This is a genomic window from Stenotrophomonas sp. YJH_SMC_91 (assembly GCF_059368495.1).
Genome location: NZ_JCAFRT010000002.1, coordinates 169613 through 225066, shown reverse-complemented (window position 1 = coordinate 225066; position 55454 = coordinate 169613). Strand labels below are relative to the sequence as shown.

The window sequence follows — 55454 nt, the reverse complement described above, 5'->3', positions numbered from 1 at the left end:
GACGGAAGGTCTGCAGCGCAGCGTCATCGAGCATCGGCTGGCCACTGGACTGTTCCAGCCGCAGTGCCAGCAGGCGGCCTTCGCGGTCGATGCTGGCCCTGACCCAGGCAGTGCCCTGCTGCCGGCGCGAGCGTGCGGCGGCAGGGTAATAGCGGTAACGCTCCAGCCGCGCCATCAGGCGGGCTTCCCACTGGTCGCTGGCGGCGCCGGCCTGGAAGTCCGCCGGTGGCGCGTCTGGAGCGGGCGGAGCGGCCGTGATCGATGCCGGTGCGGGACTGGCATCGGTCGCGGCCGCCGGCGGGGCGACCGGCAGCGGCGTTCGACCCGTCCCGCCCGTTTCGCTGGCGGCCAACTCGCCCTCGCGCGCGGCGGTGGGTTTCGGTGGCGGCGGCGACTTTGCCGGTTGCGATGCGCGCGCCTGCTGCGCCTGGCTGGGGGTGTCGGCCTGGCGCTCCTCTACGGGCTGTGGCGGCGTGGCCGGCGCCAGCAGGCGCAGGCTGATGCGCACGTCCTGCTCCGGCGGCGGCAGCATCGGCGGCGCTGCCGCCCAGTGCACCAACAGCAGCAGGGGCAGCAGGTGCAGGACGGCGGTGATCGTGATCGCCTGCCAGTGTTGGCCGCGCTCACTCATCGTCCAGCACCCACAGCAGATCGGCATCCGCCGCATCCACGGTTTCACCCGGCGAAGCCAATGCGATCACCAGCGCAGGCGTAGCCGGTGACAGGTAGCCCGGTACCCCGGTATCGCGCAGTACATGCCAGCGCCCCGCTACCAGCAGCGCCGGCGCGGGCGCATCGAGCAGCACCTGTGCCATGCGTGTGTCGCGGGCCTGTTGCACGGCCAGCATCCCTTCCAGCATCGGTGCTGCGTCTGCGTGCTGGGCCAGCACCACCGCCGACAGGCGCTGGCGGGCAGCGGCCACCGGGAACCGCACGCCCTCGGTGGACGCGAGCAGCGCGTTGACCTCGGCACGCGACAGGTTGCCGCCGAACAGCGGCGTGCCTGCATCGGCAGCATCCTGTATCAGCCCGCCATACGCGGCCCACGGCCAACGCGTATCCCAGTCCAGCAGTTCCTGCAGGCGTGCACCTTCGGCCTGGTTGCCCTTGGCCAGCCAGCGCTGCACCCGCTGCAGGCGTGGCTGGCGCTCGCTGGCGATCATTTCCAGCACCAGCGAACCCTGCGGGCGCCGCCGCTGCAGCGCCTGCAGCAGCCAGCGCTGGGCGGCGTGGTCTCCGGCGAGGTCATGGCGCTCACCCAGCAGCAGCCTCCGGGCGTCCGCCGCACGCGCCACGAACGCGGCTTCGTCCAGGTGCTGGCCGTTGGCCAGGTCGATCACTGAGCCAGGCATCGGCTGCGCGCTGGCCACGGTCGCCAGCGCGAGCAGGCATACGGGCAGCCAGCGACGGCTAGAACGCCACATTGACGCCCATCGAGACGGTACGGCCACGGCCGTTGCCGCGGTCCAGGATCGGGCTGAAGATGCTGTCGATCGAGGCATTGTTGTCATAGGCCTTGTTCTGCAGGTTTTCGATGTTCAGCCACAGCGTGGTGTTGGCCTGGGGCTTGAAGCTGGCGTAGAAGTCGAGCAGCACGCCGGTGCCGCCGGTCTTGCGGGTCTGGAAGAAGTCGTAGCCTTCCTCGGTCGGCCCGGAGTACTCGGCGCGCAGGCCGGCCTGCACGCGCTGCTGCCACCAGCGGCCGCCCACGTCCAGCGTCCAGTAGCGGTCGGGCAGGGCGGTGATGTCTTCCAGGTTGACGAACTCGATGGCCGGCGCACTGGTGTGCGAGCGGGTCCAGCTCAGCGTGGCGTGGTAGTGCTCGCTGGCGTAATGCGCTTCCAGTTCGATACCGCGCATGCGCACCACGCCGGGGTGGTTCATCCAGCGCGTGGTGGTGCTGAAGTCGTCCACGTCCAGCGCATCGGTCCAGGCAGTGAGTTGCGGATCGCTGTCGATCGGCACCACGAACGGTTCCACTTCCGGCGGATGCACGATCAGCAGGTACTGCGGCTTGATGTAGTCGCGGATGCGGTTGTCGAAGCGGGTGATCCGCAGCTGTGCCAGGTCACCGTCGACCAGCAGCGAGTCGGTGCTGAGGTTGGCACCAAACTGCAGGTTGCGCGAGCGCTCGCGGCGCAGGAACGGGTTGGCGCCCACGCCATCGGCATCGCTCATGCCTTCCAGCGGGATCTTCTCGAAGAACATCTCCTGCACCCGCGGCGGGCGGGAAGTACGCGAGGCTTCTGCGAACAGCTGCAGCCAGTCGGTGGCCTGCCACGATACCGCCAGGCTGGGGCTGAGTGCGCGCTCGGTGCGACGCACGTCGATGCCGCCGCCATTGATCTCCGCGCACTGGCCGGGCACATCCGAGCACACCGGGATGTGGCCACGGATGCCGAAGCGGTCCTGGCGCAGGCCGGCGGTCAGCGCGTAGATGTCGTACTGCAGCTCCAGCGTGCTGAACACGCTGTCCAGCTGGCTGCGACCTTGCGGGTTGGCACCGCGCAGGACGGGGGTGTCGGCCACATAGATGTCCGACTGGTGCTTGATGCCGGTGTTCCAGCGCGCCTGCAGTGCCCCGATGTCGAAGCGGCTGGTGTTGTCCACGGTCCAGCTGCTCAGGCTGCTGTGGGTGCGGCGACCGATGTAGCTGGAATCCTCCACTGGCGGATAGAACAGCCGGGTCTTGTTGCCGGCGAAGGTTGCACGCAGGTCGATCCACGGCGAATAGGGTGTGTAGTGGTAGCTGGCGCGCTGGTTGCGCGCGGAAATCTGCCACGGATAGTTGTGGTAGAAGTTGTTTTCGTAACGCATGTGGCTCAGGTCCAGCCGGTGCTGGTCGCTGGGCTGCAGGCGTGCTTTCAACAGCCAGCTGCTGGGCTGCTGGCTGCCCGGGTCGGCGTTGTTCTTCTGCCTACGCGCGGTCGCGTATTCGCTGCTGCGGCTGCTGCTGGCAGCGGCCAGCAGGCCGAACTGGCGGTCGCCACCCTCTTCACTGTGGCGCCAGGCACCGGCGAAGGTACGGCCGCTGCCGTAGCCGTTGTTGCCGTGGCGATAGCCTGCACGCAGGCCCCAGTCACGGCCCTCACCGAGCAGATCGTCGATATCCAGCGTGCGGAAGTTGGCACTGCCGGCCAGCGTACCCGCACCATCACCACCGGCGACCGCACCGCGTTGCACGTCCACGCCGGCCAGCAGGAAAGGATCGACATAGGCGAACGGACCACCCGAGCCATGCCCGGCATTGTTGCGAAATGTCTGGGTGACACCGTCGATCATGGTGTTGACCCGGCCAGCACCGGTCATGCCGCGGATGTTGACCTGCAGGCCCGGCTGGCTGCGCGAATGGAAGCTGTGGGTGCCAGGCATCGAGCGCAGCAGGCTGTTGCCTTCCTGGCGTTCGGCCATCGCCACGCGCTCGCTGCCGACCGAGGGCGCAAAGCCATCGCGGGTGGCCGGTACATATTGGCTGGCGCCGGCACCCGGTGCCTGGCCGTGTGCGGTAGTACCCTGCACCCGCAGCGGGCCGGTGCGGCGGCTGCCATCGGCGCGTTCGGCCGGCGCCGGTTCCAGGGCGGCACGACGCGCATCCACGAAGCGCGGGCGCAGGCCGCTGCCTGCCAGCAGGCGCGTCAGGGCCTGCGCATCGTCGAAGTCACCGCGCAGCGCAGGCGCCGAATGACCTGGGGGCAGCGCCGCGCCGATCACCAGATCGACACCGGTCAGCCGGCTGTAGGCGTCCAGCGCGGCCGCCAGTGGCTGGGCGGGCAGATCGTAGCTTCGAGTGGCGGCCTGCGCGTGGGCGCTGTTTGGCAGCAGGGGAACGGTGCTGGCGCAGGCCAGCGACAGGGCGAGGACAAGGGGGCGGGGGCACAGCATCGGGGGCTCCAGGGGCTGACGCAGAGCGTCGTCATCCTGGGTAGACGCGGTGATGGGCCCAATGTCAGGGTGCATCGCGCTGCTCCTCGCGCGGCGGCAACCACACCTGCATGCCCGCGCCGATACGCAGTACACGCACATGCAGCTGCGCGGCGAGCTGGTCGCGGTTGCTGGCGGCACCATCTGCATTGCCCAGTAGGGTGACCGGCCGTTGGCGAAGCCGTGCACCGACGATCCAGGTATGTCCGCCATGCCAACGGTCCAGCCCCTGGGTGACGTCGGCAAGCGGCGCCGAAACCCAATGCAGGCGCCGTTCGCGCCAGGCCAGGGTGCTGTCGTCTGCCGGATGTGCTGCAGCAGTCGCTTGTCCGTTGAAGCGTATCTGCTGCCCCTCACTGGCCTGCACGCTGGCGGTACCGCTTTCTACACGGACGCTGTGCTCGGTGACCGTGACCACGCTGTTGTCGCCCTGCACGGCCAGATCAAACGCGGTTCCCAGCGCAGTGACCGTGCCCTGTGGAGTGTGTACCTGGAATGGCCGGTCGGCATCGGCGGCGACCTTGAACCAGGCTTGCCCCTGCTGCAGCTGCAACTGGCGGCGCTGTGCATCGACGCGCACATGCACTTCGCTGCCCGGTGACAGCAGGACGTGCGAACCGTCTGGCAGGGCTTCATCACGGATCTCGCCTGCAGCAGTGCGCAGTACCTGCGCAGCGGGTGGCGAGGCGGTGCGGCTGTACAGGCCGAGCGCGCACAGCAGCAGTACCGCAATGCCGGCCTCGCCCAGGCGCCGCCGCTGCCGCCGTTGCTGTTGCCGTTGAAGACTGGGCAAGGTGGCACCGGCCTGCCACAGCTGCTGCAGATGCTGGTACTGCGCAACATGGCGCGAATCGGCCTGGCACCACTGGTCGAACGCGTTCTCGTCGCGGGTGCCATCGTGTCCATCCAGCCACCAGCGTGCGGCTTCGCGCGCGATCGCGTCCTGGCTCATGCGCCGGGCACCTGCTGCAGGGCGACGAGGGCGCGCAGCAGATGGCCGTGCGCGGTCTGCCGGCTGATGCCCAGCTGACGGCCGATCTCGGCCAGGGCCATCTGTTCCACACGCGCCAGCAGGAACACCTGGCGCGAGCGCGGTGGCAGCGCGGCGATGATCGCATCGAGATGACGCAGCTGTTCGGCGTCGAGCAGTCGCTGCTCGGGCAGTGGTGCAGGATCGGCGATGGCCTGCAACTGCGTGTCATCCAGTACCTCTTCGCGACGGCGCTGGCGCTGCCGGTAGTGATCCGCGATCAGGTTGTGGGCGACGCGGTACAGATAGGCGCGGCCGTTGCTCAGCAGGCCGCTGGCGGCGACTTTGACGACACGCAGCCAGGTTTCCTGGACGACGTCATCGGCGTCGCTGCGTTGCGGGAGTTTGCGGCGGACATGGGCGTGCAGCGGCCGGTAATGGGCCGCGCACAGCTGCGCGACATCCGTCGGTTCGACAGGCGTGGACACGGGGCGGGCGACAACTGGGAAAGGGAACAGCCCGCGGCGGCAAGGGCAGCGGCTGCACCTTACAGCAAAAGAGAATCATTTGCATCCATGGCGCGAGGCACGGCACGCATGGGCCACCGCGGCGTCAGCGCGGGCGATAGTCGCAGTGGATCTGCAGGGCTTCGGTGGCGTTGTGATGCAGCTCGAAGCCGCACTGCTGCAGGCTGCGCTTCACCTGCACGACGGCTTCGGAATGACGGGCAACGCGACGATCCTGCCAGCGCGGTGGGGTGAACACGCCCAGGGGCAGCAGCCGCAGCCGCTTGCCGTGCAGTACCAGTGAGACATCGACATGACGGCCATCGATGTCGTGGCCGTTGGCACCGAAAATGGCATCGATCTCATCGCGGCGTTGCGGGTAGCAGGTGCGGAATGCTGCGATGCCGAGCCGTCGTACCGCGCGGCGGAAGCCGCCGAGACGGCTGTGGCCGGGTTCGAAGCCACGGGTGAGCAGCAGGCGCAACCCGGCAGGCAGCATCGCCTGCGCGTCGAGCAGGCGTTGCAGTACCTCTTCTTCCAGTTGGATGCGGGTGGAGGGCCAGCGCGGAGCGATGAGCAGTCCGTGGTGGTTGCCGCGTTGCAGGGTCAACATGCGTGAAGCTTCGCACGCGGCCGGCACTACCATCGGGTCAGATGTCGCGGTACTGGATCTGCGAAGCCAGTACCCGCAGGCCATCGGCATTGCTGGACAGGATGCGCTCTTCGCCGACACCTTTCTGCCGTTTCAGCTGGAAGCCCTGATCGGCAGGCAGCTGTGCGGCAATGGCGTCCATGCGTTGCAGGGCATCGGGGCCGCTGCAGTCGAAGTGGCCCCAGTGGGCGCCATCGCGGTGGATCTGCAATCGGTAGTTCATTGCGGTGTCTCCGGCAGGTCCTGCAGCCAATGGTCGAACATCGCGGTTGCGGCCGCTGCCAGCGGTGCGCCATAGCGACGCGCCTGTGCGCGCAGGTCGTTGGGATCGATGCCGGCCTGGGCCAGCTCCAGCGTGTGGCCGATCAGCCAGCGCTCGAACTGGCGGGCGTCCAGTTCCGGGTGGCATTGCAGGGCCAGTGCGTGGCTGCCGATGGCGAAGGCCTGGTGACGGCAGGCCGGCGTGCTGGCCAGGCGGCGTGCACCGGCCGGAAGTTCGAACGCCTCACCATGCCAATGCAGTACCGGAATGCCCTGCAGGGACTGCAGCGGAGAACGCTGGCCTTCATCGGTCAGCAGCAGTGGCGCAAAGCCGATTTCCTTGCCACCACTGGGAGCGACACTTGCACCGAGTGCGCGCGCCATCAGCTGTGCACCCAGGCAGATGCCGAGGGTAGGCCGCTGCCGCTGCAGCCGGCGCTGCAGCAGGGCAATGCTGTCGTTGACGAAGGGGTAGGTCCCTGTGTCATTGGCACTGATGGGACCGCCCAGCACGACCAGCAGGTCGGCGGTTTCGGCGTCATCGAGCGCATCGACGCCGGCCTGCAGCAGCTGCAGCTGCCAGCCTTGCGCCAACAGCAGTGGCTGCAGGGTGCCGAGGTCTTCAAAGCCAACGTGCTGCAGGACAACCGCGTGCTTCATGCCGGGGCTCCGCTGTTCGGCCAGTAGAAGCTGTCCGGGGTGGCGCGGGCGCCGAAAATGGCCTGGCCGACGCGGACCACGGTGGCACCTTCCTCGATGGCCACTTCGAAATCACCGGACATGCCCATCGACAGCTGCGACAGGTCCAGGTCGGGCGGGGCGGTGCGTTGCAGCTGGTCGCGCAGTTCGCGCAGGCGCACGAAGCAGGCGCGCACGCGCTCGACGTCGGGGGTGAAGATGGCCAGGGTCATCAGGCCGCGCACGCGCAGGCGATCGAAGGCTGGCAGCTGTTGCACGAAGGCCTCGACCGCGTCGGGTTCCAGTCCGTACTTGCTGGGTTCGGCCGAGGTGTTGACCTGCACGAACACATCCAGGGTGCGCTCTTCCAGTTGCAGGCGCTGCTGCAGGGCCTCGGCTACGCGCAGGCTGTCCAGCGCCTGGAACTCGCTGGCAAAGCGTGCCACGTAGCGCGCCTTGTTGGTCTGCAGATGGCCGATCACCGACCAGTGCACGCCCAGGTCGGCCATCGCTTCGGCCTTGCGTTGTGCCTCCTGCACCTTGTTCTCGCCAAGTTCGTGGCAGCCTGCGGCCACCGCCATGCGGATGCGGGCTTCATCGACGGTCTTGCTGACCGGCAGCAGGCGCACGCTGGCCGGGTCCCGGCCGACGCGGGCGCAGGCATCGGCGATGCGTTGGCGCACCGTGACCAGGTTGGCGGCGATCTGTTCAACGGACTGGGCGACGGGCCAGTCGGCAGCGGCAAGGGGCATGCGGGCACCTCCAATGCAGGGCGGCCAGGGTGGGATACACTGGCACAGGACAAGATATATTTTGGCATAGGACAAAATGAAAATCACCGGGCACAGTGCCGAGTCGATCTTCGACAGCATCCGTGAGGGCATCGGCGAGGGCCGCTTGCCGGCCGGCAGCGTGCTGCCGCCGGTGCGTGAACTGGCCGAGCAGCTGGGCGTGAACCGCAACACCGTGGCCGCTGCCTACAAGCGCCTGGATGCGGCGGGCCTGGCCAGCACGGCGGGCCGCCGCGGCACGGTGGTGCGTGGCCTGCCGCCGCCGCTGGCGCGCGAGGGCAGTACGCCCGGGCTGGCGCTGCAGGACCTGGCCGGTGGCAATCCGGATCCGCGCCTGCTGCCGAACCTGCGCCTTGCCTCGGCCGCACCGCGGCTGTATGGCGTGGGCACGGTCGACCCGAGGTTGCAGGCGCTGGCGCGCGCCTCGCTGGATGCGGACTGCCCGGCGGGTTATGCGCTGGAGCTGACCCATGGCGCGGTCGATGGCATTGAACGCCTGCTGGCGGCCTGGCTGCTGCCGGGGGATCGCATCGCGGTGGAGGATCCGTGCTTCCTCGGCAGCCTCAATGTGCTCAATGCCGTGGGCCACGCGCCGTTGCCGGTGGCGGTGGACGCGCATGGCATGCAGGTCGAATCACTTCGGCAGGCGCTGGAGGCCGGTGCACGCGCGGTGCTGCTGACCCCGCGTGCGCACAACCCGACCGGGGCCAGCCTGGATGCGAAGCGGGCACGGGCGTTGCGCCAGCTGCTGGCGGCCTACCCGCAGGTGGCGGTGCTGGTCGACGATCATTACGCGCTGCTTTCGCAGCAGGCCTACCACTCGGTACTGCCGCTGGATGGCCGGCGCTGGGCGCTGTTGCGTTCGTTGTCCAAACCGCTCGGCCCCGACCTGCGCCTGGCCTGGTTGGCCTGCGATGAAGAAACCGCGATGCGGTTGCGGCTGCGATTGGCGTCCGGCACCGGCTGGGTCAGTCATCTGCTGCAGGATGCGGCGACGTCGGTGCTGGCGTCGGCAACGCAGCGGGCGAAGATCGCCTCGGCAGGTGAGCGTTACCAGCAGCGCCTGCAGTCGCTGCAGGAGTTGCTGCGCGCGCGTGGCATGCCGACGCCGCTGCCAATGGAGGGATTGAACCTGTGGCTGCCGTTGTCGGCTGACAGCCATCCTCAGGTGCTGGCACTGGCTTCGCGCGGATGGCATGTGCGGGCGGGCGAAGTGTTCGCGGTGGCGGCGCCGGGACATGGCCTGCGCATCACCTGTGCGGCGCTGGGGACGACGCAGCTGCGGCAGCTGGCCGATGACCTGGCGGCCGTGTGCGGGGTGTAGCGTCGAGCATGGCTCGACGCTACAGAAGCCGATCAGGGCGCGGCGTTGGCGCCAGGGCGCACGTAGTAGGACTGGCCGCTGTCATCGACGAACATCAGCTCCGGCTTGCCCTGCCAGGAGGTGAGCATGGCGCCGGTGTTGTTCTGGTGCTTGACCATCAGGCTGGCGCCGCGATCCGGGTTGGCGACGACCTTGAATACTTCGGTAGTGCCGGTGGCATCGTCGAGGGTGAGCAGGGCTTCGCCGCCGCGGTCGCTGGTGCCATAACCACCACGCTCGGAACCGTCGGGGCCAAGCAGGATCAGGCCAGACAGGGCGGTGGCGCGCGGCCCCTGGGTGCGGCCCTGGCTGAGCGGGTCGGGGACCGGTGCGCCGAGGATCACCCGCGGCTGGCCGCTTGCATCGTGGATGACCAGGCCGCGTGCTTCGATGATGCGCTGTGGCGATTGGCTGCGATGCAGGTTCCAGGCGGTCCAGCCGGAAACAAGCAGGGCGAGGGTGGAGACCACCAGGGTGGTCAGCAGCAGCGCACGGGGCATCGGGTGGTCCTTCCTTGGATGTGCCGACGATAGCGGATGCAAAAGGGGATGGGTAGAGTCGACTGTCAGTCGACTGCTGTTCGATCAGATCACGGAAATTCCCGCGCTGGCGCGCGCAAGTCGACTGACAGTCGACTCTACCTCTACCTGGTCGACATCACCTTGTGGCCGTTACGCGGTGATTCCCGGCGTCAGTGGAAATCGCGGCTGTGGCTGCGCAGTCCCTGCAGCAGCTCATCCAGGCAGTGCATGCGCTGCACGATGACATGCTGCACACCATCGACGCGTTCCAGGCGGCCATCGATCTGCATCAGCTGGGTATCGACCAGCACCCGGTGCTGGCGATCGGCCAGGTGCCGCCAGACCACGGCGTTGACCATGCCAGTCTCATCCTCGAGCGTGAGGAAGGTGACACCGCTGGCGGTCTGTGGGCGCTGGCGCATGCGTACCAGGCCGGCGATGCGCACGCGACGGCCATGGCCATGGCCCGCCAGTTGCGCGGCATCCAGGCAGCCACGGCTGCGCAGCTGCGCACGCAGGAATGAGATCGGATGGCGGCCGAGGGTGGTGCCGGTGCTGCGGTAATCGGCCTGCATGTCCTCCCAGGCGCTGGGCAGGGGCAACGGCACGCGGGCTTCGGCGGTGGCGCGGGCCTGGTCGAAGAGCGGCAGCCGGTTTTCCACGCCGGAGATATCCCAGCGTGCACGATGGCGATGGCCACTGAGCCCACGCAACGCACCGGCATCGGCCAGCAGGCCCTGCTGGCGGCGGTCCAGGGCGGTGCGCTGGCACAGGTCGCCGACATCGTCGAACGGGCGCCGCGCACGTTCGCGCATGATGGCCTGCACGGCGGGTTCATTGCAGCCATCGACCAGGCGCAGGCCGAGCCGGATCGCCGCCGGCCCCTTGCTGAAATCCAGGGTGCAGTCCCAGTCGCTGTGGCGCACGTCCACCGGCAGCACGCGGATGCCATGCCGGCGCGCGTCCTGCAGCAGCTGGTCGGGGCTGTAGAAGCCCAGCGGCTGGCTGTTGATCAGGCTGGCGGTGAACGCGGCGGGGTGATGGCATTTCAGCCAGCAGCTGTTATAGGTCAGCAGGGCGAAGCTGGCGGCGTGGCTTTCCGGGAAACCGTAATCACCGAAGCCCTTGATCTGCTCGAACAGGTGCTCGCCGTATTCGCGGCTGAAACCGTTCTTGAGCATGCCGGCCAGCAGCTTCTCGCGATGCGGTTCCAGGCCGCCACGGCGCTTCCACGCCGCCATCGAGCGGCGCAGGGCATCGGCCTGGCCCGGCGTGTAGCCGGCCGCTTCTACCGCCAGCTGCATCACCTGTTCCTGGAACAGCGGCACGCCCAGCGTGCGTGCGAACACGCGTTCCAGCTGCGGTGGGTAGAGCGGGTTGTCCGGGTCGTTCAACGCGTCCGGTCCCTTTTCGCGCAGGATCCGGCGCCGCTCCAGATAGGGGTGCACCATGTCGCCCTGGATCGGGCCGGGGCGCACGATCGCCACCTCGATCACCAGGTCATAGAACGTGCGTGGCTGCATGCGCGGCAGCATCGCCATCTGGGCGCGCGATTCGATCTGGAACACGCCGATGGTGTCGGCGGCGCAGATCATGTCGAAGGTCTTTGCATCCTTGGGCGGGATCGCATCCATGCGTCCTTCATGCAGGCCGTGCTGCTTCAACATCGCCAGGCATTTGCGGATGGCGGTGAGCATGCCCAGCGCCAGGCAGTCGACCTTCATCAGGCCGGTGGCATCCAGATCGTCCTTGTCCCACTGGATGACGGTGCGGTCGGCCATCGCCGCGTTTTCTACCGGCACCAGGGTCGACAGCGGATGCTCGGAGATGACGAAACCACCCGGATGCTGAGACAGGTGGCGTGGGAAGTCGATCAGCTCGGCGGTCAATGCCAGCAGCCGCCGCATCAAGGGCGTGTCCGGGTCGAAGCCGCGCTCGCGCAGGGTTTCCGGCAGCGGGATGCTGCCACCCCAGTGGTCCATCGCCGCGCCGAGTTCGTTGACCTGGTCCATCGGCAGGCCGAGCGCACGGGCGACGTCGCGGATCGCGCTGCGGCCACGGTAGCTGATTGCTACTGCGGTCAGTGCGGCGCGCTCGCGGCCATAGCGCTTGAACACGTACTGCAGCACTTCCTCGCGGCGCTCGTGCTCGAAGTCGATGTCGATGTCCGGCGGCTCATTGCGCTCGGCGGAGATGAAGCGTTCAAACAACAGATTGCTGCGCGCAGGATCGATCTCGGTCACGCCCAGCACAAAGCACACCGTCGAATTGGCCGCCGAGCCACGCCCTTGGCAGAGGATGTCCTGGCTGCGGGCGAAGCGCACGATGTCATGCACGGTAAGGAAGTAGGAGGCGTAGTTTTTCTCCCGGATCAACGCCAGCTCATGTTCGATCTGCTTGCGCTGTGCGTCCTTGATGCCTTCTGGCCAACGCCAGGGAATCTTTTCTTCGACCAGCTCGCGCAGCCAGCTGTCCGGGTCATGCCCCTCCGGCACCAGCTCGCGTGGATAGGTGTACTGCAGCTGTTCCAGGGTGAAGTGGCAGCGTTCGGCGATGCGCAGGGTCTCGGCCAGCAGTTCGGCGGGATACAGCTGGGCCAGCGCGGTGCGCGGACGCAGGTGGCGCTCGCCGTTGGGAAACAGGCGCCAGCCGGCTTCGGCCACGCTGCAACGATGGCGGATCGCGGTCAGCGTGTCCTGCAGGGCGCGGCGGCGTCGCACGTGCATGTGCACATCGCCACTGGCGACCAGCGGCAGGCGGTGGCGTTCGCCGAAGGCCTGCAGCTGCTGCAGGCGGCGTGCGTCGTCGTGCTCGTGGTGCAGTTCCACCGCCAGCCACAGCCGATCATTGAAGCCGGCGCGCAGCAGTTCCAGGTCGGTGGCGGCCGGTTGCCGGTCCAGCCACAGGCACAGCAGGCCGTCGGGCAGGCCGAGCAGGTCCTCGCGCAGGCAACGGTACTCGCCTTTGGCCGCGCGCCGCCGACAGGTAGTGATCAACTGGCAGAGCCCGGCATAGGCGGCCTGGTCGGTGCACAGCAGGGCCAGCTTGGGTCCGTCCTCGACCTGGAATTCGGCGCCGACGATCAGCGCCACGCCATGCGCCTTGGCCGCCTGCCAGGCACGCACGATGCCGGCCAGCGAGCATTCGTCGGTGATCGCCAACGCGCGGTAGCCCTGGCCGGCGGCGCGCGCGAACAGCTCTTCGGCGATCGAAGCACCACGCTGGAAACTGAAGGCCGACAGGCAGTGCAGTTCGGCGTAGCCGGGCAGTTCGCTGTGCATGGCGGCTCAGCCGAACCAGCCGTGCAGCATCCACGGCGCATGCGGATCGTTGCGCTCACGGAAAGCCCAGCCGCGCTGGCCGTGTGCGGTTTCCACCACGTAGTAGTCGCGGCGCGCGTCGGCCTGGTCCCACCAGCCCGATTCGATCCGCTCCGGCCCGGTGACGATGCGCAGCCGCGGATCACGCAGCGGTTGCGGGGTGTCCAGCAACCAGCCAGGGCGCAGCGGCCAGTACGACGGAGGCTTGGCCGCGGGCTGGCTGCCACTGGCGCGTTCGGGGCGATGGTCGGCCTGCACCGCCAGCGGCTGCACGGCGTCATCGCCCAGCCGCGCGCGCAGGCGCTCGCGCAGCTGGTTCCAGGGCATCGCCTGTGCCGGCCGGGTATCGAACAGGTCGCGCGCGGCGGGCACGAACGGTGGCAGCTGTTCGGCCTGCAGGCGCAGTGCGCGGCTGCCGGCCGGCAGGGCGAACGCTTCCATGCGGTTGCGCGCGATCTCGAACAGCAACGCGGGATCGCGTTCCGGTGCCAGCAGGCCGATGGTCAGCACGCTGGCCGGCAGCAGGTCGTGCTCGAAATGCAGGTCGAAGCGCTGCACGCCGCCATCGCGCGAACACAGGAACGCGGCCAGGTCCAGCAGCAGGCGACGCAGCGGGAACAACAGGGCCTGGCTGGATTCGATCTCGTACTCGAATTCGATGCGTGCATCGAAACGGTCCGGTGGCTGGTAGTAGCGCAGTGGCGCGGTGGGTAGCCCACGCAGTGCATCCAGCTGCTGCAGGACCTCGGGGGCAAAGCGCCGGGCCAGGCTGTCGCGCGGCAGCTCGAGCACTGCGCCCAGCGTGCGCAGGCCGGAGCGGCCGAGCACCGTCACCGCTTCGTTGGGCAGGCCGCAGCGCGGCAGGGGCAACTGCGCCAGCGCCGCCGGCAGTTGCTGTGCATCGATGCCGAGGCCATCGTGGACATTGGCTAGCACGCGCGCGGCATGTGGGGTAGGTGCGGCCACCAGACGGTGACGGAAGCCGAGTTCGTGCAGTTCGTTGCGCAGCCGCTGCTGGATCGTCAGCCAGTCACCGAACAGGGCGCGGCTGGCGCCGATCTCCAGCACCAGTGCATGCGGGAAATCGAGGCTGACCTGGGAGCTGTAGGCGTAGGCCCAGCTGGCCAGCAGCTGCCGGGTGTGCTGTTCGGCGTTGGGATCGTAATCGTGCAGGTGCATGTCCTGCACCAGCACCTGCGCAGCCGACAGCAGCATGCCCGGGCGCAGCCCCGCTGCGCGTGCCGACGGGCTGACTGCACGCAGTACGCGACGCTGTGCCGGCCCCTGCAGCAGCACCAGTGGGCGCTGCGGATCCGGCTGCAGGCGCAGCACGCTGTCCAGCGCCAGCTGCGGCAACAACAGGCAGGCCCAGTGCATGGCGCGGCCTCAGTGGGCGATGGCCAGCGGCAACGGCTGCGCCGGCGGCAGGCCGCCTCGGCACTTCAGCACCCGCACCTGGCCGTGGTCGAGCTGCAGGCGCAGGCTGGCCGGAGAGGGATTGCGCGCCGCCTGCGCCTCGCGGAACACGAAGCCCAGGCACTGGCCGCTGTCGGCGGCGACCTGCAGCCGGCGCAGGGCGCGATCGTCGGCCTGGTGTGGCCAGCACAGCACCGCCGCGCAGGCGGCAGAGCGCAGGCACTGCTCGGTGGCCCAGAGCGCCTGTTTCGGCGCTGCGTGGATGATCTGCAGCTGGGCCAGGTCCAGCCCGGCTGCCGCCCAGGCCGGGGCATGCGGGCGATAGGGCGGGGCGACCAGCACGATCGGGCGGTCACGCAGGCTCAGCTTGGCCAGCGCCGGCCAGACCAGCGCCAGCTCACCCACCCCAGGCGCCGCCTGCAGTACCTCGCACAGCCCGCTGGTGGGCCAGCCACCGCCGGGCAGGCGTGCGTCCAGTGCCGGGTGGCCGCTGGCCAGGTGGTCGCTGGCCGGCCCCTGGCGGGCCGGGCCGCGCCACAGCTGGCGCCCGTCCAGCAGCCGGTCGAGGGCGACGACGGCACCCATCAGCCGGCCCTCCAGGGGAGGCGCCGGGCGGGCTGGAAACGGCAGGAACGGGCGGAAACAGCGGGCATGGCGCGAGTATCGACGGGCCGGTATCAGGGGCTGAGACCAGACATGCTACTCGTCTTGTGAGTAGAATTACTAATGAAATCGGAGGGTCCGGTTTCAGGTTGCTGAAGGGGGTAAAGGAGTGCCGACCAAGGTCGGCACCCACAGGCCCTGGTTACGGGCGCACCGGCAGCGCCACCGGGCGCAGCGGCGCGGCATCGCCGCCGCGGATCTTCAGCGGGCCGCCGATGAAGGCGAACTCGTAGACCTTGTCGCGGGCCAGTTCGTCCAGCGCCACCAGCTCGATGATCGGCGCGCCCTGCTGGGCCAGCAGGTAGGTGTGCAGCGGCACGTAGTCGTCGGACACCTCCGAGGGGAAGGTCTCGAAGCTGAGGTTGTCGGCACCGACGATCATCGCGCCGCTGTCCTCGACCAGGAAGCGTGCCGCGTCCAGGCCCATGCCCGGCGGGTTGGCCATGTAGGCCCTGGGCTGCTCGAACAGGCGCATGCGGCCGGTGCGGATCAGCACCACGTCGCCCTGCTGCAGTTTCACCTTCTGGCGTGCCAGCGCATCCTTCAGGTCCTGGCGGGTGACGCGGTAGCTGTCAGGCAGCATGTCCACGCCCTTGGCGGCGGCCACGTCGATCAGCACGCCACGCGCGATCAGCGGCGGGAACTTCTCGATGCCGGTGACATTCCAGCCACGATCGCCGAGGTGCTTGTCGGCCTCGAAGCCGTTCCAGATCTTCCCGTGGATGCCGAAGTGGTTCAGCGCATCGATGTGGGTGCCGGTGTGGCTGTACATCGAGAATGCGGTGCCGGTGTAGCTGCGGGTGAGGTTCATGGTCTCGCCCACGCCCATCGGGTCGTCCATCACCGTGCCGCGCGGGGTGTGGGTCATCCAGAACTGGTAGTGCGGGTCGCCGGCATCCTGCCAGCTGGGCATGCCGACGTAGTATTCGGTGGCCAGGTCATAGGCCTTGCCGCCGCTGACCCGTGACAGGATCGCCGCACGCGAGGCTTCGGTGATCAGGTTGAGGCGACCGATCTCGTCCTTCGGCCCCCAGGGGCTGGTGCCGACCTGCTGGCCGGAGGGAACGCGTTCGTGTGCGGACACGGTGGTGGACGCGGCGGTGCCGGCCAGCAGCAGGGCCAGCGCGGTGGCCAGGGTATGTGGGGTCATGGGGAATCTCCTTGCAGGGTGGGGGAGGGTGCGGCTCAGGCCGCGACCAGGGGCGCCAGGGCCTGGCGCAGGTGTGGCAGCGGCAGGGTCTGCAGGCGCAGGCCGTTGCCGCCGATCACGGTGGGAATGGAACGGATGCCGAGGGTCGCGGCTTCGGCACGGTCGGCCTGCACGCGCTGGCGTACTGCGTCGCTGCGCATGTGGTCAGCGAAGGCGCCACGTGGATGACCCAGCGATTCGGCGATATCCAGCAGTACTTCGGCGTCGCCGATGTTGCGGTGCTGGTGCAGGTGCGCCCATTGCACGGCATCAAACATCGCGCCATGGGCGTCGTTGCCACCGAGCATGCCGGCGGCCTGGCAGGCCAGTGCGCCGAGCCAGCCGGACGGATACTCGAAGTCCTGTGCGCGCATGCCTTCGATATCGATGCGCGCGGTGTCTTCATGCGCGGCGCAGTCGGTCCAGTGGCGCAGGATGATCGCCTTGGCGCGCTCCATCGAGCCGAACACCTCGACCATCTGCGCGCGCGAGTCCTGCAGCACGAAGCTGCGGTGGCGCACCTGGATGCCGAGTTCGGCCGAGACCTGCTGCAGGCGCGGGGCCAGCACGAAGCACCAGCCGCAGACCACGTCGTGGAAGAAATCGACCACCGGCGCGGCGGTGGCGGGGGAAGGAACGGAAGACATCTGCCTGCCATCGGTGAGAGGGGAGGCGGCAGAGTAGGCAGCGCGGCGTGGCCGAAACAGCACGCTGCGGGCAGCTCAGTTTTCGCTGGCGGTTACGAATCCAGGCCGGCGCAGCCGGGCAGCTCGGCGTGCAGGAAATCGATGAAGGCACGCACCTTGGGCTGCAGGTGGCGCGAGGTGGGGTAGACCGCATGCACGAAGCGCGGCGGATAGCGGTGGTCGGGCAGCACCTGCTGCAGTTCGCCACGGGCCAGTGCGGGTGCCGCCAGGAACGAGGGCAGGGCGCCGATGCCCATGCCGGCCACCAGCAGGTCGCGCAGCAGCAGGCTGTTGTTGACGGTGACGCGCGCTGGCAGGGTGATCGTCACCTGGCCATCGGGGCCGAGCAGCGGCCAGCTGCCCGGTGAGTCGGACAGGCTGTAGGCCAGCACGCTGTGCGCCTGCAGATCGTCCACCGCCTGCGGTGCCGGATGCTGCCGCAGGTAGGACGGGGCCGCGCACAGCACCTGCTGCAGCGACGCCAGCCGGCGCGCCACCAGGCGTGAATCATCCAACTCGGCACGCAGCCGCAGCGACACATCGAAACCCTCACCGACTGCATCGAGCAGGCGATCTTCCATCACCAGGTCCAGCGACAGCTGTGGATGCTGCTGCAGGAAGCGCGGCAGCAGCGGCGACAGCGTGCTCAGTGCGAACGACTGCGGCGCATTGACGCGCAGGCGCCCGGCTACGTCGCCGCGCTGTTCGGCGATGCCACGTTCCAATGCGTCCAGCTCGTCGAGCAGGCGGCAGCATTCACGGTAATAGGCGTGGCCGGTCTCGGTCAGGCTCATGCGCCGCGTGGTCCGCTGCAGCAGTACCACGCCCAGATGCGCTTCCAGCGTGCGCAGCTGCTTGCTCAGGCCGGCGGGCGACATGCCCAGGTCTTCGGCAGCGCGGGCCAGCCCGCCGCGTTCGACGATGCGGCGGAAGGCACGCATCAGGTTGAAGGAATCCATGCCGGCCCCGGGCGCGATGAGGGCGTCATTGTAGAGCCGCGCCATGCGTGGATGTGGGAAACGCGGCGCCGACCAAGGTCGGCGTCTACCCGGTGTGCGCGGGTTGCGCCGTTTGTTCAAGCCAGCACCCCATACGCGGCGCCAGCATGCAGGCCCCTCACTTTCCGGGTTGCCCATGAAGCACTGGATGCTCCGCCTGTATGCCCCGCTGTTCCTGCTGGGCTTCGTTGCCACTGCCGTCGTCTGGGTCGGCCATTGCCACGGTGATCCGTTGTGGCTGCTGGCCTTGCTGGCGGCCGCCATCGCGGTCTCGTTCGCCGCCGAGCGTGCCTGGCCGTACGACCCCGCGTTCAACCACGACCACGGCGACAGCCTGCGTGACACCCTGCATGCACTGGTCAACGAAAGCCTGAACCTGCTGTCGATCGCGGCGGTGCCGCTGCTGGCGGCAATCATTCCGTGGCAGTTGTGGCCGGTGCAGTGGCCATTCGCGCTGCAGGTGCTGCTGGCCATCGTCTGCGCTGATCTCGGCATCACCCTGGTGCACTACGCCAGCCATCGCATCCGCTGGTTGTGGCGGCTGCATGCGGTGCACCACAGCGTCACCCGCATGTACGGCTTCAACGGGCTGATGAAACACCCGCTTCACCAGGCGGCCGAAGCGGTGGGCGGCGTGCTGCCGCTGCTGCTGTTGGGCCTGCCGATGCCGGTGGCTGCGGTGCTGGCTTTCGCCATTGCCATCCAGCTGCTGCTGCAGCACTCCAACGTGGACATGCGTCCCGGCGTGCTGGGTCGGGTGATGGCCTGGGCGCCGCTGCACCGCTTCCACCACATGCGTTACGGCACCGCGGGCGACGTCAACTTCGGCCTGTTCCTGACCGCCTGGGACCATCTGCTGGGGACCGCCTTCGATGCGCCGGGTTATCGGCTGCAGCAACGCGACCTTGGCATCGGCAGCCAACCGGACTATCCGCGCGATTATCCGGGGCAGCTGCTGGCGCCGTTCCGCGAACTGCCGCATGGCGAGGTGCCGGAGTTGCCGGAAGGCCTGCGCAGGCGCGAATGATTGAACATGTCAGGCCGCGTGCAGCTGCAGGCCCTGCAGCTGCGCGGCACCGATGCCGAACATGCGGCGCAGGCTGCGCGAGAGATGGGCCAGATCGGCGAATCCAGCGGCATGCGCACTGTCGGTCAGGTTGTGACCGCTCAGATGATGCATCAGCGCGCGGCGCAACCGTTGCCACAGCACCCAGCCGCGCAGGGTCACTGCCAGCTCGGACTGGAAACGCCGGTGCAGCTGACTGGTCGACAGGTGCGCCGCCTCGGCGATATCGGCGGCCGGCACCGGGCCGGGCAGGTGCTGGGCGATCCTGGCCAATGCCGCCTGCACGCGGCGGTCCAGCGGTTGCGGGCGGCTCAGTCGTGGCAGCCAGTCGTGCAGTTCCATCGCAGTGCCGGGCAGCGAGTGCAGGTGCTGCTGGATCTGTTCGAGGTCGGCATGCGCCGGCTCAAGGAACACCGTACAGCCCGCTTCCGGTGCCGACAGGATTGCGTGCGGCTGGAAGGACGGCAGCCACAGCCGTTGGCCCTGCTGCCGTACGCCATCGACTTCGACCTGCCAGGGCGTACCGTCGCTCAACAGCAGTTGATGGGCGTAGTGCGCATGCGAGGCGCTGCCACCGGCATGGCCCTGCAGCACGGCCACGTGAGCATCCAGCAGCAACGTGCCATTCCAGGCCAGGGCGGGGGAGGACATGGAGGGATTGTAGATCCACGCCATGCGTGGATGAATCTCCATCGAAATCGAGTAATTCGACAATGAAACGAAGAGCATCCACGCATGGCGTGGATCTACTGCAGGTTGCGAGAAATTGTCGAAGGCGGGGTGGGTCCGTTGGCGGGGGCGTGAGCGCCATGGATGGCGCGACCGAGCCTCCAGGGACGGATTCACGGCGTCCCCCGCCAACGGACCCACCCCGCCTACCCACAGGAGCCCCGCTGTTGCTTTGGCCGTTGCCTCTGCGGGTGCCGGGCGCAGCCCGGCCGTCCCCTCACCGGCCGTGCGGATCCGGCCGGTGATGCACGTACTCGACCACCGTGCCATCGGGATGCACCGCGTTGAACGCCGCCCCGGTGGGTACCACCTGCAACGGGAAGATGATCTCGGCGCCAGCCGCGACCAGTTTGTCGTGATAGGGCCGAACATCGTCGACCAGCAGCGTTCCCGTGGTCGAAGTGAACGGCGCCAGCGCCGTCTCGCTGCCCTCGATCAACAGGAACGCACCGACCATCGCCAGACGCAGCCCGGCCTCCGGAAACGGGAACCCCGCATCGGCCACCACACCCTGCAGCTGCTCGTAGAACGCCACGCTGCGCTCCAGCTCACCCGGGGCCACGAACACCCGGATCAACACGCGCGGCGCGCGCTGGCTGGAGGTGTCACAGCGGTCGCGCCAGAGATGGTCGAAGTCGCGATGGACGGTCATGGGCTCGGTTCGTGGCCAGGGACCCTCATTATCGGCAGCCTCGCGCGGCGCGCTGATGACCGCCGGTGATGGCCTGATAACCGCTGGCCGGGTTGCCCCTGTGACTTAGGTCCTGTTGACAGGTGTGAACGCCCTCGCACAATCTTCACAGGATTGGGTCGCCCTGCGCGGCCCGGGCAGGCAGGTTGTCACGCCGGGAGGAGGGTCCCGCGCGCAGACCGGCCCGTCCATCGGCCTGCGGGACGTTGCCTGGCAACCCCTGCGCGGCATGAACGCTGCACCCTTCGGCGGCACTTTCCCTGGACCGATTGCCTTGGCAACGGAATTACGCCTGCCGATGAAAACGTTTACAAAGCCGCTTGCACTGTCCCTGGCCCTGTCTGCCGCACTGGCCGCCCCGGCCTGGGCCGACCCCGCCGCGTTCACTGTGTTGACCCTGGAACAGGCCCCGACCGCCGAGGCGATGCCGGCCTTGGCCACCCAGTTGAAGACCCTGCAGGTGGACGCGGTGAGCGTGCGCCAGGTGCAGCGCGGCATCGGCCAGGTCGATCCGCTGCAGGTGCTGGCCGATGGCCTGGGCTACGCGTACCGCTTCATTGCTGCCGGCAAGGACGATGGCCAGACCCAGCGCGGCCAGGCAGTGCTGACCCGACTGCCGATCGCCGCTGAATCCGGCCCCGACCAGCCGGGCCTGAACTACCTGCGCCTGGACGACGGCCGCCACACCGTGGCGGTCTATACCGATGCCGGTGCAGGTGCGGCGCAGCTGCCGGCGCTGGTCACCCGTTCGCGGCTGGGTGCACCGGCGGTGCTGCTCGGCGCGGTGGCCGGTGAATCGGCCAAGGCCGCAGGCTTCGATCCGGCGCGTGTCGCGCTGGAAGCCGATGCCAGCTATTTCAGCGATGGCTTCCAGGCCGCCAGCAGTGCGCCGTTCAAGGTGGAAGGCAGTACCCTGCGCGCCACCCTGCTGACCCTGGCCTACGCCGCCGACACGCATGGCGACAGGCCGTGGATGGACACCACCCTCAACGCCGACGCGCGCGCTGCGCTGCTGCTGAAGGCGATGACCGAGGATGAGAAGTTCCAGATGCTGCACAGCTACTTCGGGCTGGGCAAGGATGGTGGCCCGCTGCCGGAAGGCGCAGTCGGTTCGGCTGGTTTCGTGCCGGGCGTGGCGCGGCTGGGCATTCCGTCGCAGCAGTCGGCCGATGCCGGCGTCGGCGTGACCAATCCGGGTGGCATCCGCCCGGGCGATTTCGCCACGGCGATGCCGTCGGGCCCGTCCACCGCATCGAGCTGGAACCGTGAAGTCGCCTTCGCCGGTGGCGCCACGATGGGCCGCGAGGCATGGCAGCAGCGCTTCAACATCCTGCTGTCGGGCAGCGTCAACCTGCAGCGCGACCCGCGCAACGGCCGCAACTTCGAATATGCCGGTGAAGATCCGCTGCTGGCCGGCTCGATGGTTGGCGCGCTGATCCAGGGCGTGCAGAGCCAGCACGTGATCTCCTCGATGAAGCACTTCGCGCTGAACGACATGGAGACCCGCCGCAACTTCCACGACGTGCGCATCGGCGAACAGGCCATGCACGAGTCGGACCTGCTGGCCTTCGAGATCGCGCTGGAAGCCGGTCGCCCGGGCGTGGCGATGTGCTCGTACAACAAGATCAACGGCACCTACAGCTGCGAGAACGGCTACCTGATGAACCAGGTGCTGAAGCAGGAATGGAAGTTCCCCGGTTTCGTGATGTCCGACTGGGGTGGCGTGCACAGTGGCTCGAAGGCGGCGCTGGCCGGCCTCGATCAGCAGTCGGCCGGTGAAGTGTTCGACGCGGCGGTGTTCTTCGACGAACCGCTGCGCCTGGCCGTGCACGGTGGCGTGGTGCCGCAGGCGCGCCTGAACGACATGGTGGCGCGCATCCTGCGCACGATGTTCCTGCATGGCAGCTTCGACAACCCGCCGCAGCACCAGAAGGTCGATGCCGAGGCCGGCTTCGCCGTTGCCCAGCGCACGGTGGAAGAGGGCAGCGTGCTGCTGCGCAATGAGGGCAACCTGCTGCCGCTGGCCGACAGCGTGAAGCGCATCGTCATCATCGGTGGCCATGCCGACAAGGGCGTGATCGGTGGCGGTGGTTCGTCGATGGTGGGCGTGACCGCAAAGGGCACCAATGCGGTGCCGGGCGTGATGCCGACCACCTGGCCGGGCCCGGTGATCTTCCACCCGTCCTCGCCGCTGGAATCGCTGCGTGCGGCGCGCCCGGACGCGACCATCGAGTATGTGGACGGGATCAATGCCGCCGCTGCGGCCAAGGCCGCCGCGCAGGCTGACGTGGCCATCGTGTTCGCCACCCAGTGGGCCGCCGAATCGGTGGACCTGCCGGACATGCAGCTGCCGGACAACCAGGATGCCCTGATCTCGGCAGTGGCCAAGGCCAACCCGAAGACCGTGCTGGTGCTGGAAACCAACGGCCCGGTGCGCACGCCGTGGCTGGCGCAGGTGCCGGCGATGCTGCAGGCCTGGTATCCGGGCATCCGCGGTGGCGAAGGCATTGCCGCGCTGCTGACCGGCCAGGTCAATCCGTCCGGCCGCCTGCCGGTGACCTGGGTGACGGACGAATCGCAGCTGCCACGCCCGCACATCGACGGCCTCGGCTTCAAGCCGGCCAAGCCGTTTGGTGATGTGTTCGATTTCGATATCGAAGGCGCCAACGTCGGCTACAAGTGGATGGCGGCCAAGGGTCTGACCCCGACCTTCTCCTTTGGCCATGGCCTGTCCTACACCTCATTCGCCTATGAGAACCTGAAGGTGAGCGTGGAGGGCTCGCGCCTGGTCGCCAGCGTCGACATCCGCAACACCGGCAAGCGTGCCGGTGCCGACGTGGCCCAGCTGTACCTGAAGCTTCCGGCCGGCAGCACCACGCCGATCCGCCTGATCGGCTATGACAAGGTGAACCTGCAGCCGGGCGAACAGCGCCGCATCCGCATCGAAGCCGAGCCGAAGACCCTGGCCCACTACGATGCACAGGCGCGCCAATGGAAGATCGACGGCGGCACCTACCAGGTGCAGCTGTCGCGCAACGCCGCCGAGCCGCTGCAGACGGTGGACGTGCGGCTGGTGGAGCAGGTGCTGCGCTGATGCCTGAAGACACGGCCCGCACAGGGCCGTGTCTGAAAAAGGGGACGGAGGGGATTAAGTCGTTTATGCACAAACGACTTAATCCCCTCCGTCCCCTTTTTTCATTTGCCAAACCACCCGCGCAGGAAATCGATCAGCTGCCGCACCTTCGGTGAGGGCTGCGTGCTGTGCGGGTAGACCGCGTATACGCTCTGCTGCGGGAAGCGGTGCTGGCGCAGCACCGGGCGCAGCCGGTCCTGGGCCAGGTCGTCCTCGATCAGCCAGCGTGGCAGCACGGTGACCCCGGCGCCGGCCACGGCGAAGGCACGCAGGCTGCTGGCACCATCTACGCGCACCACCGCATTGCCCGGGTTGGTGGCAAACAGGGCGTCGCTGCCATCCGGCGCCACCACCGGCACGTCGGCCAGGCGCGGGTAGCCGAGGCGGGGCAGGGCGCCCAGCTGCACCGGGTCATCGGCTGCATCCGCGGAGGGCAGCCGGGCCAGCAACGAGGGCGCGGCCACCGCGCACAGCGGATGCCGTTCCAGTTCGCTGGCATGCAGCCCTGAATCTGGCAGGCGGCCGAGGCGGATCGCCAGATCGAAGCGTTCGGGAATCAGGTCGGCCGGTGCCGGTGAGGTCGACAGGTGCAGCTGCAGCGCCGGATGCCGCGCACGGAAGGCTTCCAGTGCGGGAATCAGGCGTAGCTGCGCGTACTCCGGCGTGGTGGTCAGGCGCAGCACGCCCTGAAGCTGGTGCTGGTCGCGGCGCGCGGCATCGATCGCTGCCTGTGCGGCATCCAGCGCCTGCACGCAGTGCTGCAGGAACTGCTCGCCAGCGTCCGTCAGGGCCAGATGGCGGGTACTGCGCAACAGCAGGGTCACGCCCAGTTCCTGCTCCAGCCGCTTCAGGTTGAAGCTGACCACCGCACGGCTGAGGCCGAGCCGATCGGCTGCTGCGGTGAGGCTGCCGGCCTCGACCACGGCGCGGAAGATATCGAAGCGATCGAGGCTGACCATGGCAATTCATTGTCAAAGTGAATTTGACAGTGTTGCAGTTGCTGTCGTGTTTTTCCAACAAGGCCCGCACGGCATGCTGGCCGCTTCCCTGCTGGAGCGCCGCCGATGCCGTCCCCCCGCCTGCGCCATGAGGCGATCTTCCTGCTGGTGTTCGCCCTGGATCTGGTCAACATGTTCATCGCCACGGTGGCCTATCCGGCACTGGCAGCGGAACTGCACGCTGATGTCGGTACCCTGGCCTGGGTGGGCACCGCCTACATGCTGGGCCTGAGCGTGGTGATTCCGCTGGCGCCCTGGCTGGCCGCGCGCTGTGGTGAGCGTCGCCTGCTGCTGGTGGCGTTGCTGTTGTTCGCGGTTGCCGCTGTGCTGGCCGGCGCCGCACCGGGTATCGGCTGGCTGCTGGGCTGGCGCCTGCTGCAGGGGCTGGCCGGTGGCCTGCTGATTCCGGTGGCACAGGCGGCAGCGTACCGACAATGCACGTCCGACCAGCGAGGCGCGCTGACCCGCCGCATCCTGCTGGTGGCGCTGTTGGTGCCGGCACTGGCGCCCGCGCTGGGCGGGTTGTTGGTGCAGTGGTTGTCCTGGCGCGGCGTGCTCTGGGCCAGCCTGCCGTTGGCGGTGGTGGCGATCGGCCTGGTGCTGGCCTGGATGCCGGCCGATGGCGCGCGCAGTGCGCCGCGCCTGCAGGCCTATGCGCTGTCCACCGCGATGCTGGCGCTGGGCGCGTTGCTGCTGGCGCTGACCTGGCTGGGTGAACCCGGCCATCGGGCCGCCGGTGCCGTAATGCTGTTGATCGCAATGCTGTTGGCGGCGGCCCACCTGCGGCATGCACGGCAGCAGCTGCAGCCCCTGCTGCGCTGGTCGCTGCTGTCCCATCGGGGCCTGCGCCTGGCGATGCTGGTCTATCTGGCAGTGCCCGGTGTGTTCATCGGCAGCCAGCTGGTCAGTACGCTCCAGCTGCACCAGGCCGGTTACAGCGCGGCACGCATCGGCGGGTTGATGCTGCCCTGGGCGCTGGCCTCGGCCATTGCGATCACGGCCAGCAAGCGCCTGCTGGCGCGCTTCGGCCCGGCCACGGTACTGCGTATGGGCATGCTCCTGCAGGCCAGCGGCCTGCTGTGATGGCGATGCTGCCGCAGCCGGCCTTCGCGTTGGCCGGGCTGCTGTTCGCGCTGATGGGCGCCGGTGGCAGCCTGTGCAGCAGTACCGCGCAGACGCTGGCTTTCCACGGCGTGGAGGGCGAAGCATTGGGCGATGCCAGTGCCCTCTGGAACCTCAACCGCCAGCTCAGCTTCTGCCTCGGCACCGCCGCCATCGCGATGGTGCTGGCACTGGCCATGCAATGGCTGCCAGCACGCGCCACCAGCGTGGCTCTGGGTCTGGCCGCCGCAATGACGCTGTTGCCGATGGCGCTGTTGCGCCACTCGCACTCTGTTTCCCTTTCGCAACCCGAGAATGCCTGATGGATATCACCGCAGAACATGAAGTCCACCACCTGCACGACAAGCTGCAGGCCTGGTTCCGTGCCGATGTCGGCGCCGATGCGCTGGAGGATCTGATGGCGCACTTCTGTGCAGACTTCAGCATGGTCGGCATCGCGGGTCGCAGGCTGGACCGGAAGGCCGTGCAGGCACTGTTCGCGGGCGGTCATGGCGCGCGTCCAGGGCTGCAGATTTCCATCGAAGCCGTGCAGGCGGTGGATGCGCTGTCACCGCTGGTGGTGCTGCGCTATCGCGAAGGGCATTCGCTCGATGGCGGCCAGCCCACATGGCGAGAGTCGCTGGCGGTGCTGCGCCAGGAGCAGGGGCGTTGGCGTTGGCTTGCGTTGCACGAAGTGCCGATGGCCTGACCGGCAGTGCCGGCCGCTGGCCGGCAACCGCGTAACGCGCCCCAGGATCATGAAGTTGCCGGCCAGCGGTCGGCACTACCGGTCGTTGGCAAGCGCGGCGGCACCGCGGGCACATGTGCCATCAGTCCTCCCTGCATCCGCCGCAGAATGCAAAGCCCGCCCACACTTCACGGCTCGGGGCAGGAGTAGGCTTGAGGCTTTCCTGCCGGGAGGGGTTGTCCATGCGTGTGCGTGCCGTCGCTGTAGCCATTGCCCTTTGCCTGTCCAGCACCGTGCTGGCCGCCGATACCCCGCCGATGACCCCGGACATCAGCGGCAAGCCCTTCGTTGCCCCCGATGTCGGTCGTGACTACGACAAGCGCGTGGTGATGGTGCCGATGCGTGATGGCACCAAGCTGTATACGGTGATCGTGGTGCCCAAGGGCGCCCGCAATGCCCCGATCCTGCTGACCCGCACCCCCTACGATGCCGCTGGCCGCGCCAGCCGCAGTGATTCGCCGCGCATGCGCGACCTGCTGCCGCAGGGCGACGAGGTGTTCGTCGACGGCGGTTACATCCGCGTGTTCCAGGACATCCGTGGCAAGTACGGCTCCGAAGGCGATTACGTGATGACCCGGCCGTTGCGCGGGCCGTTGAACAACACCAAAGTCGACCACTCCACCGACGCCTGGGACACCATCGACTGGCTGGTGAAGAACGTGCCGGAGAGCAATGGCAAGGTCGGCATGCTCGGCTCGTCGTACGAGGGCTTCACCGTGGTGATGGCGCTGACCGACCCGCATCCGGCGCTGAAGGTGGCCGCACCGCAGAGCCCGATGGTCGATGGCTGGATGGGCGACGACTGGCTCAACTACGGCGCGTTCCGCCAGGTCAACTTCAACTATTTCGCGATGCAGACCGAGAAGCGCGGCAAGGGTACGCCGCTGCCCAGCCTCGGCTATGACGACTACAGCACTTTCCTGCGGATCGGTTCGGCTGGCGACTACGCGCGCTTCACCGGCGTGGACCAGCTGACCTGGTGGAAGAAGCTGGTCGAGCACCCGGCCTATGACGGCTTCTGGCAGGGTCAGGCGCTGGACGCGGTGATGGCGAAAACACCGTTGAAGGTGCCGACCATGTGGCTGCAGGGCCTGTGGGACCAGGAGGACATGTGGGGCGCCAACCACGCCTACCAGGCAATGGAAGGGCGCGACAGCGGCAACAACCGCAATTACCTGGTGATGGGGCCGTGGCGGCACAGCCAGGTGAACTACAGCGGCAGCGAACTGGGCGCGCTGAAGTTCGATGGCGATACCGCGCTGCAGTTCCGCCGTGATGTACTCAAGCCGTTCTTCGACCAGTACCTGGTGGACGGTGCGCCGAAGGCGGACACGCCGCCGGTGCTGATCTACAACACCGGCGAAAACCACTGGGATCGCCTGAAGGGTTGGCCGCGCAGCTGCGACAAGGGCTGTGCCGCCAGCAGCAAGCCGCTGTACCTGCGGGCCGGCGGCAAGCTGGCGTTCCAGGCGCCGGCGGCGGGCGAGGGGGACTTCGAGGAGTACGTGTCCGACCCGGCCAAGCCGGTGCCGTTCGTGCCGCGTCCGGTCCGCTTCGGTGACCGCGACATGTGGACCACCTGGCTGGTCAAGGACCAGCGCTTTGTCGATGGTCGCCCGGACGTGCTGACCTTCATCACCGAACCGCTGACCGCGCCGCTGCGCATCGGCGGCGCGCCGGTAGTGCACCTGCAGGCCTCGACCAGTGGCACCGACAGTGACTGGGTGGTGAAGCTGATCGACGTGTATCCGGACCAGGAGGCATCGACGCCGGAGATGGGCGGCTACGAGCTGCCGGTGTCGCTGGCGATCTTCCGTGGCCGCTACCGCGAAAGCTTCAGCGATCCGAAGCCGCTGGCGGCGAACCAAGTGCTGCCGTACCGTTTCGACCTGCCCAACGCCAACCACACGTTCCAGAAGGGCCACCGGGTGATGGTGCAGGTGCAGTCCAGCCTGTTCCCGCTGTACGACCGCAACCCGCAGACCTACGTGCCGAACATCTACCTGGCCAAGCCAGGCGATTACCAGAAGGCCACGCAGCGGGTCTGGCACAGCGCGGCGCAGGCGAGCTACATCGATCTGCCGGTGTATTGAGGCGGAGAGGATGACGCCGGGCATAGCCCGGCAGCACGTGTAGTGCCGGCCGCTGGCCGGCATCCGCGATGGCGCAGGAGCGTGTCGACCAAGGTCGACACCTACCAAGGCTGGGCCATGGCACGTCGATTCAGGCGGCTGCGGTAGTGCCGGCCGCTGGCCGGCATCCGTGATGGCGCGGGAGCGTGTCGACCAAGGTCGACACCTACCAGAGCATCAGCCTTCACCCCACCTTCGAGGGCCCCGTGCGCCAGCGGCTGGGGACCAGGCCGAAACGCTTGCGGAATGCCGCGGCGAAGTTGCTGGGATGACGGTAGCCGCTGGCGGCGGCGGCCTGCTCGACCGTCCAGCCGTCCTCGCGCAGGCCCTGTTCGGCGTGGCGCATGCGCTGCTCGTGCAGGTAGTCGAACACCGAGCAGCCGTACTGCTGGGCGAAATGACGGCGCAGCGAGCTGGGGCTCATGCAGGCCAGCTGGGCCAGCTCGACCAGGCTGTGGGCGTGACTGGGGTCGTCATGCAGGTAGGTACGCACGCGCTCCAGGCGCTCGCGCTGGCCGGCCCGCAGCGTTCGTACAGGGTCGGTCTGCAGATCCTCGGCCTTCAGGCCAACGGCCAGCAGCTGCAGAGCAACGCCCTCGCGCCACAAGGCGTCGATGCCATCTTCCCATGGGCTGTCGAACAACTGGCCGAGTACCGGCAGCAGGGTATGCGGAATGGCCCAGTGGCGGCATTCCAGGTGGCTGTTGAGCGCGGTCTCCAGCTGCGGCAGATGGAACAGATCCGGATCGATCTGGCCGGGCACCATGACGCTGACGCCGCGCATGCGCGTTTCGCCGGGATGCGCACCGGTCATCTCGACCTGCTCGCGGTGGTGCGCGGTCATCGCCGTGCCGGCGCGCAGGGTGAAACCACCGCGTCGCGGAATGCGCACATCGACCTGGCCCTGCAGCATCACGCGGATGGCCAGGCCGGGACTCTGCTGGGCGGTCGCTACATAAGGAAAGCGATTATGGACGTCGGAGGCGATCAGGCTCATGCCGCCGCGCAGGAACTGCTCGTTGACCTCGCCATGGCCGGCCCACTGGTCGTCGCGCAGGTGTTCCGGGTCAGCGCGGTAATCAAAGCCATGACGGTGGCCGAAGCGGCGGTAATCGGCAAAAGTGAAGTATCGGGACATCGCTCGGCACGTACTTTGGAGGTGGACGCTGGCATGACCTCGCCCACGCGCTCTGCAACGCAGATGCAGATCCGGTCGTTACCCGCGCAGGCATGCTGGGAAGCAGTGGCGTGGGCACTCTGGATGGCTGGGGAAACGCCAGGTTGAATGGAGTGTGTCGAAGAAACTGGAAACGTTTCCCATTGTCGCCTCGATTCGCGCGCTTTTGATTCCAATAGGGTCAAAACGATTGACGATTACGGCCAAAGTGAAAATGCCGCCGAGCATACGCCGGCGTTTTGCATGCATATCCGTACGTAATTCCATACATCAACTTGAGTTGAGGTTTCATGGCTGGAACGATCGCCCGTAGACGCGGTGTCAGCCAGGCCATCACAGGAATGCGCGTAGGGTGGGGTGGTTGGCTGCTGCAGGCCACTTCGATACCCCCACTGATGGAGAACGCAGATGATTGATTACCAACTCACCGGCAAGACCGCGATCGTGACCGGCGGCGTGTCCGGCATTGGTCTGGCCGTGGCGCAGACCCTGGCGGCGTCCGGCGCGCGGATCTCGGTCTGGGACCTGAAGCAGGATGCGGTGGATGCCACCGTGGCGCAGTTGCGCAATGCCGGTGCACAGGCGATTGGCATCGCGCTGGACGTCACCGACGACGCAGCGGTGGAGGCGGCGGTGCAGCGCACGATCAAGGAACTCGACGGCCTGCATGTGGCGGTCAACAACGCCGGTATCGGCGGGCCGGCCGCCAGCAGCGGTGACTATCCGATTGATGGCTGGCAGCGGGTCATCGACGTCAACCTGACCAGCGTGTTCCTGTGCCAGCGTGCGCAGATCCGGGCAATGCGAGCCGCTGGAAGCGGCGGCAGCATCATCAACATGGCCTCGATCCTGGGCCAGGTGGGGTATGCCGGTTCCACCGCTTATGCGGCGGCAAAGCACGGCGTGGTCGGGCTGACCCAGACCGCCGCGTGGGAACATGCCGCCGACGGCATTCGTGTCAACGCGGTCGGCCCGGGCTTCATCAGCACACCGCTGCTGGAGAAGATGGACCCGAAGGTGCGCGCCACGCTGGAAGGCCGTCACGCCTTGAAGCGGCTGGGTACGGCCGAGGAAGTGGCGGCGCTGGTGGCCTGGCTGGCCAGCGACGATGCCTCGTTCGCGACCGGCGCGTACTACGCCATCGATGGTGGCTACCTGGCGCAGTGAGCGAATGCGGTCAGTAGATCCACGCGATGCGTGGAGGAATGCGTGCGGTGAAGAAGGCGTGCCATCGCCTTCACCGCCGTCCCACGATCGCCGCGCGACGCTCCGGGAAAATTCCGGAGCTTTCCCATGGAACTTACCCAGGATGTCTCGATCCTGCTGCGCGTTGCCGCAGCGATGCTGTTCGGCGGCGTGCTCGGCGTCGAGCGCGAGATGGGCAAGCACGCCGCTGGCCTGCGTACGCACATGCTGATCGCAGGGGCCGCCGCGTTGATCGTCGGCCTTGGCGACTCGGTGGCCGAGCATTTCCAGCAGGAGCGCTACCGCGACCTGCTGCAGGTTGATCCGGTACGCCTGATCGAAGCGGTGGTGGCCTGTGTCGGCTTCGTTGCCGCTGGCACCATCCTGCGTGGGTCACGCGAGGACCAGGTCAGCGGCCTGACCACGGCCAGCTCGTTGATCATGGCGGCGGCCATCGGGATTGCGGTGGGGATCAGCAAGTACGTGATTGCCATCGGCGTGAGCGTGCTGTGCGTGCTGGTGCTGGCAGTGATGCGGCGGCTGGAGAAACGGATCTCGTAGGGAATCTCGAATTGCCGGCCAGCGGCCGGCACTACCATGCGGACTAAATGGTCGGACCAATATGGTATCTAGCCCTATGGTCTAATAGGTTCCTCGCCGGAGTGGCGGTTAAATCCGCTGCAAGTGGTCTGATCGAAATCATTATTGGTACGACCAATAATCGACAGCCACGGCGATCCACCGCCTGCGGTGGGGCACCTTCCGCATCCAGTCGAGAGTCTTCATGCAGCCCTGGCAACACCTGTACGACCCCGCCGGCAACCTGTGGTTGTCGAGCCTGATCGCGCTGCTGCCGATCGCGTTCTTCTTCGTTGCCCTGGCCGTGCTGCGCATGAAGGGCTGGCTGGCCGGCACGATCACCGTGGCCATCGCGCTTGGCGTGGCCCTGCTGTTCTACCGCATGCCGCTGAGCCAGGCGCTGGGTGCGGCCGGCTTCGGCTTCGTCTACGGCCTTTGGCCTATTGCCTGGATCATCATCGGCGCGGTGTTCCTCTACAAGGTCTCGGTCAAGACTGGTCAGTTCGACATCATCCGCGCTTCGATCCTGTCGGTGACCGAAGACCAGCGCCTGCAGATGCTGATGGTCGGCTTCGCCTTCGGTGCCTTCCTGGAAGGCGCGGCCGGTTTCGGTGCGCCAGTGGCGATCACCGCGGCGCTGCTGGTCGGGCTGGGCTTCAAGCCGCTCTATGCCGCCGGCCTGTGCCTGATCGTCAACACCGCGCCGGTGGCGTTCGGTGCAATGGGCATTCCGATCATCGTGGCCGGGCAGGTCACCGGCCTGGATGCCTTCGAGATCGGCCAGATGGCGGGCCGCCAGCTGCCGTTCCTGACCGTCATCGTGCTGTTCTGGATCATGGCGATCATGGATGGCTGGCGTGGCATCAAGGAAACCTGGCCGGCGGTGCTGGTGGCCGGTGGCTCCTTTGCCATCGCGCAGTACCTGACCTCCAACTTCATCGGTCCGGAACTGCCGGACATCACCGCCTCGCTGGCGTCGCTGGTCTGCCTGACCCTGTTCCTGCGACGCTGGAAGCCGGTACGGATCTTCCGCTTCGATACCGAAACCAGCGCCGAGGCGGCCGCACAGGCACTGGAGGCGCCGCGCTACAGCGTCGGCCAGATCGCCAAGGCGTGGTCGCCGTTCCTGATCCTCACCGCGATGGTCACGCTGTGGAGCATCAAGCCGTTCAAGTCGCTGTTCGCGGCAGGCGGCCCGCTGGAAGGCTGGGTGCTGAAGCTCCCGGTGCCGGGCCTCGACCAGAGGGTGCAGAAGATGCCACCGATCGTGGACGCGCCGCTCAGCTATGAGGCGGTCTACAAGTTCGACTGGTTCTCGGCCACCGGCACCTCGATCATCCTCGCGGCGGTGATCGCGATCATCGCGCTGCGCATGCCGGCCCGGTCGGCGCTGCAGACCTTCGGTGAAACCGTGCGTGAGCTGCGCATGCCGATCTACTCGATCGGCATGGTGCTGGCCTTCGCGTTCATCGCCAACTATTCGGGCCTGTCGGCAACGCTGGCGCTGGCACTGGCGCACACCGGCGACGCCTTTCCGTTCTTCTCGCCGTTCCTGGGCTGGCTGGGCGTGTTCCTGACCGGCTCGGACACCTCGTCCAATGCGCTGTTCTCGGCGCTGCAGGCGACCACCGCACAGCAGATCGGCGTGTCCGACGTGCTGCTGGTGGCGGCCAACACCACCGGCGGCGTCACCGGCAAGATGATCTCGCCGCAGTCGATCGCCATTGCCTGCGCGGCGGTTGGCCTGGCCGGCAAGGAATCGGACCTGTTCCGTTTCACGGTCAAGCACAGCCTGGTCTTCACCACCATGGTCGGCCTGATCACCCTGGCCCAGGCCTACTGGCTGACATGGATGATTCCCTGAGCCATGCCGCGCGGCCTGACCCCCTGTTACGCGCTTCGGGCCACAATGGCGCCATGAGCACGCAACGTATCTCGGACAAGGTGGCCGCACAGCTGCGCGGCCTGGTGCAGGAACAGCGGCTGCAGCCGGGCGACCGGCTGCCGGCCGAACGCACCCTGGCGGTGCAGCTGGGGGTCTCGCGAACGGCGTTGCGCGAGGCCATCGCGCAGCTGGCCAGCCAGGGCCTGCTGACCGCACGGGTCGGTGGCGGCACCTACGTGGCCGAACCGGCGGCGCGCGCGCGGCAGGCGCTGGATGAACCGCTGGCGCCGTACCTGCCGCTGTTCCAGGGCGACCCGGAATACCGCTTCGACGTGCTGGAGATCCGCCACGCGCTGGAAGGTGCCACCGCCTGGCATGCGGCGCTGCGAGCCACCGACGAGGACCGCACGCGCATCGCGCAGGCCTTCCAGACCATGATGGACGCGCACGGCAAGAACGACCCCACCGGTGAAGCGGAGGCCGACGCGGCCTTCCACTTGTCCATTGCCGAGGCCTCGCACAACCTGGTGCTGCTGCAGGTGATGCGCGGACTGTTCGAGCTGCTGCAGACCAACATCTCGCAGAGCCGCGAGAAGCTCTATACCTCGGCGAGGACCTTCTCGCCGTTGTACGACCAGCACCGCGAGATGATGGACGCGGTGCTGGCCGGCGACCCCGAACGCGCGCGCGCCGCCGCGCATGCCCACCTCGAGTTCGTGCACACCACGCTGCGCACGCTCGATGACAACGAAGCCCGGCGTGCGCGGGCCTCGCGTCTACCTTCCCCACACGGTTGACCCCATGATCATCTCCGCCTCCACCGATTACCGTGCTGCTGCCGAACGGCGGCTGCCGCCGTTCCTTTTCCACTACATCGATGGCGGCGCGTATGCCGAGCACACGCTGAAGCGCAACGTTTCCGACCTGTCCGACATCGCGCTGCGCCAGCGCATCCTGCGCAACATGTCCGACCTGAGCCTGGAAACCGAGCTGTTCGGCGAAAAGCTGGCGATGCCGGTGGCGCTGGCGCCGGTCGGCCTGACCGGCATGTATGCCCGGCGTGGTGAAGTACAGGCGGCGCGCGCGGCCGACAGCCGCGGCATCCCGTTCACCCTGTCCACCGTATCGGTGTGCCCGATCGAGGAAGTGGCACCGGCCATCCAGCGGCCGATGTGGTTCCAGCTGTATGTGCTGCGCGACCGTGGCTTCATGCGCAATGCGCTGGAGCGGGCGCAGGCCGCCGGCGTGACCACGCTGGTGTTCACCGTTGACATGCCGGTGCCGGGCGCGCGCTACCGCGATGCACACTCCGGCATGAGCGGCCCGAATGCCTCGCTGCGCCGTATCGGCCAGGCCATCACCCATCCGCACTGGGCGTGGGACGTGGGACTGTTCGGCCGTCCGCATGATCTGGGCAACATCTCCACCTACCGTGGCAACCCGACCGGGCTGGAGGATTACATCGGCTGGCTGGGCAGCAACTTCGATCCCTCCATTTCCTGGAAGGACCTGGAGTGGATCCGCGAATTCTGGAAGGGCCCGATGGTGATCAAGGGCATCCTTGACCCGGATGACGCGCGTGATGCGGTCAGGTTCGGTGCCGATGGCATCGTGGTCTCCAACCACGGTGGCCGCCAGCTGGACGGCGTGCTGTCCACCGCACGCGCACTGCCGGCGATTGCCGACGCGGTACAGGGTGATTTGGAGATTCTCGCCGATTCGGGCATCCGTACCGGCCTGGACGTGGTGCGCATGCTGGCGCTCGGTGCCGATACCGTGCTGCTGGGGCGTGCCTTCGTCTATGCGCTGGCCGCGCAGGGCGAGGCCGGCGTTGCCAACCTGCTGGACCTGATCGCCAAGGAAATGCGCGTGGCGATGACACTGACCGGCGCGCGTCGCATCGCCGACATCGGCCGCGATTCGCTGGTCAGCCTGCCATGAGTGGCCACGATGCCGTGCTGGCACAGTTGCGCGACGCCGTCGGCAGCCGCCATGTGCTGACCGGCGACAAGGCCACGCGCCGCTTCCGTCGCGGCTACCGCTTCGGCGATGGCCCGGTACTGGCAGTGGTGCGCCCGGGTACCTTGCTGGAACTGTGGCGCGTGCTGCAGGCAGCGGTGCAGGGTGGGGCGGCGATCATCCTGCAGGCGGCCAATACCGGGCTGACCGGTGGCTCGACCCCGGACGGCGATGACTACGGCCGGCCGATCGTGCTGGTCAGCACGCTGCGCCTGACCGGCATCCAGCTGTTGAACGAAGGCCGCCAGGTGCTCTGCCTGCCCGGTGCCACGCTCGACCGCCTGGAGCAGACGCTGGCACCGCTGGGCCGTGAACCGCATTCGGTGATCGGCTCGTCCTGCATCGGCGCCTCGGTGCTGGGCGGCATCTGCAACAACTCCGGCGGCGCGCTGGTGCGCCGTGGCCCGGCCTACACCGAGCTGGCGCTGTACGCGCGGGTCGATGCGCAGGGCCAGCTGCAGCTGGTCAACCATCTCGGCATCGCGCTGGGCGATACGCCCGAGCAGATCCTGCAGCGCCTGCAGGCCGGCGACTACAGTGCGTCGGATGTGGGGGACGGCGACGGCCGCGCAGCCTCCGATCCGCGCTACGCCGACGAAGTGCGCAAGGTCGACGCCGATACCCCGGCGCGCTTCAATGCTGATCCCAGCCGCCACTACGAGGCTGCCGGTTCGGCCGGCAAGCTGGCGGTGTTCGCGGTGCGCCTGGATACCTTCGAAAGGGAGGCCGCCGAAGTCTTCTACATCGGCAGCAACCGCACCGACAGCCTCACGGCGATCCGTCGCGAGCTGCTGACCGGCTTCGAGCGCGTGCCGATTGCCGGTGAGTACATCCACCGCGATGCCTATGACATCGGCGAGCGCTACGGCAAGGACAGCTTCCTGCTGATCGATCGCCTCGGCACCGCACGTGTACCTGCCGCGTTCGCATTGAAGAGCCGCGTCGACGGCTGGTTCGAACGGCTGGGCCTGCGTGGGGTGACTGACCGGGTGATGCAGGTTCTGACCGGCCTGCTGCCCTCGCACCTGCCCAAGCGCATGGGCGAGTTCCGCCAGCGCTACGAGCATCACCTGTTGCTGAAGGTCTCTGCCCAGGACGCTGCGGAAACCGAGGCCTGGTTGCGCGCCTTCTTCGCCGGGCACGAAGGCGGCTTTTTCCACTGCACGGCCGAGGAGGGGCGCAAGGCGTTCCTGCATCGCTTCGCCGTGGCCGGTGCCGCGGTGCGCTACCGCGAAGTGCATCGCGGGCAGGTGCAGGACATCGTGGCGCTGGACATTGCCCTGCGCCGAGATGATGCCGATTGGTTCGAGCAGTTGCCGGCCGATATCGACGGCCGCCTGCTGCACAAGCTGTATTACGGGCACTTCCTGTGCCACGTGTTCCACCAGGACTACATCGCGCGCAAGGGTGAAGACCCGATGGCGATCGAGCACGCAATGTGGGCATTGCTGGACCAGCGTGGTGCCGAGTACCCGGCCGAGCACAATGTCGGTCACCTGTACCCGGCCAAGCCGGCGCTGGCCGGGTTCTACAGGCAGCTGGACCCGAGCAATACGTTCAATCCGGGCATTGGCCAGACGTCGAAAGCCAAGGGCTGGGGTGGCTGCGATTGCGGATGATGTAGAGCCGACCCTATGCTCGGCTGCTCCTGCCGACAGACAGCAGACGAGCATGGCTCGACGCCGCCCGGGCAACGGTTACCATCGGAAGCCCATCCGCAGGAGCCATCCATGCCCACCGCCGCCGTCCGCGCCACCCTGTGCACTGCATTGCTGGCGACCCCGCTGCTGGCGCTGGCCCAGAGCGCGATCCTGCCGCAGCAGCGCGATGCCGCCGGCAACGTGATGGAGCCGCTGGGACAGGTACTGATCGCGAGTGAGACTGGACCGTCGGGGCTTTATGACTGCACGCGGGACGGCAACTGGTGCGTACGCGTGCAGCCGGTTGCCGAGGAGGGTAACCGGCCGACCGTGCTGGAAGTGCTTGAGAACGCACCGGGCCAGGGCAAGCCGCACACCTACCACGTCAGCATCGACGTGCCACAGGAAAGCGAGCTGTCGCTGTGGCCATGGATCGTGCGCCTGGCGCCGGGCGTGGGCAGCGATGAACCAGTGACCGACCCGCAGCAGCGCGCCCGCCAGAATGTGCTGGTGGGCGGCATCGTCAAGTTCAGCGCCATGTACTCCGGTGGAGGTGCCGACGCGTCCACGCTGCAGCTGGCACGCGTACGTCACCTGCAGGACGACATCCAGGTGGACGACGACGTGCTGACCGTGCCATGGCTGGGTAATGCGATGATCCGCGCCTGTTTCAGCGAGCAGGACATGAAGCAGCGCGCAGGTGCCTGCCACGACGAATACGGGTTCTCGGCGAAGCTGGCGCTGGATACGGCTGCCGAGGGCATGCCGGTGCTGCGCTACCAGACCGTGGCGACCCGGTTCCCGGCCGGCGTTTCACGCTTCGAGGATTCGCTGGCCAAAGGCCCGCTGAAGAAGCAGGATCTGCGCAGCGAGCAGGACCCGGCGTGCACCTACACGCGGCTGTTCCGCTTCGGGGCGGGGATGTTCCATCCCGACCAGGCGCTGCCGGACTGTGCCGGCTATACCGAACCCTGAAATGTAGAGTCGAGCGATGCTCGACGGGTCTTCGGATGGGCGGCGCGAAAAGCCAGTCGAGCATGGCTCGACTCTACAAAAGCGGTGGCGGCGCTTACTCGCAGCGCGTGGACGTGATGATGTTGTCCTTGTCCACGAACACGCGCAGGCGGTCCTGGCGGATGTCCTTGGTGGTGATGGTGCTGGGGCCGATCGGGTTGACCAGGCCGGCACCACTCTCGCGGGACAGGCGGCGGATGTTGGGCTCATTGGCCGGCTGGCCGATCGCCCAGCCCAGCTGGCTGGCGTCGCAGCGGCCGCTGCCTTTGACTTCCGGGCCAGGGGTGCTGACGCAGGCCGACAGCAGCAGGGCAGAGGCCGGCAGCAACAGGGACAGACGGAATGCAGACATGCGAGCGCTCCTGCGCAGGGGAAGATGGCGGGAACGATAGCACCGAGCGTGCGAAAGGCGTCAGCATCCCGGTCATTGCCGGCACAGCGTGGTCATTGCATAGTGGGAGCAATGGCTGGCAATACGCCAGCGGGCAGGCCGGGCCTTTCCGGCGCAGGTGTTGGATACGGGATACGGTATGACGGCAGGCAGTTTCTGCGGCAAGGACAAGACGATGACGGCGCTGGTGTTGTCGTTGCTGGGCGTAGTGTTTGCCGCCTCCGCCTCCGCCTCCGCCTCCGCCTCCGCTGCCGATCCGGAACCCGCGCCGGTCGAAACCCCGGTATTCGGTGCCTGGCGCAACCTGCAGACCGAATCCGGCTACGCACCGGCCCAGCGTAACCTGGCCTTCGCCATGCTGCCGCAGGCGGCCACCCGCGGTGACCGTTTCGCCATTCTTGACCGCGAAGGCAAGCGCACGGTGTGCTGCCTGCAGGTGGCCAGCCCCTCGCTGGGCGTGGCCGCGCTGCGCGAGCAGTACCACCTGCCGCAGGCCTGGGTGACCGACCTGAGCAATGGCCGCAGCCCCGCACGTCCCTATGTGCCGCACGTCTATGCGATGCAGCGGGTGGACGAGCTGGCCGACTACCGCTTCGCCGATGTGCCTGGCGCCTACAGTGACCTGGGAGGGCTGCTGATTCCGGAAGGTGCCGCGCTGGAGGCCGACGGCAGCGCCGTGCGCCTGGGGGACACCCGCTACCCGCTGCATTTCCAGCGCCAGCCGCACGCCGATGACGATGGGGCGCTGGACCGCTACAGCCTGCAGGCCGGCGAGGGTGCCGCCCCGATCGTGGTTGAAGTGCCGTTCGGCACCTACTGATTGCAGCTTCGCACTGGCTAGAATGCAGCGCGGCGCTGTCTGCCGTGCCTGCTCCGTGAGTCGTTGCCGTGTCCCTGCGCCCCTTCCTGCTGTCGTCCCTGCTGCTGTTGTCCGCCTGTGCCAGTGCGCCGCCGCCGGCCCATTCCGATGCATTGTGGCGATTGATCGAACGTGACTGCCGGGGCGCCGAAGGTCCACGCGGCGACTGCCTGCGCGTGGAGACGGCCGCAGACCGCCGCGATGTGCTGGTCAAGGATGCGCACGGCGACTACCAGTTCCTGCTGATGCCGCTGGACAAGGTGAGCGGTATCGAGAGCCGCAGCCTGTACCAGCGTGGTGCACCGAACTACTTCGCTGCCGCCTGGCAGGCGCGCAGCCACACCGAACAGGCCTTGCGGCAACCACTGCCGCGCAACGTCGCCAGCCTGGCGTTGAACTCGCCGCACGGCCGCTCGCAGCACCAGCTGCATATCCACGTGGATTGCCTGCGTGCCGACGTGCTGCAGGCGCTGGACACGCATGCTGCCGCCCTCGGCAGCCGCTGGGCACCGCTGCCGGTCCTGCTGCGCGGCCATCAATACCAGGCACGCCTGCTGGCGGGCGCGGAACTGACCGCCAATCCGCTCAATCTGCTGGCTTACGACCTCGCAGGCGTGGACGATGTTGGTCAGTGGAGCCTGGTCGTGGCCGGCCGGGACGCCGTGCAGGGCGGCCCGGGTTTCATCCTGCTGGCGACCCGGGTGGACGCCGGCACCGGCAACGAGGCCAGCGCCGAAGAACTGCAGGACCACGCCTGCTCGGTGCTGACCGGCGCAGGCGACGCGTTGGAGCGGGTCCGCTAACCCGGTGGCTGCTGGCGGCTGCGCCAGACCGGTGCAGTCAGCGCCAGCAGCTGGCGGTCCTGCCAGCCATCCAGATCCAGATGATGGTCGCGCAACAGGCCTTCGTGCTCGAAGCCGAAGGCGTGCAGCGCAGTGGCGAACGGGTCACTGCAGTCCGGTGGCAGCATCACGAACAGGCGGTGCACGCCCACATCCTCGAACAGGAACGGGCACAGCGCGCGCAGCGCTGCATCCACGTGCGGGTGCCAGTGCTGCAGCGACAGCAGCTCGGCGCAGCGCGTATGCAGGGACTGCAGGCGGACATGCAGCTGGTCCAGGACAGTGCCGTGCTCGTCATCGAACACACCCAGCAGCAGCTGGTCGTTGTCCTGCTCCAGCCGCGAGCGATGCATGTGGGCAAGGAAGCGGGCTTCTTCGTCGATACCGGCCGGATGGCGGCGCCCGCGTCGGCGGCGGTCGTCGAACAGGCGCCAGGCCGGCAGATCGGCCCGCTGGAACGGGCGCAGGGTGACCGGTGCCACCTGCAGCTGCAGCAGATGGCGGCGCGACACAGGGCGCAGCGGGGGGAGGAGGGATGTGGGGTACGGGGTCATCATCCCCGGAACGATGGCAATGCCCGCTTCGCCAGACCATTCAAAAGATTGCAAAAACGCGACGACCACCGGGCGGAGCCTGATTCGGTTCAGGCATAAGTCCATCAGGGCTGGTCATTTCCGTTGAAACCATCCATTCAGGACACTTTCGTTACGGGATCGTTATGCGCCGCGCAGGCCTCCGGTCCCATACCACCCGTCAACTCCCCCAGGAAGCCCATGTCCGCCTCCCACAAGGCGCTGCGCCCGCGTCCGCTGGTGCTCGCGCTGTCGTCCCTGATGCTGGTCTCGTCGCCGGCCTTCGCGCAGGAAAGCGCACCCACCTCATTGCAGGAAGTGAAGGTCACCGGCTCGCGCATTCCGCGCGCCAGTGTCGAAGGGCCGTCGCCGGTGACCGTGATCAGCCGCGAGCAGATCGACGCGCAGGGCTACCGCAACGCGTTCGACGCGCTGAGCGCCCTGACCGAAAACACCGGCAACGTGCAGGGTGAGGACTTCGGCAACACCTTCACTCCGGCGGCCAACACCATCAACCTGCGCGGGCTGGGCCCGAACCGCACGCTGGTGCTGGTCAACGGACGCCGCCAGGCCGACTACCCGCTGGCCTACGAGGGCTCGGTGAACGTGGTCAACCTGGCCAACATTCCCAGTGCGCTGATTGAGCGCATCGAGGTCTTGGCGGCCGGTGCGTCGGCGGTGTATGGCTCCGACGCCATCGCCGGCGTGGTCAACATCATCCTCAAGGACCGCTTTGAGGGTGTGGACGTGAACGTGCGGGCCGGCGGCACCCAGCAGGGCGGTGGCGACAACCAGCGCGCGCAGGTGGTTGGTGGCAGTTCCGGCGAGCGCTGGGATGCGCTGTTCGGCTTCGAGTTCGATGTGCGCAAGGCGATCCATGCGCGCCAGCGCGATTTCATGGACTCGCTGGATGATGACCCGGCTGGCAAGGCGCCGCAGGCGACCGCGATCGCGTATCGCCGCAACGCTGCCACCGGTCGCAACATCGATCCGGGCGTCAATGGCTGCGACGCGGCGTCGGACATCTATGGCGGCAGCGTGTTCCGCGCCTTCAACCCGCGCCAGGGCTGGTATTGCGGCAGCAACGAGGCCGCCGCCAGCTACTGGACGGTGCAGACCGAGAAGCGCAATCTCAACGGCTACGGCCTGCTGACCTTCCACGTCAACGAGACCACCGACCTGTTCGCCGATCTGGCCGTGGGCAGCGCACGCATCACCAACAACACCCGTGCGCCCACCTGGACCTCGGCCCGCAATTACTTCTACAACCAGACCACCGGCAACCTGGAAAGCTGGTACCGCCGCTTTGCACCCGAGGAAATCGGTGGCCTGCCGCGCAATGCCAACCGTTTCCTGGAAAATTCCTGGTCGTTCAACGTCGGCGCGCGCGGCCAGATCGGTGACAGTGGCTGGGATTATGAAGCGGTCTACAGCCGCTCACGCTACGAGAACCGCACCCGTCGCCCGGTGCTGCTGGCCGGCATCAATGAATACCTGCTTGGCCCGAAGCTGGGCGTGCGAAATGGCGTAGAGGTCTATGCGCCGGACCCGGCGCGCCTGTTCCAGCCGCTGAGCCCGAATGAGTACCAGGACCTGTCCGGCTACCAGGAGAGCCGCAACGCGGCGTGGCTGCAGACCTTCAGCGCCAGCGTCAACGGCCGGCTGTTCGCACTGCCCGGTGGCGACGCTGCGCTGGCCGCGGTGGTCGAGGCTGGCAGCCAAGGCTATCGCAATCGACCGGACCCGCGACTGGGCACCGGTGAATTCTGGAACACCAGCGCCGGTATTGGTGCCGGTGGCGAGCGCGACCGCTATGCTGCCGGCGTGGAGCTGCAGCTGCCGTTGCTGCAGTCGCTCACCACCACCCTGGCCGGGCGCTATGACCAGTACCGAGCCGGTGGTGAGCATATCGGCAAGGCGACCTGGAGCTTCGGCGTCGAGTTCCGCCCGATCGAGAGCCTGCTGATCCGTGGTACCGCTGCCACCAGCTTCCGGGCGCCGGACATGAACTACGTGTTCGCGACAGAGACGCGTGGTTACAACCCGGGCATGACCGACTACTGGCGCTGCCGCACCGCAGGCCAGTCGTATGACAACTGCGACTACAACGGCCTGTCGATCGATTACAGCAACCGTGCCAACCCGCAGCTGCAGCCGGAGTCGGCCAAGTCGTATGGCTTCGGCGTGGTCTGGTCGCCGCTGGCTGGCCTGGATTTCAGTGCCGACTACTACGACATCCGCATCGACAACGAGGTGACCAGCCTTGATACCAGCCGCATCCTGCGCGACGAGGCCGATTGCCGGTTGGGAAAGACGCTGGGCGGCGAGGCGCGTGACATCGGCTCACCGCTGTGCCTGGACGCGCTGTCGCGTGTGATCCGCAACCCGTCCAATGCAACCGTGCAGCCGGACCAGGTGACCCGTGTGCTGATCAATCCGATCAACGCCGCCTCTGAATCGGTTCGCGGCCTGGACCTGAAGGGCAACTGGCGTTTCGATGCCGGTCGCTATGGCCGCTTCACCACGCGCCTGGCCTACACCGTGGTGCTGGAGCACAAATACCGGCAGTTCTCCGATGATCCGGAGCGTGACATCCGCAATTCGCTGGATGACTACCAGTGGCGCAGCAAGGCCAACGGCAGCATCACCTGGAACCAGGGTGACTGGACCACCACGCTGTACGGCAACCGCTTCGGCTCGCTGCCGAAGACCGATGGCAGTGGCCGCATCGCGCCGTACATGACCTACAACGCCAGCGTGTTCCGCCAATTCGGCGAGAACCTGTCGGTGGGCGTGATCGTCAACAACCTGCGTGACAGCCGCCCGCCGGCGGACAAGAACGGTGGCGGCTGGCCGTTCTATCCGGTCGGCAACTACGATCCGTATGGCCGCCAGTACTGGGTGCAGCTGGACTACCGGTTCCGCTGATCCGGCAGGCGAACGAAAGGCCCGGCATTGCCGGGCTTTTCTTTGTGCAGTGCATCCGTGTTGCCGGCGCGCACATGGCATGCTGGGGCGATACACGGAGGAGGATGCGCATGGATGTCAGGGGGTGGAGTGTGATTGCCGTGCTGGCCATTGCAGGTTGCAGTGGCAGGCAGGCGGCCAGCGTGGAGGATGCCGCGGAGGTGGCCAATGCCGCGCCTGCGCCGTCCCTTTCCAACCCCGCGACCGATGCTGTATCAGCGCGCGTGCCAACGGCATCGAGTACCACGACGGCTGCCCCTGGGCTCGCGCAACCGGAGGGTCACTTCCTCGAGGGCGAGCGCATGCTGCTGAACGAGGGTGCGGTGTCCGCACAGAAGAGCGAGGCGGTGCTGGGTTCCGACAAGGCCTTCGCGCAGGCGATCAGCCAGTTCGAGCGCGATGCAGCCGGTCACCTGGAAGTGCAGGACCTGACCCGGCTCTACAGGGCGGCCGCGACCCGGCTCATCGGCAACGACGGCACGCTGGTGTCTTTTGCCTGCGGCTACAGCCTGTGCGTTGGCGAGATCCGCAGCCGTACCGATGAGGATTTCAGTGCCTGGTCCGAGGCGATCGGCATGGACAAGGTGGCCCCGGTCTACAGCCTGGCCACGGCGCCGATGACATGGGGCAGGGACCAGCATGGCGGGCGCTTCGTGTTCTCGGTGGATCCGGCCGCCAACGGCATCACGGGCCCGTAGCGCCGGCGGATGACCGGCGCCACGGCGCGTTACGGAAGCGCCTGTTGCAGGTACGACTCGATGACGTAGCTGAAAGGCTGCTGCTGGCGGTCGCGCAGCAGGGCGCGCACTTCAAGGATCACGCCGCGGTCGCCTTCGCCCCGCGGCGGCCAGAACGTCTGGTCGGCCAAGGTCTGGCGCTGGAAACCGAGCGGGCCGACCACGCGACCGAACGGTTCGTCGGTGCTGTCCAGCACCTGGTTCATGGCCGGGCTGAGATGGCCGGGCAGGTACCAGTTGTCGGCCTCGGACAGCACGCGGCTGCCGCAGACCAGCTGCACGCGGCGATAGCGCAGCTCGGCACCTGGCTTCACACCCAGCGCCTGCAGCACGTCGGCGGGGGCAGGCTTGTCCTGGCCGTGTACGCGCACTGCACGCACCCGCGCCTGTTCGGCCAGGCCGTGCTCGGCGCACCAGTGTTCCAGCGTGGCAGTGGCGCTCTGCCCGGACAGCACGCGCTGGTGCAGGCGCTCGACCAGTGCAGCCGGGGCAATGCGCTGCTGACCCGGCGGCGACTGCAGCGGCGCAGCGGCCGCCGCATCAGTGGCGGACAGGCTGGCGATCGGGGCGGCGGCAAGCAGGGACGCGGCCTGCCAGCGGCGGAGACGATCGTGGCGGTCGGACGGGCCCATGCGGCATCACAGCGGAAACAGGCGCCCATGTTACCCGTTCAGGGGTGTGCACGGCGTGGCTGCGACCGGTTGTCGCAGGGCAGTCATCGTTCTGGTGAATGCGTGCCATCCAGATATTTCGTTGGCCGATGGCTGCGGCGAGGCGCACGATGGCGCCATTCTTGGCATTCCGGGAGTTCCCGATGACCCTCCAGTTCGTCCATGGCGGTGTCGACCGCGACGGTGCGCCACTGCATTTCCATATCCGTGATGGCCGCATCAGCGGGCTCAATGGCGAGGCGGCGCCGGCCGACGCGGCGGAATGCGTCGACCTGCAGGGCTTCGCGGTGCTGCCCGGGCTGGTCGACGGCCACATTCACCTCGACAAGAGCTTCGTCGGCGACCGTTGGCACCCGCACCAGCCGGTGAACAGCCTGCGTGAGCGGCTGGCGGTGGAGAAGGCGGCGGTGGCGGGTGCGGCACCGATGGTGGACCGTGCCGAGGCGCTGATCCGCCAATGCAGTGCTTTCGGTACGGTGGCGATGCGCTGCCATGTCGATATCGACGGCAGCACCGGTCTCGGCCATCTCGAAGCGGTGCGCGAGGCGGCACTGCGCTGCGCCGACATCATGCGGATCCAGCTGGTGGCGTTTCCGCAGGCCGGGGTGATGTCCTGTCCCGGCACCGCCGCCGTACTGGAGCAGGCGCTTGCCGCGGGCGTGGAGGTGCTCGGCGGCATCGACCCGACCACGCTCGATGGTGATGCCGAAGGCCAGCTGGCGCTGCTGTTCGGCCTGGCCGAGCGTTACGGCGTGCAGCTGGACATCCATCTGCACGAGCCCGGCGAAACCGGCCTGGCCCAGCTGCTGCGCATCGCGGCGCGGACGCGGGCCGCCGGCCTGCAGGGGCGGGTTGCGGTCAGCCATGCCTATTCGCTGGGCGACGTGCCGCTGGCGCGCGCGCTGCAGGTGGGCGAAGCACTGGCCACGGCGGGTGTGGCGATCATGAGCAACGCGCCGGGCGATCATCCTTTCCCGCCGCTGCGCGCGCTGCATGATGCCGGTGTGCGCGTGTTCGCAGGCAACGACAACATCCGCGACTGCTGGTGGCCGTACGGTAACGGCGACCTGCTGCAGCGGGCGATGTTGCTGGGCTACCGGTCCGGCTTCTACACCGATGCCGACCTGATGCTGGCGCTGGACATGGTCACCACCCACGCCGCGCAGGCGATCGGCCTGCCGCAGCATGGTATTGCCGAAGGCCGGCCGGCGACGTTCGTGGCCGTGCGTGCCGACCACGGCCCGGCCGCTGTGGCCGGGGTGCCGGTGGAGCGCCGCGTGGTGGTCGACGGCCGCTGGCTGTAGATCCACGTCATGGCGTGGATGCGCCATCGCGTGGTCTCATTCATCCACGCATGGCGTGGATCTACCCCGATGTACCGTCAGGCGTAATCGTCGGCGCGGGTGGCGACGAATTCCTCAAGCCACGCAAGCAGGTGGGCGATGTCGATGATCTCGCCCTGTTCGACGCGCTTGAGCAGCAGTGTGCTGGCGCCGATCTGCAGGCTGCTGTCGGCATAACGCAGCACCGCGTCGATGCCCCATGCATCGGTGACCTGCATCCAGGCCAGGCCCGGCACGCGCTGGGCCAGGGTGTCACCGAATGCCACGCCCAGCGCTTCCCAGCCATCGCAGTCGGCACGGTCGATCAGCTTGGCATCGATCACGCGCTGCAGTGTGCTGGCCGCCAGCGGCCACTGCACCGGCAACGTCGGGAAGCCGGCCGCCACGCGCGCGGCGATCAGCGAGCGCTGGTGCTGCAGATGCGTCTGCAGGGCAGCGGGCAGGGGATCGAAGCGGGTGGGGATTTCGTCGGACATGGCAGGGCGCCGTGGGGCACGGAAACAACAGGCACTCTACGAGGCGATTGTTGCCCGCTATACGGCCGGAGTGACCATGTTTCGATGCGTGATGCGCGAAAGGCATCCACGCATGGCGTGGATCTACCGTGGTCAGTCCGGTTCGCGCTGCACCTGCCGCCACAGCTCGCTGGCCAGCGCACGCACGGCATCGTCGGCGTCGGCACGGTGCAGCAGGCCGATTTCGTAGTTGTCGATCACCGGCAGCTCGCGCTCGCCATCGATGATGCGGTGCTCGCGGCTGACCGCGCGGCGTGGCAGCAGGCTGATGCCGATGCCATCGGCCACCGCGCCCTGGATGCCGCTCAGCGACGAGCTGGTGAAGGCGATGCGCCAGCGCAGGCCCAGCGCTTCCACGGCATGGATCATCTCGTCGCGGTACAGCCCGCGCGGGGGGAAGGTGACCAGCGGCAGCGGGTCCTGCTGCAGGCAGCTGCTGCGCAGGCTGTCGATCCAGTGCATCGGCTCGCGGCGGCAGTGCACGGCCTGGCGGCTGTTGCGGCGCTGCTTGACCAGCACCAGATCCAACTCGCCATGATCGAAGCCCTGCGCCAGGTCGCGGCTGAGGCCGCTGCTGATCTCCAGCTTCACCTGCGGGTGGCGACGGCTGAAGGCGGCCAGCATGCGCGTGGTCTGCGCGTTGACGAAATCCTCGGGCACGCCGATGCGGACTGCGGTCTCCACCATCGCACCGGCCAGCGCCTGCGCCATTTCCTCGTTCAGGTCGAGCATGCGCCGCGCGTAGCCGAGCAGGGTGTGGCCGGCATCAGTGGGGTGCACGTCGCGATGGCCGCGTTCAAGCAGGCGATGCCCGGCCAGTTCCTCCAGCCGGCGCACCTTCTGGCTGACCGTGGACTGGGTCGAATGCAGGCGCGTGGCCGCCGTGGTGAAGCTGCCGCAGTCGGCCACCATCACCAGCGCCCGCAGCAGGTCCAGTTCGAACAGGGTTCTATTCGATTTGGCACTGTCTTGCATTTGAACATTTCACTTCTGGATACCCAGGCCGACTTCTACCATGCAGGGCAGGGGCCGGCAACGCCCGGCTGTTGCTACCGTCGCACGGCGTTCCGTGGCGACGGACATGAGGAGACACTGTCATGCGCGTCCATCATTCCGCTGGTTGGCCTGCGCCGTTCACGCGCGTGCTGCTGTTGTGCCTGCTGGCCATGGTCACCCCTGCCTGCACCGCCACGTCCAGGGCCGACGCAGACGCGCGCCTGCGGGATGCCGCCAGCCGCGGCGACGCCGATGCGGTGCGACAGGCGATCGAGGATGGCGCCACGCTGGAGGCGCGCGATGGCCAGGGCCGCACCGCGCTGCTGCTGGCCACGCATGGCAACAACGTGGATGCCGCGCGTGAGCTGATCGAGGCCGGGGCAGACGTCAACGCCAAGGACGCGTTGCAGGACAGCGCCTACCTGTACGCCGGTGCGCGCGGCCTGGACGAGATCCTGGCGATGACCCTGGCGCATGGCGCCGATCTGCGCAGCACCAACCGCTATGGCGGCACCGCGCTGATTCCGGCCGCCGAGCGCGGTCACGTCGCCACTGTGCGCACGCTGCTGCGGGCCGGTGTGGCGGTGGACCATGTCAACCGGCTGCACTGGACCGCGCTGCTGGAAGCGATCCTGCTCGGCGATGGCGGTGCGCGCCACGTGCAGATCGTGCAGCTGCTGCTGGAGGCCGGTGCCGACCCGGAGCTTGCCGACGGCGACGGCGTGACGCCGCTGGCGCACGCGCGCCAGCGCGGCTATACCGGAATTGAGACCCTGCTGCGCCAGCACGGCGCGGTGCGTTGAATGCAACCCCCTTCCACCCGCACGCTGGGCGTGCCCATCAGGATGCTGTCCATGTTCCGTTCCCGTCCGTTGTCCCTTGCCATCCTCCTTGCGGTAGCACCGCTGTCGGCGTCTGCCGCCGAGCGCGCCGACCTGCTGATCCGCAATGCCACCGTGGTCGATGTCGAGCACGCCAGCACGCTGGCCGGGCAGAGCGTGGTGATCCGTGGCGAGGACATCGTCGCCGTCGGTCCGGACGCGCAGCTGCGCAGCCAATGGAGTGCGGCCCGCCAGATCGATGCCAAGGGCAAGTACCTGATTCCGGGCCTGTGGGACATGCATGTGCACTTCGGTGGTGGTCCGGCGCTGATCGAAGAGAACAAGGCGCTGCTGCCGCTGTACATCGCGCATGGCATCACCACGGTGCGTGACTGCTCCAGCGCCGGGCCGGCCACTGCCGCGCTCATGCCGCCGCGTCGCCGGACAGGCGCAGGCAATGCAGCATCGCCTGCGCCATGTACTTCTTGACCATGCGCTCGGACACGCCCAGCTGTCGGCCGATCTCCGCATAGCCCAGTCCGGACAGCCGGGCCAGCAGGAAGGCACGCCGTGGCCGCTCGGCCAGGCCGGACAGCATGTCAGCGATGGCATGCAGGAGCTGCAGCGCCTGCGTGCGCTCCTCCGCAGAGGGATGCACCGGCTCCGGTTGTGCGGCCAGCGCGGTCAGATAGGCGCGCTCCAGGTCCGCGCGCTGCCAGTGGTTGACCAGCAGCGCGTGCGCGATGGTGCTGAGATAGGCGCGCGGCAGGCGCAGTTCGGACGGATCGACGCGCCGGCTGAGCAGGCGCAGGAAGGTGTCCTGGGTCAGATCGGCGGCGCAGTCGGCGTTGTGGGTGCGGCGGCGCAGCCAGCCCAGCAGCCAGCCATGGTGTTCGCGGTAGAACCCCGCCAGCGCGGTGCTGGAGGCGGCGGGCACGGCCATCGGCACGGGTCATTAATGAGAATGATTCCCATTATAGGGTGATCGGGCGGCGCACGACAAATCCTGCGCATGCCGCAGCAGGAGAGGTCGCCGGATTTGCGATGCCCGGCGTGCTCGCCGACACTGCGGCTTTCCACAAGGAGTGCCCGCATGTTCAGCCACATCACCGTAGGAACGAACGACATGGATGCCGCGCGCCGCTTCTACGATGCCCTGTTCGCCGCGATGGGGGCACGTCCGGGTGTGTTCGACGAAAAGGGTCGGCTGCTGTACTTCAAGGATGGGCGGATGTTCGGCGTCACCGCGCCCATCGATGGGCAGCCTGCATGCCATGCCAACGGCGGCACCATTGGTTTCACCCTCGACAGTGCCGAGGCCGTGCGCGGTTGGCAGGATGCTGGCGTGGCCCATGGCGGTACGGCCATCGAAGACCCGGCTGGCATCCGCAGCATGGCCGGGCGCCAGCTGTTCCTGGCCTACCTGCGCGACCCGGACGGCAACAAGCTGTGCGCGGTGCATGTGGTGCATGTGATGTCGTGATTGGACAGTACGCGCGTGGCCGCGATGCACGCTGTGCGCGCGCGGCTGCGCTCGCAGATATGCTTCGGCGCGCGCGTGATAACACGGAATGGCGGGCCGGGCCTGTGACCACAGGCCGCAACTTCATGCTCTGTCCACTGCGGTTCAGCCAGAATCGGTCGGCTAACCCTTTGATCTACCGGAGAACGCCGCCCCATGGAAGTACTGGAGCCGCAACAATCCCCGGTGCGCACCCTTCGACCTGTGTTCGCCTTCGCGGCGATCGTTGTCGTGGCGTTCGCGCTGTTTGTCAGCTTGTTCCCGCTCGGTGCGGGCCGCCTTCTGGTCAAGGCGCAGGACTGGGCCGCACTCAATGTCGGCTGGTACTACCTGCTGGCGATGACCCTGTACCTGGTGTTCGTGGTCGGCGTGGCGCTGTCCAAGTACGGTGGCATCAAGCTCGGCGCCGACCATGACGAGCCGGAGTTCAGCTACCTTTCCTGGGCCGGCATGCTGTTCGCCGCCGGCATCAGCATCACCCTGTTCTTCTTCTGCGTCTCCGAACCGCTGACCCACTACCTGCAGCCGCCGCAGGGCGATCCGGCCGCGGGCGAGGCCGGCGCGCGCCAGGCCATGCAGCTGCTGTTCCTGCACTGGGGCCTGCACGGCTGGGGTGTGTTCGCGCTGGCGGCGATGGCGATGGCCTACTTCGCCTACCGCCACAACCTGCCACTGGCCCTGCGCTCGGCGCTGTACCCGCTGATCGGCAAGCGCATCAACGGGCCGATCGGCTACACCGTGGACGCGCTGGGCATTGTCGCTACCGTGTTCGGCATCGGTGCCGACATGGGCTTCGGGGTGCTGCACCTGAATGCCGGCCTTGCGCACCTGTTCAACATCCCGCATTCCAACCTGGTGCAGATCATCCTGGTGGTCAGCATGATGGGCGCGGCGGTGGCCGTGGCCGTCTCCGGCGTGGAGAAGGGCGTGCGCTGGATGGCCAACATCAACATGCTGCTGGCGATCGCGCTGGTGCTGTTCATGCTGTTTGCCGGGCCGACGCAGTACCTGTTCAGCACGCTGATGCAGAACCTGGGCGACTACCTGGGCAGCGTGGTCGGCAAGAGTTTTGATGTGTACGCCTATGGCGGCCGACCAGAATGGCTGGGCGGCTGGACGGTGTTCTACTGGGCATGGTGGATCGGCTGGGCACCGTTCGTGGGCTTGTTCATCGCACGCATCTCACGGGGCCGCACCATCCGCGAATTCGTGTTCGGCGTGCTGCTGATCCCGCTGGGCTTCACCCTGGCCTGGCTGTCGATCTTCGGCAACAGCGCGCTGGACCAGGTGCTGCACCACGGCCAGCAGCAACTGGCACAGCTGGCGGTGGATGATCCACCGACGGTGCTGTATGCACTACTGGACAGCTACCCGTGGAGCCGCACGGTGATCGCGGTGACGGTGCTGGTCAGCTTCATCTTCTTCGTGACCTCGGCCGACTCGGGAGCGGTGGTGTTGTCGACGCTGTCCTCGCATGGCGGTGCACCGGAGGATGATGGTCCGCGTTGGCTGCGTGTGTTCTGGGGCACGGTGATCGCCGTACTGACCGCCGGGCTGCTGCTGGCCGGCAGCATCGATGCGCTCAAATCTGCGGTGGTGCTGGCGTCGCTGCCGTTCTCGGCGGTGCTGCTGCTGATGATGTGGGGGCTGACCCGCGCCTTCAGTGACGAATCGCACCGCAAGCGCGCGCTGCAGTACCGGCCCTCGCCGCTGATCGGCGACGACCGCCACCACCAGGGCTGGCGCCAGCGCCTGAGCCAGGCCATGCATTTCCCGGTGCGCGACCAGGTCTACCGCTTCATGGACGACACGGTGAAGCCAGCGATGGAAGCGGTGGCCGAACAGCTGCGCGGGCAGGGCTGGGATGTGGCCACCCGCTTCGAGGCCGGCGACATGGAGCTGACGGTCAATCACGGCGAGCAGCAGGACTTCCTGTACCGGGTGATCCTGAGTGGCTACCTGACCCCGTCGTTCGCCGCCCAGCAGCTGCGCAACCAGCGCTACTACCGCGCCGAGGTGCACTTGTTCGAAGGCAGCCAGGACTACGACCTGGTGGGCTACAGCCGCAAGCAGATCATCAACGACATCATCAGCCAGTACGAACGGCACCTGCAGTTCCTGCACCTGAGCCGGTGATGCGGTGGGTGCGGACCGTTGGTCCGCACACCCCTGCAGAGCCGAGCCCATGCTCGGCTCTGCAGGTGGCGCATCAGAACCGGTAGCGCGCCCCCAGCGAAATGAACTGCCCGCGCAGGTTGTACTGGCTGATGTCGAAACCATTGGAGCCACCGGCCGGGTCGAACGGCGGGTCCTTGTCGGTCAGGTTCAGCACCGACAGCGACAGCGTGGTGTTGGGAATCCCTTCGTACGCCACGTACAGGTCCAGCTGGTGATACGGCTTGATGCGGTCGCGCAGGCCCGGGTTGCTGGTGGCCGTCGCCACACGCTGGTCATAGCCGCTCACGTACTGCAGGCTCAGCGTGCTGCTCCAGTCGCCCACTGCCCAGTTCAACGAGGTGGTGCCGCGGGTGCGCGGCAGTGCGCCGTGGCGGTTGTTGCCGGCCCCTTCATACGGTGCCTGACCGGCCACCAGCGGCTGCTTGAAGCTGAGCAGATGGGTCCAGCTGCCGGCCACGGTGAAGTTGCCCCAGCCTTCGGTGCGGAAGGTGCGGTTGGCTTCCAGGTCCAGGCCCGAGGTGGTCAGTTCGCCCTGGTTGGCATACTGGTTGGTGATGAACTGGATGCGTCCCTGTGCATCACGCTGCACGCGGCCGGGGAACAGCGTCGGGTTGTCGACGATGAACTGCGCGCTGTCCGGCTTGACCAGGTTGTCCTGCTCGATGCGGTACCAGTCCAGGCCCATGCTGGTATCGCCATCGGGCGACCACACCGCGCCCACGTTGAAGTTGCGCGAGCGTTCGGCCTTCAGGTCCGGATTGCCGGTGCGGATGTTGGTCACGCCACGGCTGCCACCGGGCTGCAGCGGATCCAGCGGATCGATCACCGAGCCATAGCTGACGGTCTGGCCCGGCGCGATCTCCGGCAGCGACGGTGCACGGAAGCCACGCGAGAACGAACCACGCAGCAGCAGGCTGTCCAGCGGCTGCCAGCGCAGCGCCACCTTCGGCGAGAACGCGTTGCCGAAGTCGTCATAGTGGTCGCCACGACCGGCCACCTGCAGCTCCAGCGTGCGGTGCAGCGGCACGCTCAGTTCGGCGTAGGCGGCGCTGACCTGGCGCTCGCCGTTGACCACGTTGATGGCCGGGCGCAGTTCGGTGCCCGACAGCACCTGCGCACTGGTGCGCGCGTCCAGTGATTCCTTGCGGAACTCGGCACCCCAGGCGAAGCCGACCGCGCCGGCCGGCAGCTCCCACAGCGAGGTCGAGGCCTTCACGTTCAACGAATGCAGCTTGTACCAGCCCGGACGCTTGGTCTGCAGGCGCAGTGCATCCAGCGCGCCCGGCGTGCTGGACGGGTTGAGGAAGTTGTAGCTGCCATCGCGCAGGATCTGCTCGAACGCGTAGCGGTTGACGAAGTTGTCGACGTATTCGCGCTGCGCGCTCTGCGAGGTCAGCGCCGCCACCTCCCAGTCCCATCGCTCGCCGCTGCCGCGCACGCCGGCCAGCGCACGGTAGAACACCTGGGTGTTGTCTTTCAGGCGCGGGCCGAGATCGAAGAAGGTGTACTCGAACGGCAGCGGCGCGCTGCCCGGGTTGTTCGGGTGGCCGACCGGCAGCACCGCCGGCACGTCGATCAGGGTGCCGGTGGCCGGGTTGTAGGCACGCAGGCCCGGGCCGACGGTCAGCGGCGCGCTGAAGATCTGGTCGGCCTTGTTGTGGCTGTACAGCACATCGGCGAACGCCTCGACGCTGTCGTTGAAGCGGTAGGTCGCGCTCAACGACGCCTGCAGGCGCTCGGCGCCGGGCTGCAGGGTCTTGAACGGCTGGGCGTTGAAGGCGCAGGCCTGGCCGGGCAGGGTGCTGCCGAAATCGCTGTACGGGCGCAGCTGGCTGCCATCCGGGCAGTTGGCGAACGGTTGCGGTGCGCGCGGGTTGGACAGCCAGTTGCCACCGGCGGTGGACCAACCGGCCAGGCGACCGCCGGGCTTGTCGCGGAAATCGCCGCTGCGGGTGTAGGCACGCTGGTCGGCGTCGAGGCGATCACGCTTGAGCAGGTCCAGCCCGAACAGCACGTTCCAGCCCTGCTGTTCGAGGTCACCGAAGCCAGCCAGCAGGTTGACCTTGCGCTCGTTCAGGCCGCCTTGGGTGGCGGTACCGAAGCCGCCGCCGACTTCCACGCCCTGGAAGTTCTTTCGCAGGATGATGTTGATGACGCCGGCGATGGCATCGGAACCGTACACCGCCGAGGCGCCATCCTTCAGCACTTCGATGCGTTCCACTGCGCTGATCGGCAGCGCGTTGAGGTCGACGAAGGTGTCCTGGGTGTTGAGCGCAAAGCCGAAGTTGGACACACGATAGCCGTTGACCAGCACCAGTGTGTTCTTCGGCGACAGGCCACGCAGGCCGATCGAGGCCGAGCCGGCGGCGAAACTGCCGGTGTACTGCTCGTCGAAGCTGTTGCCGGCATTGGCCGACAGGTTGCGCAGCACGTCGGTGAGGGTGGAGCGGCCGGTCTGCTCGATCTGTTCGCGGCTGACGATCTGCACCGGATTCGGCCCGGCGGTATCGCTGCGCTTGATGTTGGAGCCGGTCACCAGCACGGCGCCGAGGGTGGTGCTGTCCTTGCCAGTATCGGCGGATTCAGCGGCGCCGGCAGCGCCGGCGGTGAGGCCCAGCGCGATCGCGCCGGCAAGCAGGTTCAGGGTGGTGCGGTACATGGAAGCGACAACGCCGAACGGGGGAGGAGCCGTCAGTACCGCACGCAGGCACGTGCGCCTTCCAATGACGAAAGCGCATTCAGTTATACATCACAGGTTCTTAACGACCGGGATGCCCCTTTCGTGCGCGTCTGGGTTCTGGGATGGAACTGCGCCAGGCGTTCCCGGAACCGAGGAGGAGGTAGAGTCGACTGGGTAGAGTCGACTGTTAGTCGACTGCTCTTCCGTCCCCTTGCCGGAAACCTCATCCCCTCGCGCTACGCGCGAGAGTCGACTGACAGTCGACTCTACCGGGGCAGCGCCATTACCGGGACAGCGCCGTCTGCTGCCGCATCACGGCCGCAGCAGC

Annotated in this window: 48 protein-coding genes and 2 pseudogenes (2 of these 50 running past the window's edge); 22 read left to right on the top strand and 28 right to left on the bottom strand. The window is 67.7% G+C overall.

Features of this window, described 5'->3' with window-relative positions:
• The 9 genes from AC5P5X_RS04600 to AC5P5X_RS04560 all read right to left on the bottom strand — a co-directional run.
• Nucleotides 1-631 carry the 5' portion of an energy transducer TonB family protein gene (locus AC5P5X_RS04600; RefSeq protein ID WP_099531030.1) on the bottom strand. It extends 83 nt beyond the left edge of the window, so only the first 631 of its 714 coding nucleotides appear in the window; it begins with the start codon at nt 629-631; its stop codon lies beyond the left edge, outside the window.
• The gene (locus AC5P5X_RS04595; RefSeq protein WP_060380504.1) at nt 624-1424 is read right to left on the bottom strand and encodes a ChaN family lipoprotein; all 801 of its coding nucleotides are present in this window, start codon (nt 1422-1424) and stop codon (nt 624-626) included. The genes AC5P5X_RS04600 and AC5P5X_RS04595 overlap by 8 nt, the downstream gene beginning before the upstream one ends.
• Nucleotides 1411-3882, bottom strand: a complete 2472-nt coding sequence (locus AC5P5X_RS04590) for a TonB-dependent receptor (protein WP_065184152.1) — start codon at nt 3880-3882, stop codon at nt 1411-1413. Before AC5P5X_RS04590 ends, AC5P5X_RS04595 begins: the two co-directional genes overlap by 14 nt.
• A 64-nt stretch (nt 3883-3946) precedes the next feature.
• Nucleotides 3947-4873: a FecR family protein gene (locus AC5P5X_RS04585; RefSeq protein ID WP_005413795.1), complete on the bottom strand. Its 927-nt coding sequence runs from the start codon at nt 4871-4873 to the stop codon at nt 3947-3949.
• Nucleotides 4870-5379 carry an RNA polymerase sigma factor gene (locus tag AC5P5X_RS04580; RefSeq protein WP_049460409.1) on the bottom strand — a complete coding sequence of 170 codons (510 nt, stop codon included), beginning with the start codon at nt 5377-5379 and terminating at the stop codon, nt 4870-4872. The genes AC5P5X_RS04585 and AC5P5X_RS04580 overlap by 4 nt, the downstream gene beginning before the upstream one ends.
• Before the next feature lie 124 nt (nt 5380-5503).
• Nucleotides 5504-6010, bottom strand: coding sequence for a hypothetical protein (locus AC5P5X_RS04575; protein ID WP_024956788.1), 507 nt, complete (start codon nt 6008-6010; stop codon nt 5504-5506).
• 37 nt (nt 6011-6047) lie between these two features.
• Nucleotides 6048-6272 (bottom strand): hypothetical protein, encoded by a 225-nt coding sequence (locus AC5P5X_RS04570; protein WP_005410058.1) that lies wholly within the window; start codon nt 6270-6272, stop codon nt 6048-6050.
• Nucleotides 6269-6970, bottom strand: a complete 702-nt coding sequence (locus AC5P5X_RS04565; protein ID WP_005410057.1) for a glutamine amidotransferase — start codon at nt 6968-6970, stop codon at nt 6269-6271. The genes AC5P5X_RS04570 and AC5P5X_RS04565 overlap by 4 nt, the downstream gene beginning before the upstream one ends.
• Nucleotides 6967-7740 (bottom strand): YggS family pyridoxal phosphate-dependent enzyme, encoded by a 774-nt coding sequence (locus AC5P5X_RS04560; RefSeq protein WP_005413791.1) that lies wholly within the window; start codon nt 7738-7740, stop codon nt 6967-6969. The genes AC5P5X_RS04565 and AC5P5X_RS04560 overlap by 4 nt, the downstream gene beginning before the upstream one ends.
• Nucleotides 7741-7816: 76 nt before the next feature.
• On the opposite strand from AC5P5X_RS04560, the gene ptsJ reads away from it, so the two are divergent.
• Nucleotides 7817-9103 carry a MocR-like B6 salvage transcription factor PtsJ gene (gene ptsJ / locus AC5P5X_RS04555; RefSeq protein ID WP_111188940.1) on the top strand — a complete coding sequence of 429 codons (1287 nt, stop codon included), beginning with the start codon at nt 7817-7819 and terminating at the stop codon, nt 9101-9103.
• A gap of 32 nt (nt 9104-9135) precedes the next feature.
• On the opposite strand, the gene AC5P5X_RS04550 is transcribed toward ptsJ, so the two are convergent.
• The 7 genes from AC5P5X_RS04550 to AC5P5X_RS04520 all read right to left on the bottom strand — a co-directional run bounded on the left by AC5P5X_RS04550 (nt 9136) and on the right by AC5P5X_RS04520 (nt 17941).
• Complete coding sequence (locus AC5P5X_RS04550) at nt 9136-9642, bottom strand: hypothetical protein (RefSeq protein WP_005410054.1); 507 nt, start codon at nt 9640-9642, stop codon at nt 9136-9138.
• Between the two features lie 191 nt (nt 9643-9833).
• Nucleotides 9834-12944, bottom strand: coding sequence for an error-prone DNA polymerase (locus AC5P5X_RS04545; protein WP_111188939.1), 3111 nt, complete (start codon nt 12942-12944; stop codon nt 9834-9836).
• Nucleotides 12945-12950: 6 nt separating this feature from the next.
• Nucleotides 12951-14360 carry a Y-family DNA polymerase gene (locus AC5P5X_RS04540; RefSeq protein WP_005413788.1) on the bottom strand — a complete coding sequence of 470 codons (1410 nt, stop codon included), beginning with the start codon at nt 14358-14360 and terminating at the stop codon, nt 12951-12953.
• A gap of 9 nt (nt 14361-14369) precedes the next feature.
• Nucleotides 14370-14984 (bottom strand): translesion DNA synthesis-associated protein ImuA, encoded by a 615-nt coding sequence (gene imuA / locus AC5P5X_RS04535; RefSeq protein WP_005413787.1) that lies wholly within the window; start codon nt 14982-14984, stop codon nt 14370-14372.
• A 220-nt stretch (nt 14985-15204) separates the two neighbouring features.
• Entirely contained in the window at nt 15205-16212 is a 1008-nt protein-coding gene (locus tag AC5P5X_RS04530; RefSeq protein WP_099474591.1) for a cyclase family protein, read from the bottom strand.
• A gap of 35 nt (nt 16213-16247) precedes the next feature.
• Nucleotides 16248-16898 carry a DsbA family oxidoreductase gene (locus tag AC5P5X_RS04525; RefSeq protein WP_043035201.1) on the bottom strand — a complete coding sequence of 217 codons (651 nt, stop codon included), beginning with the start codon at nt 16896-16898 and terminating at the stop codon, nt 16248-16250.
• Nucleotides 16899-16990: 92 nt separating this feature from the next.
• Complete coding sequence (locus AC5P5X_RS04520; protein ID WP_199160655.1) at nt 16991-17941, bottom strand: LysR family transcriptional regulator; 951 nt, start codon at nt 17939-17941, stop codon at nt 16991-16993.
• 142 nt (nt 17942-18083) lie between these two features.
• On the opposite strand from AC5P5X_RS04520, the gene AC5P5X_RS04515 reads away from it, so the two are divergent.
• Nucleotides 18084-18962: a sterol desaturase family protein gene (locus AC5P5X_RS04515; protein ID WP_227860281.1), complete on the top strand. Its 879-nt coding sequence runs from the start codon at nt 18084-18086 to the stop codon at nt 18960-18962.
• A gap of 9 nt (nt 18963-18971) precedes the next feature.
• On the opposite strand, the gene AC5P5X_RS04510 is transcribed toward AC5P5X_RS04515, so the two are convergent.
• Together AC5P5X_RS04510 and AC5P5X_RS04505 are read right to left on the bottom strand one after the other, a co-directional pair.
• Nucleotides 18972-19676 carry a helix-turn-helix domain-containing protein gene (locus tag AC5P5X_RS04510; RefSeq protein ID WP_049402512.1) on the bottom strand — a complete coding sequence of 235 codons (705 nt, stop codon included), beginning with the start codon at nt 19674-19676 and terminating at the stop codon, nt 18972-18974.
• A 271-nt stretch (nt 19677-19947) separates the two neighbouring features.
• The gene (locus AC5P5X_RS04505) at nt 19948-20382 is read right to left on the bottom strand and encodes a VOC family protein (RefSeq protein WP_005410044.1); all 435 of its coding nucleotides are present in this window, start codon (nt 20380-20382) and stop codon (nt 19948-19950) included.
• A gap of 337 nt (nt 20383-20719) precedes the next feature.
• Between AC5P5X_RS04505 and AC5P5X_RS04500 the strand changes: the two genes are divergently transcribed.
• Nucleotides 20720-23515, top strand: a complete 2796-nt coding sequence (locus AC5P5X_RS04500; RefSeq protein WP_111188938.1) for a beta-glucosidase — start codon at nt 20720-20722, stop codon at nt 23513-23515.
• Between the two features lie 101 nt (nt 23516-23616).
• Here AC5P5X_RS04500 and AC5P5X_RS04495 read toward each other — a convergent pair whose 3' ends face one another.
• Complete coding sequence (locus AC5P5X_RS04495) at nt 23617-24513, bottom strand: LysR family transcriptional regulator (RefSeq protein ID WP_043035204.1); 897 nt, start codon at nt 24511-24513, stop codon at nt 23617-23619.
• Nucleotides 24514-24618: 105 nt separating this feature from the next.
• On the opposite strand from AC5P5X_RS04495, the pseudogene AC5P5X_RS04490 reads away from it, so the two are divergent.
• From AC5P5X_RS04490 to AC5P5X_RS04480, 3 genes and pseudogenes are all read left to right on the top strand, one after another.
• Nucleotides 24619-25976, top strand: a pseudogene (locus AC5P5X_RS04490) (MFS transporter).
• Nucleotides 25976-26362 carry a DUF4440 domain-containing protein gene (locus AC5P5X_RS04485; protein ID WP_043035206.1) on the top strand — a complete coding sequence of 129 codons (387 nt, stop codon included), beginning with the start codon at nt 25976-25978 and terminating at the stop codon, nt 26360-26362. Before AC5P5X_RS04490 ends, AC5P5X_RS04485 begins: the two are co-directional and overlap by 1 nt.
• A 221-nt stretch (nt 26363-26583) precedes the next feature.
• A complete protein-coding gene (locus AC5P5X_RS04480) occupies nt 26584-28494 on the top strand; it encodes a CocE/NonD family hydrolase (protein WP_043035207.1) in 1911 nt (636 codons plus the stop codon).
• A 223-nt stretch (nt 28495-28717) separates the two neighbouring features.
• On the opposite strand, the gene AC5P5X_RS04475 is transcribed toward AC5P5X_RS04480, so the two are convergent.
• Entirely contained in the window at nt 28718-29671 is a 954-nt protein-coding gene (locus tag AC5P5X_RS04475; RefSeq protein WP_062607259.1) for a helix-turn-helix transcriptional regulator, read from the bottom strand.
• A gap of 447 nt (nt 29672-30118) precedes the next feature.
• On the opposite strand from AC5P5X_RS04475, the gene AC5P5X_RS04470 reads away from it, so the two are divergent.
• The 7 genes from AC5P5X_RS04470 to AC5P5X_RS04440 all read left to right on the top strand — a co-directional run bounded on the left by AC5P5X_RS04470 (nt 30119) and on the right by AC5P5X_RS04440 (nt 37993).
• Complete coding sequence (locus AC5P5X_RS04470) at nt 30119-30877, top strand: SDR family NAD(P)-dependent oxidoreductase (RefSeq protein ID WP_012480580.1); 759 nt, start codon at nt 30119-30121, stop codon at nt 30875-30877.
• A 126-nt stretch (nt 30878-31003) separates the two neighbouring features.
• Nucleotides 31004-31456, top strand: a complete 453-nt coding sequence (locus tag AC5P5X_RS04465) for an MgtC/SapB family protein (RefSeq protein ID WP_005413774.1) — start codon at nt 31004-31006, stop codon at nt 31454-31456.
• A 223-nt stretch (nt 31457-31679) separates the two neighbouring features.
• Complete coding sequence (gene lldP, locus AC5P5X_RS04460; RefSeq protein WP_033833904.1) at nt 31680-33338, top strand: L-lactate permease; 1659 nt, start codon at nt 31680-31682, stop codon at nt 33336-33338.
• A gap of 53 nt (nt 33339-33391) precedes the next feature.
• Nucleotides 33392-34156, top strand: a complete 765-nt coding sequence (gene lldR, locus AC5P5X_RS04455) for a transcriptional regulator LldR (RefSeq protein ID WP_495215911.1) — start codon at nt 33392-33394, stop codon at nt 34154-34156.
• Nucleotides 34157-34160: 4 nt separating this feature from the next.
• Complete coding sequence (gene lldD / locus AC5P5X_RS04450) at nt 34161-35300, top strand: FMN-dependent L-lactate dehydrogenase LldD (protein WP_111174156.1); 1140 nt, start codon at nt 34161-34163, stop codon at nt 35298-35300.
• Nucleotides 35297-36997, top strand: a complete 1701-nt coding sequence (dld, locus tag AC5P5X_RS04445; RefSeq protein WP_049475964.1) for a D-lactate dehydrogenase — start codon at nt 35297-35299, stop codon at nt 36995-36997. Before lldD ends, dld begins: the two co-directional genes overlap by 4 nt.
• A 111-nt stretch (nt 36998-37108) precedes the next feature.
• Entirely contained in the window at nt 37109-37993 is an 885-nt protein-coding gene (locus AC5P5X_RS04440; protein WP_049469550.1) for a hypothetical protein, read from the top strand.
• A gap of 94 nt (nt 37994-38087) precedes the next feature.
• Here AC5P5X_RS04440 and AC5P5X_RS04435 read toward each other — a convergent pair whose 3' ends face one another.
• A complete protein-coding gene (locus AC5P5X_RS04435) occupies nt 38088-38384 on the bottom strand; it encodes a hypothetical protein (protein ID WP_005413768.1) in 297 nt (98 codons plus the stop codon).
• Nucleotides 38385-38562: 178 nt separating this feature from the next.
• On the opposite strand from AC5P5X_RS04435, the gene AC5P5X_RS04430 reads away from it, so the two are divergent.
• Nucleotides 38563-39243 (top strand): decarboxylase, encoded by a 681-nt coding sequence (locus AC5P5X_RS04430; RefSeq protein ID WP_329762663.1) that lies wholly within the window; start codon nt 38563-38565, stop codon nt 39241-39243.
• 68 nt (nt 39244-39311) lie between these two features.
• Nucleotides 39312-40085 (top strand): CDP-diacylglycerol diphosphatase, encoded by a 774-nt coding sequence (locus AC5P5X_RS04425; protein ID WP_005410028.1) that lies wholly within the window; start codon nt 39312-39314, stop codon nt 40083-40085.
• On the opposite strand, the gene AC5P5X_RS04420 is transcribed toward AC5P5X_RS04425, so the two are convergent.
• Nucleotides 40082-40681, bottom strand: a complete 600-nt coding sequence (locus AC5P5X_RS04420) for a GNAT family N-acetyltransferase (protein WP_033833900.1) — start codon at nt 40679-40681, stop codon at nt 40082-40084. The genes AC5P5X_RS04425 and AC5P5X_RS04420 overlap by 4 nt on opposite strands.
• Before the next feature lie 216 nt (nt 40682-40897).
• Here AC5P5X_RS04420 and AC5P5X_RS04415 point away from each other — a divergent pair, with 216 nt between their 5' ends.
• Entirely contained in the window at nt 40898-43624 is a 2727-nt protein-coding gene (locus AC5P5X_RS04415) for a TonB-dependent receptor plug domain-containing protein (RefSeq protein ID WP_109337614.1), read from the top strand.
• A gap of 341 nt (nt 43625-43965) precedes the next feature.
• Nucleotides 43966-44361, top strand: coding sequence for a hypothetical protein (locus AC5P5X_RS04410; protein WP_227860284.1), 396 nt, complete (start codon nt 43966-43968; stop codon nt 44359-44361).
• A gap of 29 nt (nt 44362-44390) precedes the next feature.
• Here AC5P5X_RS04410 and AC5P5X_RS04405 read toward each other — a convergent pair whose 3' ends face one another.
• On the bottom strand, nt 44391-45032 hold the full coding sequence (locus AC5P5X_RS04405; protein ID WP_012480569.1) for a hypothetical protein: 642 nt from the start codon (nt 45030-45032) through the stop codon (nt 44391-44393).
• A gap of 182 nt (nt 45033-45214) precedes the next feature.
• On the opposite strand from AC5P5X_RS04405, the gene AC5P5X_RS04400 reads away from it, so the two are divergent.
• Entirely contained in the window at nt 45215-46375 is a 1161-nt protein-coding gene (locus tag AC5P5X_RS04400; RefSeq protein WP_043035214.1) for an amidohydrolase family protein, read from the top strand.
• 77 nt (nt 46376-46452) lie between these two features.
• Here the strand turns inward: AC5P5X_RS04400 and AC5P5X_RS04395 are convergent, their stop codons facing one another.
• On the bottom strand, nt 46453-46890 hold the full coding sequence (locus tag AC5P5X_RS04395; protein WP_012480567.1) for a DUF3806 domain-containing protein: 438 nt from the start codon (nt 46888-46890) through the stop codon (nt 46453-46455).
• Nucleotides 46891-47022: 132 nt separating this feature from the next.
• Nucleotides 47023-47904 (bottom strand): LysR substrate-binding domain-containing protein, encoded by an 882-nt coding sequence (locus tag AC5P5X_RS04390; protein ID WP_012480566.1) that lies wholly within the window; start codon nt 47902-47904, stop codon nt 47023-47025.
• 122 nt (nt 47905-48026) lie between these two features.
• Here AC5P5X_RS04390 and AC5P5X_RS04385 point away from each other — a divergent pair, with 122 nt between their 5' ends.
• A complete protein-coding gene (locus AC5P5X_RS04385; protein ID WP_012480565.1) occupies nt 48027-48728 on the top strand; it encodes an ankyrin repeat domain-containing protein in 702 nt (233 codons plus the stop codon).
• A gap of 51 nt (nt 48729-48779) precedes the next feature.
• A pseudogene (locus AC5P5X_RS04380) lies at nt 48780-49157 on the top strand (amidohydrolase family protein); the annotation flags it as partial.
• Nucleotides 49158-49170: 13 nt separating this feature from the next.
• Here the strand turns inward: AC5P5X_RS04380 and AC5P5X_RS04375 are convergent.
• Complete coding sequence (locus AC5P5X_RS04375) at nt 49171-49689, bottom strand: sigma-70 family RNA polymerase sigma factor (protein WP_111189338.1); 519 nt, start codon at nt 49687-49689, stop codon at nt 49171-49173.
• Between the two features lie 150 nt (nt 49690-49839).
• Between AC5P5X_RS04375 and AC5P5X_RS04370 the strand changes: the two genes are divergently transcribed.
• Together AC5P5X_RS04370 and betT are read left to right on the top strand one after the other, a co-directional pair.
• Nucleotides 49840-50229: a VOC family protein gene (locus AC5P5X_RS04370; protein ID WP_005413725.1), complete on the top strand. Its 390-nt coding sequence runs from the start codon at nt 49840-49842 to the stop codon at nt 50227-50229.
• 195 nt (nt 50230-50424) lie between these two features.
• Nucleotides 50425-52404: a choline BCCT transporter BetT gene (gene betT / locus AC5P5X_RS04365; protein WP_111189337.1), complete on the top strand. Its 1980-nt coding sequence runs from the start codon at nt 50425-50427 to the stop codon at nt 52402-52404.
• 73 nt (nt 52405-52477) lie between these two features.
• On the opposite strand, the gene AC5P5X_RS04360 is transcribed toward betT, so the two are convergent.
• Both AC5P5X_RS04360 and AC5P5X_RS04355 read right to left on the bottom strand, forming a co-directional pair.
• Nucleotides 52478-55105 carry a TonB-dependent receptor gene (locus AC5P5X_RS04360; RefSeq protein WP_111117599.1) on the bottom strand — a complete coding sequence of 876 codons (2628 nt, stop codon included), beginning with the start codon at nt 55103-55105 and terminating at the stop codon, nt 52478-52480.
• A 333-nt stretch (nt 55106-55438) separates the two neighbouring features.
• A protein-coding gene (locus AC5P5X_RS04355) for a zinc-binding dehydrogenase (RefSeq protein ID WP_111189336.1) crosses the window boundary here: on the bottom strand, nt 55439-55454 show its end. The gene runs 962 nt beyond the window's last position; only the last 16 of its 978 coding nucleotides appear in the window; its start codon lies off the right edge, out of view; its stop codon occupies nt 55439-55441.

Excerpts from the sequence above, each read along its gene's own strand:
- AC5P5X_RS04480 (WP_043035207.1), top strand. The coding sequence starts at position 26,584 with ATGCGTGTGCGTGCCGTCGCTGTAGCCATTGCCCTTTGCCTGTCCAGC.
- AC5P5X_RS04485 (WP_043035206.1), top strand. The coding sequence starts at position 25,976 with ATGGATATCACCGCAGAACATGAAGTCCACCACCTGCACGACAAGCTG.
- AC5P5X_RS04530 (WP_099474591.1), bottom strand. The coding sequence starts at position 16,212 with ATGACCCCACATACCCTGGCCACCGCGCTGGCCCTGCTGCTGGCCGGC.
- AC5P5X_RS04595 (WP_060380504.1), bottom strand. The coding sequence starts at position 1,424 with ATGTGGCGTTCTAGCCGTCGCTGGCTGCCCGTATGCCTGCTCGCGCTG.
- AC5P5X_RS04510 (WP_049402512.1), bottom strand. The coding sequence starts at position 19,676 with ATGGCGTGGATCTACAATCCCTCCATGTCCTCCCCCGCCCTGGCCTGG.
- AC5P5X_RS04560 (WP_005413791.1), bottom strand. The coding sequence starts at position 7,740 with ATGCCCCTTGCCGCTGCCGACTGGCCCGTCGCCCAGTCCGTTGAACAG.
- AC5P5X_RS04400 (WP_043035214.1), top strand. The coding sequence starts at position 45,215 with ATGACCCTCCAGTTCGTCCATGGCGGTGTCGACCGCGACGGTGCGCCA.
- AC5P5X_RS04465 (WP_005413774.1), top strand. The coding sequence starts at position 31,004 with ATGGAACTTACCCAGGATGTCTCGATCCTGCTGCGCGTTGCCGCAGCG.
- AC5P5X_RS04360 (WP_111117599.1), bottom strand. The coding sequence starts at position 55,105 with ATGTACCGCACCACCCTGAACCTGCTTGCCGGCGCGATCGCGCTGGGC.
- lldD (WP_111174156.1), top strand. The coding sequence starts at position 34,161 with ATGATCATCTCCGCCTCCACCGATTACCGTGCTGCTGCCGAACGGCGG.
- AC5P5X_RS04385 (WP_012480565.1), top strand. The coding sequence starts at position 48,027 with ATGCGCGTCCATCATTCCGCTGGTTGGCCTGCGCCGTTCACGCGCGTG.
- ptsJ (WP_111188940.1), top strand. The coding sequence starts at position 7,817 with ATGAAAATCACCGGGCACAGTGCCGAGTCGATCTTCGACAGCATCCGT.
- AC5P5X_RS04395 (WP_012480567.1), bottom strand. The coding sequence starts at position 46,890 with ATGTCCGACGAAATCCCCACCCGCTTCGATCCCCTGCCCGCTGCCCTG.
- AC5P5X_RS04375 (WP_111189338.1), bottom strand. The coding sequence starts at position 49,689 with ATGGCCGTGCCCGCCGCCTCCAGCACCGCGCTGGCGGGGTTCTACCGC.
- AC5P5X_RS04590 (WP_065184152.1), bottom strand. The coding sequence starts at position 3,882 with ATGCTGTGCCCCCGCCCCCTTGTCCTCGCCCTGTCGCTGGCCTGCGCC.
- AC5P5X_RS04550 (WP_005410054.1), bottom strand. The coding sequence starts at position 9,642 with ATGCCCCGTGCGCTGCTGCTGACCACCCTGGTGGTCTCCACCCTCGCC.
- AC5P5X_RS04430 (WP_329762663.1), top strand. The coding sequence starts at position 38,563 with ATGACGGCAGGCAGTTTCTGCGGCAAGGACAAGACGATGACGGCGCTG.
- AC5P5X_RS04520 (WP_199160655.1), bottom strand. The coding sequence starts at position 17,941 with ATGGCGCGGCTCTACAATGACGCCCTCATCGCGCCCGGGGCCGGCATG.
- dld (WP_049475964.1), top strand. The coding sequence starts at position 35,297 with ATGAGTGGCCACGATGCCGTGCTGGCACAGTTGCGCGACGCCGTCGGC.
- AC5P5X_RS04405 (WP_012480569.1), bottom strand. The coding sequence starts at position 45,032 with ATGGGCCCGTCCGACCGCCACGATCGTCTCCGCCGCTGGCAGGCCGCG.
- AC5P5X_RS04565 (WP_005410057.1), bottom strand. The coding sequence starts at position 6,970 with ATGAAGCACGCGGTTGTCCTGCAGCACGTTGGCTTTGAAGACCTCGGC.
- AC5P5X_RS04390 (WP_012480566.1), bottom strand. The coding sequence starts at position 47,904 with ATGCAAGACAGTGCCAAATCGAATAGAACCCTGTTCGAACTGGACCTG.
- AC5P5X_RS04420 (WP_033833900.1), bottom strand. The coding sequence starts at position 40,681 with ATGATGACCCCGTACCCCACATCCCTCCTCCCCCCGCTGCGCCCTGTG.
- AC5P5X_RS04410 (WP_227860284.1), top strand. The coding sequence starts at position 43,966 with ATGCTGCTGAACGAGGGTGCGGTGTCCGCACAGAAGAGCGAGGCGGTG.
- AC5P5X_RS04540 (WP_005413788.1), bottom strand. The coding sequence starts at position 14,360 with ATGCACTGGGCCTGCCTGTTGTTGCCGCAGCTGGCGCTGGACAGCGTG.
- imuA (WP_005413787.1), bottom strand. The coding sequence starts at position 14,984 with ATGGGTGCCGTCGTCGCCCTCGACCGGCTGCTGGACGGGCGCCAGCTG.
- AC5P5X_RS04440 (WP_049469550.1), top strand. The coding sequence starts at position 37,109 with ATGCCCACCGCCGCCGTCCGCGCCACCCTGTGCACTGCATTGCTGGCG.
- AC5P5X_RS04515 (WP_227860281.1), top strand. The coding sequence starts at position 18,084 with ATGCTCCGCCTGTATGCCCCGCTGTTCCTGCTGGGCTTCGTTGCCACT.
- AC5P5X_RS04370 (WP_005413725.1), top strand. The coding sequence starts at position 49,840 with ATGTTCAGCCACATCACCGTAGGAACGAACGACATGGATGCCGCGCGC.
- AC5P5X_RS04470 (WP_012480580.1), top strand. The coding sequence starts at position 30,119 with ATGATTGATTACCAACTCACCGGCAAGACCGCGATCGTGACCGGCGGC.
- AC5P5X_RS04495 (WP_043035204.1), bottom strand. The coding sequence starts at position 24,513 with ATGGTCAGCCTCGATCGCTTCGATATCTTCCGCGCCGTGGTCGAGGCC.
- AC5P5X_RS04500 (WP_111188938.1), top strand. The coding sequence starts at position 20,720 with ATGAAAACGTTTACAAAGCCGCTTGCACTGTCCCTGGCCCTGTCTGCC.
- AC5P5X_RS04545 (WP_111188939.1), bottom strand. The coding sequence starts at position 12,944 with ATGCACAGCGAACTGCCCGGCTACGCCGAACTGCACTGCCTGTCGGCC.
- lldR (WP_495215911.1), top strand. The coding sequence starts at position 33,392 with ATGAGCACGCAACGTATCTCGGACAAGGTGGCCGCACAGCTGCGCGGC.
- AC5P5X_RS04475 (WP_062607259.1), bottom strand. The coding sequence starts at position 29,671 with ATGTCCCGATACTTCACTTTTGCCGATTACCGCCGCTTCGGCCACCGT.
- AC5P5X_RS04505 (WP_005410044.1), bottom strand. The coding sequence starts at position 20,382 with ATGACCGTCCATCGCGACTTCGACCATCTCTGGCGCGACCGCTGTGAC.
- AC5P5X_RS04415 (WP_109337614.1), top strand. The coding sequence starts at position 40,898 with ATGTCCGCCTCCCACAAGGCGCTGCGCCCGCGTCCGCTGGTGCTCGCG.
- betT (WP_111189337.1), top strand. The coding sequence starts at position 50,425 with ATGGAAGTACTGGAGCCGCAACAATCCCCGGTGCGCACCCTTCGACCT.
- AC5P5X_RS04435 (WP_005413768.1), bottom strand. The coding sequence starts at position 38,384 with ATGTCTGCATTCCGTCTGTCCCTGTTGCTGCCGGCCTCTGCCCTGCTG.
- AC5P5X_RS04585 (WP_005413795.1), bottom strand. The coding sequence starts at position 4,873 with ATGAGCCAGGACGCGATCGCGCGCGAAGCCGCACGCTGGTGGCTGGAT.
- lldP (WP_033833904.1), top strand. The coding sequence starts at position 31,680 with ATGCAGCCCTGGCAACACCTGTACGACCCCGCCGGCAACCTGTGGTTG.
- AC5P5X_RS04570 (WP_005410058.1), bottom strand. The coding sequence starts at position 6,272 with ATGAACTACCGATTGCAGATCCACCGCGATGGCGCCCACTGGGGCCAC.
- AC5P5X_RS04525 (WP_043035201.1), bottom strand. The coding sequence starts at position 16,898 with ATGTCTTCCGTTCCTTCCCCCGCCACCGCCGCGCCGGTGGTCGATTTC.
- AC5P5X_RS04575 (WP_024956788.1), bottom strand. The coding sequence starts at position 6,010 with ATGTTGACCCTGCAACGCGGCAACCACCACGGACTGCTCATCGCTCCG.